Origin of the sequence: Streptomyces sp. NPDC086077, from assembly GCF_040686175.1 — a bacterium.
GTDB lineage: Bacteria > Actinomycetota > Actinomycetes > Streptomycetales > Streptomycetaceae > Streptomyces.
In genome coordinates this window covers 1,851-57,401 of record NZ_JBFBJT010000032.1, presented here as the reverse complement: position 1 = coordinate 57,401, position 55,551 = coordinate 1,851, and the positions used below count along the sequence as shown (strand labels likewise).

General features: G+C 70.9%; 51 protein-coding genes, 7 tRNA genes and 3 pseudogenes. 15 read left to right on the top strand and 46 right to left on the bottom strand.

Annotation, left to right across the window (positions count from 1 at the left end):
• The 10 genes from AB0O67_RS12585 to AB0O67_RS12540 all read right to left on the bottom strand — a co-directional run.
• Window positions 1–211: Pro-rich N-terminal domain-containing protein (locus tag AB0O67_RS12585; RefSeq protein ID WP_365449057.1), on the bottom strand; the 211-nt coding region annotated here is incomplete at its 3' end.
• A 163-nt stretch (window positions 212–374) separates the two neighbouring features.
• On the bottom strand, window positions 375–1,466 hold the full coding sequence (gene aroB / locus AB0O67_RS12580; protein ID WP_365449055.1) for a 3-dehydroquinate synthase: 1,092 nt from the start codon (window positions 1,464–1,466) through the stop codon (window positions 375–377).
• The gene (locus AB0O67_RS12575) at window positions 1,463–1,978 is read right to left on the bottom strand and encodes a shikimate kinase (RefSeq protein ID WP_365449053.1); all 516 of its coding nucleotides are present in this window, start codon (window positions 1,976–1,978) and stop codon (window positions 1,463–1,465) included. Before AB0O67_RS12575 ends, aroB begins: the two co-directional genes overlap by 4 nt.
• Complete coding sequence (aroC, locus tag AB0O67_RS12570) at window positions 1,975–3,159, bottom strand: chorismate synthase (RefSeq protein WP_365449051.1); 1,185 nt, start codon at window positions 3,157–3,159, stop codon at window positions 1,975–1,977. The genes AB0O67_RS12575 and aroC overlap by 4 nt, the downstream gene beginning before the upstream one ends.
• A gap of 215 nt (window positions 3,160–3,374) precedes the next feature.
• Complete coding sequence (locus tag AB0O67_RS12565) at window positions 3,375–4,214, bottom strand: shikimate dehydrogenase (protein WP_365449049.1); 840 nt, start codon at window positions 4,212–4,214, stop codon at window positions 3,375–3,377.
• On the bottom strand, window positions 4,195–5,874 hold the full coding sequence (gene mltG / locus AB0O67_RS12560) for an endolytic transglycosylase MltG (RefSeq protein WP_365449047.1): 1,680 nt from the start codon (window positions 5,872–5,874) through the stop codon (window positions 4,195–4,197). Before mltG ends, AB0O67_RS12565 begins: the two co-directional genes overlap by 20 nt.
• A gap of 121 nt (window positions 5,875–5,995) precedes the next feature.
• Window positions 5,996–6,460 (bottom strand): Holliday junction resolvase RuvX, encoded by a 465-nt coding sequence (gene ruvX, locus AB0O67_RS12555; RefSeq protein ID WP_365449045.1) that lies wholly within the window; start codon window positions 6,458–6,460, stop codon window positions 5,996–5,998.
• A 13-nt stretch (window positions 6,461–6,473) separates the two neighbouring features.
• Window positions 6,474–9,146 (bottom strand): alanine--tRNA ligase, encoded by a 2,673-nt coding sequence (gene alaS, locus AB0O67_RS12550; protein WP_365449043.1) that lies wholly within the window; start codon window positions 9,144–9,146, stop codon window positions 6,474–6,476.
• Window positions 9,146–9,496, bottom strand: coding sequence for a hypothetical protein (locus AB0O67_RS12545; protein WP_365449041.1), 351 nt, complete (start codon window positions 9,494–9,496; stop codon window positions 9,146–9,148). The genes alaS and AB0O67_RS12545 overlap by 1 nt, the downstream gene beginning before the upstream one ends.
• An 8-nt stretch (window positions 9,497–9,504) precedes the next feature.
• Window positions 9,505–9,939: a DUF948 domain-containing protein gene (locus AB0O67_RS12540; protein WP_365449039.1), complete on the bottom strand. Its 435-nt coding sequence runs from the start codon at window positions 9,937–9,939 to the stop codon at window positions 9,505–9,507.
• Between the two features lie 159 nt (window positions 9,940–10,098).
• Here AB0O67_RS12540 and AB0O67_RS12535 point away from each other — a divergent pair, with 159 nt between their 5' ends.
• Entirely contained in the window at window positions 10,099–12,258 is a 2,160-nt protein-coding gene (locus AB0O67_RS12535; protein ID WP_365449037.1) for a regulator, read from the top strand.
• Between the two features lie 24 nt (window positions 12,259–12,282).
• Here the strand turns inward: AB0O67_RS12535 and rpsD are convergent, their stop codons facing one another.
• From rpsD to AB0O67_RS12510, 5 genes are all read right to left on the bottom strand, one after another.
• A complete protein-coding gene (gene rpsD / locus AB0O67_RS12530) occupies window positions 12,283–12,897 on the bottom strand; it encodes a 30S ribosomal protein S4 (protein WP_123987943.1) in 615 nt (204 codons plus the stop codon).
• A 304-nt stretch (window positions 12,898–13,201) separates the two neighbouring features.
• Complete coding sequence (locus AB0O67_RS12525) at window positions 13,202–14,557, bottom strand: replication-associated recombination protein A (RefSeq protein ID WP_365449035.1); 1,356 nt, start codon at window positions 14,555–14,557, stop codon at window positions 13,202–13,204.
• Window positions 14,558–14,605: 48 nt separating this feature from the next.
• Window positions 14,606–15,262: a vitamin K epoxide reductase family protein gene (locus AB0O67_RS12520; RefSeq protein WP_365449033.1), complete on the bottom strand. Its 657-nt coding sequence runs from the start codon at window positions 15,260–15,262 to the stop codon at window positions 14,606–14,608.
• 176 nt (window positions 15,263–15,438) lie between these two features.
• A complete protein-coding gene (hisS, locus tag AB0O67_RS12515; protein WP_365449031.1) occupies window positions 15,439–16,701 on the bottom strand; it encodes a histidine--tRNA ligase in 1,263 nt (420 codons plus the stop codon).
• Between the two features lie 13 nt (window positions 16,702–16,714).
• Complete coding sequence (locus tag AB0O67_RS12510) at window positions 16,715–17,422, bottom strand: MBL fold metallo-hydrolase (RefSeq protein ID WP_365449029.1); 708 nt, start codon at window positions 17,420–17,422, stop codon at window positions 16,715–16,717.
• A gap of 180 nt (window positions 17,423–17,602) precedes the next feature.
• Between AB0O67_RS12510 and AB0O67_RS12505 the strand changes: the two genes are divergently transcribed.
• Window positions 17,603–18,415 (top strand): peptidylprolyl isomerase, encoded by an 813-nt coding sequence (locus AB0O67_RS12505; RefSeq protein ID WP_365449027.1) that lies wholly within the window; start codon window positions 17,603–17,605, stop codon window positions 18,413–18,415.
• A 135-nt stretch (window positions 18,416–18,550) separates the two neighbouring features.
• Window positions 18,551–19,780 (top strand): DUF349 domain-containing protein, encoded by a 1,230-nt coding sequence (locus tag AB0O67_RS12500; RefSeq protein WP_365449025.1) that lies wholly within the window; start codon window positions 18,551–18,553, stop codon window positions 19,778–19,780.
• A gap of 68 nt (window positions 19,781–19,848) precedes the next feature.
• On the opposite strand, the gene AB0O67_RS12495 is transcribed toward AB0O67_RS12500, so the two are convergent.
• Window positions 19,849–22,380 carry a RelA/SpoT family protein gene (locus AB0O67_RS12495; RefSeq protein ID WP_365449023.1) on the bottom strand — a complete coding sequence of 844 codons (2,532 nt, stop codon included), beginning with the start codon at window positions 22,378–22,380 and terminating at the stop codon, window positions 19,849–19,851.
• Window positions 22,381–22,673: 293 nt separating this feature from the next.
• Between AB0O67_RS12495 and AB0O67_RS12490 the strand changes: the two genes are divergently transcribed.
• Window positions 22,674–22,823: a hypothetical protein gene (locus AB0O67_RS12490; RefSeq protein ID WP_365449021.1), complete on the top strand. Its 150-nt coding sequence runs from the start codon at window positions 22,674–22,676 to the stop codon at window positions 22,821–22,823.
• Window positions 22,824–22,966: 143 nt separating this feature from the next.
• Here the strand turns inward: AB0O67_RS12490 and AB0O67_RS12485 are convergent, their stop codons facing one another.
• The 14 genes from AB0O67_RS12485 to pgsA all read right to left on the bottom strand — a co-directional run bounded on the left by AB0O67_RS12485 (window position 22,967) and on the right by pgsA (window position 35,505).
• A complete protein-coding gene (locus AB0O67_RS12485; RefSeq protein ID WP_365449019.1) occupies window positions 22,967–23,506 on the bottom strand; it encodes an adenine phosphoribosyltransferase in 540 nt (179 codons plus the stop codon).
• Window positions 23,503–24,618, bottom strand: a complete 1,116-nt coding sequence (secF, locus tag AB0O67_RS12480; protein WP_365449017.1) for a protein translocase subunit SecF — start codon at window positions 24,616–24,618, stop codon at window positions 23,503–23,505. Before secF ends, AB0O67_RS12485 begins: the two co-directional genes overlap by 4 nt.
• Window position 24,619: 1 nt before the next feature.
• Entirely contained in the window at window positions 24,620–26,404 is a 1,785-nt protein-coding gene (gene secD, locus AB0O67_RS12475; protein ID WP_365449015.1) for a protein translocase subunit SecD, read from the bottom strand.
• Window positions 26,405–26,534: 130 nt separating this feature from the next.
• Window positions 26,535–27,026: a preprotein translocase subunit YajC gene (gene yajC / locus AB0O67_RS12470; protein ID WP_365449013.1), complete on the bottom strand. Its 492-nt coding sequence runs from the start codon at window positions 27,024–27,026 to the stop codon at window positions 26,535–26,537.
• Between the two features lie 162 nt (window positions 27,027–27,188).
• Entirely contained in the window at window positions 27,189–28,259 is a 1,071-nt protein-coding gene (gene ruvB, locus AB0O67_RS12465; protein WP_365449011.1) for a Holliday junction branch migration DNA helicase RuvB, read from the bottom strand.
• 134 nt (window positions 28,260–28,393) lie between these two features.
• A complete protein-coding gene (gene ruvA, locus AB0O67_RS12460) occupies window positions 28,394–28,999 on the bottom strand; it encodes a Holliday junction branch migration protein RuvA (protein WP_365449009.1) in 606 nt (201 codons plus the stop codon).
• The gene (gene ruvC, locus AB0O67_RS12455; RefSeq protein ID WP_365449007.1) at window positions 28,996–29,541 is read right to left on the bottom strand and encodes a crossover junction endodeoxyribonuclease RuvC; all 546 of its coding nucleotides are present in this window, start codon (window positions 29,539–29,541) and stop codon (window positions 28,996–28,998) included. The genes ruvA and ruvC overlap by 4 nt, the downstream gene beginning before the upstream one ends.
• 141 nt (window positions 29,542–29,682) lie before the next feature.
• On the bottom strand, window positions 29,683–30,435 hold the full coding sequence (locus tag AB0O67_RS12450; protein WP_365449005.1) for a YebC/PmpR family DNA-binding transcriptional regulator: 753 nt from the start codon (window positions 30,433–30,435) through the stop codon (window positions 29,683–29,685).
• Window positions 30,436–30,483: 48 nt separating this feature from the next.
• A complete protein-coding gene (pdxT, locus tag AB0O67_RS12445; RefSeq protein WP_365449003.1) occupies window positions 30,484–31,092 on the bottom strand; it encodes a pyridoxal 5'-phosphate synthase glutaminase subunit PdxT in 609 nt (202 codons plus the stop codon).
• A gap of 13 nt (window positions 31,093–31,105) precedes the next feature.
• The gene (gene pdxS / locus AB0O67_RS12440) at window positions 31,106–32,029 is read right to left on the bottom strand and encodes a pyridoxal 5'-phosphate synthase lyase subunit PdxS (RefSeq protein ID WP_365449001.1); all 924 of its coding nucleotides are present in this window, start codon (window positions 32,027–32,029) and stop codon (window positions 31,106–31,108) included.
• A gap of 114 nt (window positions 32,030–32,143) precedes the next feature.
• On the bottom strand, window positions 32,144–32,686 hold the full coding sequence (locus AB0O67_RS12435) for a hypothetical protein (RefSeq protein ID WP_365448999.1): 543 nt from the start codon (window positions 32,684–32,686) through the stop codon (window positions 32,144–32,146).
• 40 nt (window positions 32,687–32,726) lie between these two features.
• Window positions 32,727–33,890: a glycosyltransferase family 4 protein gene (locus AB0O67_RS12430; protein ID WP_365448997.1), complete on the bottom strand. Its 1,164-nt coding sequence runs from the start codon at window positions 33,888–33,890 to the stop codon at window positions 32,727–32,729.
• Window positions 33,887–34,825 (bottom strand): phosphatidylinositol mannoside acyltransferase, encoded by a 939-nt coding sequence (locus AB0O67_RS12425; protein WP_365448995.1) that lies wholly within the window; start codon window positions 34,823–34,825, stop codon window positions 33,887–33,889. Before AB0O67_RS12425 ends, AB0O67_RS12430 begins: the two co-directional genes overlap by 4 nt.
• On the bottom strand, window positions 34,822–35,505 hold the full coding sequence (pgsA, locus tag AB0O67_RS12420) for a phosphatidylinositol phosphate synthase (protein WP_365448993.1): 684 nt from the start codon (window positions 35,503–35,505) through the stop codon (window positions 34,822–34,824). Before pgsA ends, AB0O67_RS12425 begins: the two co-directional genes overlap by 4 nt.
• Before the next feature lie 283 nt (window positions 35,506–35,788).
• Here pgsA and AB0O67_RS12415 point away from each other — a divergent pair, with 283 nt between their 5' ends.
• A complete protein-coding gene (locus tag AB0O67_RS12415; RefSeq protein WP_365448991.1) occupies window positions 35,789–37,987 on the top strand; it encodes an elongation factor G-like protein EF-G2 in 2,199 nt (732 codons plus the stop codon).
• 182 nt (window positions 37,988–38,169) lie between these two features.
• A complete protein-coding gene (locus tag AB0O67_RS12410) occupies window positions 38,170–39,831 on the top strand; it encodes a hypothetical protein (RefSeq protein ID WP_365448989.1) in 1,662 nt (553 codons plus the stop codon).
• A gap of 73 nt (window positions 39,832–39,904) precedes the next feature.
• Here AB0O67_RS12410 and AB0O67_RS12405 read toward each other — a convergent pair whose 3' ends face one another.
• The 4 genes from AB0O67_RS12405 to AB0O67_RS12390 form a co-directional block, all read right to left on the bottom strand.
• Window positions 39,905–40,465, bottom strand: a complete 561-nt coding sequence (locus AB0O67_RS12405; protein WP_365448987.1) for an HIT domain-containing protein — start codon at window positions 40,463–40,465, stop codon at window positions 39,905–39,907.
• 139 nt (window positions 40,466–40,604) lie between these two features.
• Complete coding sequence (thrS, locus tag AB0O67_RS12400) at window positions 40,605–42,581, bottom strand: threonine--tRNA ligase (RefSeq protein ID WP_365448985.1); 1,977 nt, start codon at window positions 42,579–42,581, stop codon at window positions 40,605–40,607.
• 90 nt (window positions 42,582–42,671) lie between these two features.
• Window positions 42,672–43,883, bottom strand: coding sequence for a hypothetical protein (locus AB0O67_RS12395; RefSeq protein WP_365448983.1), 1,212 nt, complete (start codon window positions 43,881–43,883; stop codon window positions 42,672–42,674).
• Entirely contained in the window at window positions 43,880–44,446 is a 567-nt protein-coding gene (locus AB0O67_RS12390) for a DUF4365 domain-containing protein (RefSeq protein WP_365448981.1), read from the bottom strand. Before AB0O67_RS12390 ends, AB0O67_RS12395 begins: the two co-directional genes overlap by 4 nt.
• Window positions 44,447–44,634: 188 nt before the next feature.
• Between AB0O67_RS12390 and AB0O67_RS12385 the strand changes: the two genes are divergently transcribed.
• The gene (locus AB0O67_RS12385; protein ID WP_365448978.1) at window positions 44,635–45,360 is read left to right on the top strand and encodes a 3'-5' exonuclease; all 726 of its coding nucleotides are present in this window, start codon (window positions 44,635–44,637) and stop codon (window positions 45,358–45,360) included.
• 55 nt (window positions 45,361–45,415) lie between these two features.
• On the opposite strand, the gene AB0O67_RS12380 is transcribed toward AB0O67_RS12385, so the two are convergent.
• The 7 genes and pseudogenes from AB0O67_RS12380 to AB0O67_RS12350 all read right to left on the bottom strand — a co-directional run bounded on the left by AB0O67_RS12380 (window position 45,416) and on the right by AB0O67_RS12350 (window position 48,572).
• Window positions 45,416–45,487 (bottom strand) — tRNA-Val (locus tag AB0O67_RS12380).
• A 39-nt stretch (window positions 45,488–45,526) separates the two neighbouring features.
• Entirely contained in the window at window positions 45,527–45,985 is a 459-nt protein-coding gene (locus tag AB0O67_RS12375) for an SRPBCC family protein (protein ID WP_365448976.1), read from the bottom strand.
• A gap of 222 nt (window positions 45,986–46,207) precedes the next feature.
• A pseudogene (locus tag AB0O67_RS12370) lies at window positions 46,208–46,788 on the bottom strand (hypothetical protein); the annotation flags it as partial.
• Window positions 46,789–46,795: 7 nt separating this feature from the next.
• Window positions 46,796–47,155, bottom strand: a pseudogene (locus tag AB0O67_RS12365) (carbohydrate ABC transporter permease); the annotation flags it as partial.
• A gap of 3 nt (window positions 47,156–47,158) precedes the next feature.
• Window positions 47,159–47,679: pseudogene (locus AB0O67_RS12360) on the bottom strand (extracellular solute-binding protein); the annotation flags it as partial.
• Between the two features lie 290 nt (window positions 47,680–47,969).
• Window positions 47,970–48,041, bottom strand: a tRNA-Val gene (locus tag AB0O67_RS12355).
• A 78-nt stretch (window positions 48,042–48,119) separates the two neighbouring features.
• The gene (locus AB0O67_RS12350; RefSeq protein ID WP_365449061.1) at window positions 48,120–48,572 is read right to left on the bottom strand and encodes a TIGR02611 family protein; all 453 of its coding nucleotides are present in this window, start codon (window positions 48,570–48,572) and stop codon (window positions 48,120–48,122) included.
• A gap of 191 nt (window positions 48,573–48,763) precedes the next feature.
• On the opposite strand from AB0O67_RS12350, the gene AB0O67_RS12345 reads away from it, so the two are divergent.
• Both AB0O67_RS12345 and AB0O67_RS12340 read left to right on the top strand, forming a co-directional pair.
• Window positions 48,764–49,177: an SsgA family sporulation/cell division regulator gene (locus AB0O67_RS12345; RefSeq protein WP_004002642.1), complete on the top strand. Its 414-nt coding sequence runs from the start codon at window positions 48,764–48,766 to the stop codon at window positions 49,175–49,177.
• Between the two features lie 645 nt (window positions 49,178–49,822).
• Window positions 49,823–50,383, top strand: coding sequence for a CGNR zinc finger domain-containing protein (locus tag AB0O67_RS12340; RefSeq protein WP_365448974.1), 561 nt, complete (start codon window positions 49,823–49,825; stop codon window positions 50,381–50,383).
• 93 nt (window positions 50,384–50,476) lie between these two features.
• Here AB0O67_RS12340 and AB0O67_RS12335 read toward each other — a convergent pair whose 3' ends face one another.
• The gene (locus AB0O67_RS12335; protein ID WP_189699665.1) at window positions 50,477–50,629 is read right to left on the bottom strand and encodes a hypothetical protein; all 153 of its coding nucleotides are present in this window, start codon (window positions 50,627–50,629) and stop codon (window positions 50,477–50,479) included.
• A gap of 165 nt (window positions 50,630–50,794) precedes the next feature.
• Window positions 50,795–51,241: a hypothetical protein gene (locus tag AB0O67_RS12330; RefSeq protein WP_365448972.1), complete on the bottom strand. Its 447-nt coding sequence runs from the start codon at window positions 51,239–51,241 to the stop codon at window positions 50,795–50,797.
• A gap of 277 nt (window positions 51,242–51,518) precedes the next feature.
• On the opposite strand from AB0O67_RS12330, the gene AB0O67_RS12325 reads away from it, so the two are divergent.
• Complete coding sequence (locus AB0O67_RS12325; RefSeq protein WP_365448970.1) at window positions 51,519–52,037, top strand: DsbA family protein; 519 nt, start codon at window positions 51,519–51,521, stop codon at window positions 52,035–52,037.
• 12 nt (window positions 52,038–52,049) lie between these two features.
• Here AB0O67_RS12325 and AB0O67_RS12320 read toward each other — a convergent pair whose 3' ends face one another.
• From AB0O67_RS12320 to AB0O67_RS12310, 3 genes are all read right to left on the bottom strand, one after another.
• Entirely contained in the window at window positions 52,050–52,874 is an 825-nt protein-coding gene (locus AB0O67_RS12320; RefSeq protein WP_365448968.1) for a GNAT family N-acetyltransferase, read from the bottom strand.
• Between the two features lie 53 nt (window positions 52,875–52,927).
• Window positions 52,928–53,749 (bottom strand): aminodeoxychorismate lyase, encoded by an 822-nt coding sequence (locus AB0O67_RS12315; protein WP_365448966.1) that lies wholly within the window; start codon window positions 53,747–53,749, stop codon window positions 52,928–52,930.
• Between the two features lie 82 nt (window positions 53,750–53,831).
• Entirely contained in the window at window positions 53,832–54,872 is a 1,041-nt protein-coding gene (locus AB0O67_RS12310) for a chorismate-binding protein (RefSeq protein WP_365448964.1), read from the bottom strand.
• Between the two features lie 178 nt (window positions 54,873–55,050).
• On the opposite strand from AB0O67_RS12310, the gene AB0O67_RS12305 reads away from it, so the two are divergent.
• The 5 genes from AB0O67_RS12305 (at window position 55,051) to AB0O67_RS12285 (ending at window position 55,524) form a co-directional block, all read left to right on the top strand.
• Window positions 55,051–55,123: transfer RNA gene (locus tag AB0O67_RS12305), tRNA-Gly, on the top strand.
• Between the two features lie 38 nt (window positions 55,124–55,161).
• A tRNA-Cys gene (locus AB0O67_RS12300) sits at window positions 55,162–55,235 on the top strand.
• Window position 55,236: 1 nt separating this feature from the next.
• Window positions 55,237–55,308 (top strand) — tRNA-Val (locus tag AB0O67_RS12295).
• Between the two features lie 26 nt (window positions 55,309–55,334).
• Window positions 55,335–55,406 (top strand) — tRNA-Val (locus tag AB0O67_RS12290).
• A gap of 46 nt (window positions 55,407–55,452) precedes the next feature.
• Window positions 55,453–55,524: transfer RNA gene (locus AB0O67_RS12285), tRNA-Val, on the top strand.
• Window positions 55,525–55,551: the final 27 nt, after the last annotated feature.

The window sequence follows — 55,551 nt, the reverse complement described above, 5'->3', positions numbered from 1 at the left end:
GGCCGGGCGCGGGCCCGGGGGGGACGGGCCCGGGCCCTGGCTGGACGGGCGCGGGCCCCGGCGGGGCGGGCGCGGGCCCCGGAGGAACGGGCGCGGGCCCCTGGTGGTGCGGACCCGGACCCGGGTGTTGTGCGGCCGGCGACCAGCCGCCGGCCGGTCCCTGCCCCGGCTGGTGGGGCGGCGGCAGCGGAGACCCCACTGCGTGCTGCATCCGGTGCCACTCCGTCTCGTACAGGCAATTGGCGCTCGCTACCGAACGGTACCGCCCCCCGCCGTCCTTTGGTGAACGGCGGGGGACTGCCCGAAGTGCCCGGCGGGGCAAGGAGAGTCGGGCGGAAGGGGCCCCGCGGGACGTACCGGACCCCTCGCCGGATCTACTGCCCGACCTCGCCGTACGCCGCCAGCAGCATCGCGGGGTCGGGGCCCTCCAGGACCGTCGGCTTGGCCAGGCCGTCCAGCACGATGAAGCGCAGCATGTCGCCGCGGGACTTCTTGTCGACCTTCATGGTCTGGAGCAGCTTGGGCCACTGGTCGTAGCGGTAGTGCAGCGGCAGCCCGACCGCCTCCAGGATCGTGCGGTGCCGGTCGGCCGTGGCGTCGTCCAGCCGGCCCGCGAGCCGGCCCAGTTCGGCGGCGAAGTGCATGCCCACGGAGACCGCGGCGCCGTGCCGCCACTGGTAGCGCTCGTTCTTCTCGATGGCGTGGCCGAGGGTGTGGCCGTAGTTGAGGATCTCGCGCAGGCCCGACTCCCTCAGGTCGGAGGAGACGACCTCGGCCTTGACGCGGATCGAGCGCTCGACGAGCTCGGCCGTGTGCGGGCCGGCGGGCGTGCGCGCGGCCTCCGGGTCGGACTCGATGAGCTCCAGGATCGCCGGGTCGGCGATGAAGCCCGCCTTGATGACCTCGGCCAGCCCGGAGACGTAGTCGTTGACCGGGAGCGAGTCCAGCGCGGCGAGATCGCACAGGACGCCGACGGGCGGGTGGAAGGCGCCCACCAGGTTCTTGCCCTCGGCCGTGTTGATGCCGGTCTTGCCGCCGACGGCCGCGTCGACCATGGCGAGCACCGTGGTGGGGATCGCGATCCAGCGCACCCCGCGCAGCCAGGTCGCGGCCACGAAGCCGGCGAGGTCGGTGGTCGCGCCGCCGCCGACGCCCACGACGACGTCGGTGCGGGTGAAGCCGGACTGGCCCAGCGCCTTCCAGCAGTACGCGGCGACCTCGGCCGTCTTGGCCTCCTCCGCGTTGGGCACCTGGATGGCGACCGCCTCGTAGCCCTGCTCGGCCAGGTCGGCGCGCAGCGCCTCACCGGTCTCGGCCAGCGCCTCGGGGTGGACGACGGCGACCCGCTTGGCCCGGTCGCCGATCAGACCGCCCAGTTCCCCGAGCAGTTGACGGCCCACCAGGACCTCGTACGGCTCACTGCCCGCGGTGCCGCCGACCTGGATCCGCGTCACTGACTCGCTCATGCTTCCTTCAACTCCAGCGCGTTCAGCACCCCTTGGGTGACCTCTTCGGGCGTACGGTCGTCGGTGGCCACGACCGAGCGTGCCACCTCCTCGTACAGGTGCCGCCGGGCCTCCATCAGCTCCCGCCACTGCTTGCGCGGGTTGATGGCCAGCAACGGCCGGGCCGCGTTCAGGCCGGTCCGCCGGGCCGCCTCCTCGACGTCCATCGACAGGTACACGACATGGTGCCCGGCGAGCAGCTCCCGGGAGCCGGCGTCGAGCACGGCGCCTCCGCCCAGTGCCAGCACACCGGTGTGCTCGGCCAGCGCCGTGCGCACCGCCCGCTTCTCCAGCGCGCGGAAGGTGGCCTCGCCGTCCTCGACGAAGATGTCGGCGATGGTGCGGCCCTGCTCGGCGACGATGTCCTCGTCGGTGTCCCGGAAGCCGACGCCGAGCCGCTCGGCGAGCAGATGGCCCACGGTGGACTTGCCGACACCCATGGGACCGACGAGCACGGCCAGCGGCCCGCTCATCGGATCACCAGGTTGTCGAGGTAGGAGCGCACGTTGCGGGCGGTCTCGGTCACGCTGTCGCCGCCGAACTTCTCCGCGACCGCGTCCGCGAGGACCAGCGCGACCATCGCCTCGGCGACGATGCCGGCTGCCGGGACCGCGCACACGTCCGAGCGCTGGTGGTGTGCCTGGGCCGGCTCGCCCGTGACCACGTCGACCGTCTGGAGCGCCCGCGGCACGGTCGCGATCGGCTTCATCGCCGCGCGCACCCGCAGCAGCTCACCGGTGGTGAGTCCGCCCTCGGTACCGCCGGAGCGGCCGGTGGCGCGCCGGATGCCGTCGTCCGTGGTGACGATCTCGTCGTGCGCCTTCGAGCCGGGTACCCGGGCCAGCTCGAAGCCGTCACCGACCTCGACGCCCTTGATCGCCTGAATGCCCATCAGCGCGGCGGCCAGCCGGGCGTCCAGTCGGCGGTCCCAGTGCACGTGCGAGCCGAGGCCCACCGGCACGCCGTACGCGAGCACCTCGACGACGCCGCCGAGCGTGTCGCCGTCCTTGTGGGCCTGGTCGATCTCCGCGACCATCGCCTTCGACGCGTCGGCGTCCAGGCAGCGCACCGGGTCGGCATCCAGCTTCTCGACGTCGGCCGGGGTCGGGTGGACGCCGTAGGGGGCCTTGGCCGCCGCGAGCTCCACGACATGGCTGACGATCTCGATGCCCGCGGTCTCCTTCAGGTACGACCGCGCGACCGCGCCCAGCGCCACGCGGGCAGCGGTCTCCCGGGCCGACGCCCGCTCCAGGATCGGACGGGCCTCGTCGAAGCCGTACTTCTGCATGCCGGCGAGATCGGCGTGGCCGGGCCGGGGGCGGGTCAGCGGCGCGTTGCGGGCCAACGCGGCCAGCTCCTCCGGGTCCACGGGGTCGGCCGCCATGACCTTCTCCCACTTCGGCCACTCGGTGTTGCCGACCATGACGGCGACCGGCGAGCCGAGGGTCAGCCCGTGCCGCACACCACCGAGGAAGGTGACCTGGTCCTGCTCGAACTTCATGCGCGCACCGCGTCCGTAGCCGAGCCGACGCCTCGCCAGGTGGTCCGCCACCATCTCCGTGGTGATCGGCACGCCGGCGGGAAGGCCCTCCAGCGTCGCGACGAGTGCGGGACCGTGGGACTCCCCCGCGGTCAGCCAGCGCAACCTGCTCAACGGTGCTCCTCTGTGCTCGCGCCCGGTAGTGACCGGCATACGCGTCTGCTCGCGTAGCGCGGTGGCGCGACCCGGGTGCGCGGCCCAGGCCCGCCACGTTCGATCCTCCCACGTCCGGACCGCTGGTCAGGCCGCCGGTCCAGCAGTCGGACGGACCGTGTCAGGAAGAGACCGGCGGCCGCGCCGGGTTCCGCGCGCTCGACCGGGGACGAGACCTAGCGACCGGCCAGGGCGTGCTCGCCCGCCTTGCGCATCGCGTCCAGCGGCGCGGGCGCGCGGCCCGTCACCTGCTCCACCTGGAGCACCGCCTGGTGGACCAGCAGGTCGAGCCCGCTGACGACGGCCCCGCCGTACGCCGACCAGCGCGCCGCCAGCGTCGTCGGCCACGGGTCGTACAGCACGTCGAAGAGCGTCACGGGCCGCTCGGGCACGGCGGAGGCGAGCGCGTCGGTCGTACCGGCCGGCGTGGTCGCGACGACCAGCGGGTGGTGCAGCGCCTCGGCCGCGTCCGCCCAGTCCGCGACGCGGACGTCGACCTCCAGCCGCTCGCCCCACCGGCGCATCTCGGCGGCGCGGTCCGCGCTGCGGACGTACGCGACGACCTCGCCGGTGCAGATCCGGGCCAGCGCGGCGAGCGCCGACGAGGCGGTCGCGCCGGCGCCGAGGATCGCGGCCGTGTCGGTCTGCTCGATGCCGTGCTCGCGCAGGGCGGCGACCATGCCGGGGATGTCGGTGTTGTCGCCGACGCGGCGGCCGTCGTCCGTGAGGACGACCGTGTTGACCGCCTCGACCGAGGCGGCGGTGTCGCTGATCTCGTCGAGCAGCGGGATCACGGCCCGCTTCAGCGGCATGGTCAGCGACAGCCCGGCCCACTCGGGGCCGAGCTGCGCGAAGAATCCCGGCAGCCCGTCCTCGTCGACCTCGAACCGGTCGTAGGTCCAGCCCGCCAGTCCCAGTTCCCGGTATGCCGCCCGGTGCAGCACCGGGGACAGGGAGTGGGCGATGGGCGAGCCGAGGACGGCGGCCCGGCGGGCCTCAGTTGCCCGAGCTTTCATTGAACTTTTCCTTGAGCTCCAGGAAGTCGTCGTGCGTCCGGGCGAACTCGGTGTTGTGGCGGCCGTCGGTCGCCACGAAGTACATCCAGCCCTCGTCGGTCGGGTTCAGCGTCGCCTTCAGCGCCTCTCCGCCGGGGTTGCCGATCGGTCCGGGCGGCAGACCCTTCTGGGTGTACGTGTTGAACGGATCCTGGTTGCTCTGGATCTCGGATTCGCTGATGTTGATGTTGCTCTCGCCCTTCAGGTAGTTGAAGGTCGAGTCGAACTGGAGGAGCTGGTTGGTCTCCGTGTTGTCCGGCTTGAGGCGGTTGTACACCACCTCGGCCATCTTGCGGAAGTCGTCCTCCGTCTTGCCCTCCGCCTGGACGAGGCTGGCGACCGTGATGACCTGCAGCGGGTCCTCCAGGTCCAACGCCTTCGCCTTGGCGGGGAGGTCGAGCTGGGCGTACTGCCGCTTGGCCTGGCCGACCATTTCCTTGAGGACCGCCTCGGGCTTCATGCCCTTGGCCGCGGGATAGGTACCCGGGTAGAGGAAGCCCTCCAGCGGGTCCTTGATGTCGGGGTCGTTGTTCGCCCAGCTGGGCAGGCCGAGCTTCTTGTACTGCTTCTCGGCGACGTCCTGGGTGGTGCCGGACTCCAGGCCGAGCTTCTCGTCGATGGCGTTGTAGACGCCCCCGTTGCGCTGGCCCGGGGTGACCATCACGTTGTTCTGGCTCTTCGGGTCGAGCATCATCTCGACGGCGCTCGCCGCCGACATCTGCTTCTTCAGCAGATAGGCGCCCGCCTGGATCGAACCGCTGTCGGGGTTCTGCGACTGCGCGGCCACGAAGGCGTCGACGCTCTTGACGACGCCGGCCTCCTTCAGCCGGCGGCCGATCTCCGCACCGCTCGCGCCCTTGGGGATCTCGACGGTCACCTGCTCGCTCGTGCCCTCGCCCGCGAAGTCCGGGGCCGTGCCGAAACGATCCTGGTAGAACTGGTAGCCGAAGTAGGCGACACCGGCCAGACCGCCGCCGAACACCAGGGCGACCACGAGGCAGGCACATCCGTTGCGGCTCTTCTTGCCCTTGCTCTTGCCGCCCCGGCCCCGCCGCTCGCCGCGCCCGCGCCGGTCCGCGGGCTCGTCGTCGTCATCGTCCACCCCCGAGAAGAAGGCGTGCTCGCCCTGGTCGGGACCCGGGTCCCAGTCGGTCCGGGGCTCCGGTTCGGCGCGCCGGCGACTCGGCGGCTCGGGCGGTGGGTAGGCGTCGGGCGTGCCGTAGAAGTCGGGCTGCTCGCCGCCGTAGGCGACGCCCTGCTGGGTGTAGGGGTCGGTCGGATCGGGGGTGTAGGGCAGGTGCTGCTGCGTACCGGTGGGCCAGCTGCCGGTGTCGTACTGCTGCTGGGCGCCGTACGACTGCTGCGCCTGCGCGGCGTACTGCTGCTGCTGGTCGTACTGCTGCTGGTAGTGCTGCTGCGCCTGGCCGTAGCCGGGGTGCTCGCCGGTGCCCCAGTCGCCGTACTGCGGCTGCTGCGGCTGCTCTGGATAGTGCTGCGGCTGGCCGCCGTAGGGGGACTGCTGACCCGCGGGGGCCTGCTGTCCTCCCCATCCGCCGTCCCCGTACAACGGGTCCTCCGGATGCCACGGTTCGGAGCCTTGGCCCCGGCCATACTCAGTCATCGATCCCCTAGAGCCGCGAGGCGGCGGGCGCGTGGCTTCCGGCTCGGCTCCCGTCCCACCTCTTGCTGTGCGGCGGCCGTTCGAATGCTGCCGCATCGCGCGGAACGTTACCGTATCGCGATCAGATGACCACTTCGACGCCCTCGCCCGGGGCTTTACCTGACACCCGTTCGGATTCCAGTGCCTGCTGCAGAATGATGACGGCGGCGGCCTGGTCGATGACCGAGCGGCCCTTCTTGGATTTCATGCCGGCGGCCCGAAGGCCCTGACCCGCCGTCACGGTCGTCATCCGCTCGTCCACGAGCCGGACCGGGACCGGGGCGATGCCCCTGGCCAGCTCCTGGGCGAAGCCACGGACCTTCACCGCGGCGGGACCCTCGCCCCCCTTGAGGGAGCGAGGGAGTCCGACGACGACCTCGATCGGCTCGTACTCCTCGACGATCTGCCTCAGCCGGCGGTGCGCCGCGGGGACGTCCCGGCCGGGGACCGTCTCGACGGGCGTGGCGAGGATCCCGTCGGGATCGCACGAGGCGACCCCGATCCGGGCGTCCCCGACGTCGATCGCGAGCCGACGTCCTCTACGCATCTCCACCAAGTCCTTACTTGGCCGTCTCCGCCACGAGCCGCTCGACGGCGTCGACGGCGTCGCCGACGGCGGCCGGGTTCTGGCCACCGCCCTGGGCGACGTCCGGCTTGCCGCCACCGCCGCCGCCGAGGGTCTTGGCGGCCGCGCGGACCAGGTCACCGGCCTTGAGGCCGCGTTCACGGGCGGCCTCGTTGGTGGCGATGACCGTCAGCGGCTTGCCGCCCACCGTCGTGAACAGGGCCACCACGGCCGCCCGGCCGCCCTGGATGCGGCCGCGCACGTCGAGTACCAGCTTGCGCAGGTCGTCGGCGGTGGTGCCGTCGGGGACCTGGCCGGTGACGAGCGCGACACCTCGCACGTCCTTGGCGGACTCGGCGAGACCGGCGGCGGCCTGGAGCACCTTCTCGGCGCGGAACTTCTCGATCTCCTTCTCGGCGTCCTTCAGCTTGCCGAGCATGGCGGAGACCTTCTCCGGAAGCTCCTCCGGGCGGCCCTTGACCAGCTCCTGGAGCTGGGCGACGACCGTGTGCTCACGGGCGAGGAAGTTGTAGGCGTCCATGCCGACCAGCGCCTCGATACGGCGCACACCCGAGCCGATGGAGGACTCGCCGAGCAGCTTCACCAGGCCGAGCTGGGCCGTGTTGTGCACGTGCGTGCCGCCGCACAGCTCCTTGGAGAAGTCGCCGATGGTCACGACGCGGACGCGCTCGCCGTACTTCTCACCGAACTCGGCGATGGCGCCCTGCTTCTTCGCCTCGTCGATTCCCATGACCTCGGCGTGCACGTCGAGGTCGCGGGCGAGCACCTCGTTGATCTTCTGCTCGACGTCGGTCATCACGGCCGTCGGAACGGCGGCCGGCGAGCCGAAGTCGAAGCGGAAGCGGCCGGGCTGGTTCTCGGAACCGGCCTGCGCGGCCGTCGGGCCGAGCGCGTCGCGCAGGGCCTGGTGGGTGAGGTGGGTGGCCGAGTGGGCGCGGGCGATGGCCGTACGGCGACGGCCGTCGATGGCGGCGTGGGCCTTGGCGCCGACGGTCACCTCGCCGACCTGGACGACGCCCTTGTGGACGTACACACCCGGGACCGGCTTCTGGCAGTCGCGCACCTCGATCACGGCACCGGAGTCCACCTTGATGCGGCCGGTGTCGCCGATCTGGCCGCCGCCCTCGGCGTAGAACGGGGTGCGGTCCAGGACGATCTCGACCTCGTCGCCCTCGGTGGCGGCCGGGGAGGAGACGCCGTCGACGAGGATGCCGACGATCGTGGTCTCACCCTCGGTGTCGGTGTAGCCGATGAAGTCGGTCGCGCCGGCGCTGTCGGCGATCTCACGGTAGGCGCCGACGTCGGCGTGGCCGGTCTTCTTGGCCTGGGCGTCGGCCTTGGCGCGCTCTCGTTGCTCCTTCATCAGGCGCCGGAAGCCGTCCTCGTCCACGGACAGGCCCTGCTCGGCGGCCATCTCCAGGGTGAGGTCGATCGGGAAGCCCCAGGTGTCGTGGAGCAGGAAGGCCTTGTCGCCGGACAGGACGGTGCCGCCGGCGGCCTTGGTGTCGGTCACGGCCGTGTCGAGGATGTTGGTGCCGGCCTTCAGCGTCTTGAGGAAGGCGTTCTCCTCGGCGACGGCGACCTTCACGATGCGCTCGCGGTCGGTGATGAGCTCGGGGTACTGCTGGCCCATCATCGCGATGACCGTGTCGACCAGGGCCTTGACGACCGGGCCGGTGGCGCCGAGCAGGCGCATGTTGCGGATGGCGCGGCGCATGATGCGGCGCAGCACGTAGCCGCGGCCCTCGTTGCCGGGGGTGACGCCGTCGCCGATGAGCATCACGGACGTGCGCATGTGGTCGGTGACGACGCGCAGCGAGACGTCCGAGTCGTGGGCGTCGCCGTAGGCCACGCCGGTCAGCTCGGTGGCCTTCCTGATGACGGCCATCGAGGTGTCGATCTCGTACATGTTCTGCACGCCCTGCAGAATCATGGCGAGCCGTTCCAGGCCGAGGCCCGTGTCGATGTTCTTGCTGGGCAGTTCGCCGAGGATCTCGAAGTTGTCCTTGCCGATGCCCTCGCCACGCTCGTACTGCATGAAGACGAGGTTCCAGATCTCCACGTACCGCTCGTCGTTGACGGCGGGGCCGCCCTCGGCGCCGAACTCGGGGCCGCGGTCGTAGTTGATCTCGGAACACGGGCCGCAGGGGCCGGGGACGCCCATGGACCAGTAGTTGTCCTTCATGCCCAGGCGCTGGATGCGCTCCTTCGGCACGCCGACGACCTCGTGCCAGATGCGCTCGGCCTCGTCGTCGTCCTTGTAGACGGTGATCCAGAGCTTCTCCGGCTCCAGGCCGTAACCACCCTTGTCCTGGGGGCTGGTGAGCAGCTCCCAGGCGTGCTTGATGGCGCCTTCCTTGAAGTAGTCGCCGAAGGAGAAGTTGCCGCACATCTGGAAGAACGTGCCGTGCCGGGTGGTCTTGCCGACCTCCTCGATGTCCGGCGTGCGCACGCACTTCTGCACGCTGGTGGCGCGCGGGAACGGCGGCTTGACCTCGCCCAGGAAGTAGGGCTTGAAGGGCACCATGCCGGCGGGGACGAGGAGCAGAGTCGGGTCGTCCGCGATGAGCGACGCCGAAGGGACGACGGTGTGCCCGCGCTCCTCGAAGAAGCTCAGCCAGCGGCGGCGGATCTCAGCCGACTCCATCAGTGGTCCTCATTCCGGTTGTACGTGTACGTCGTGTGGTCGATGACGTACGTCTTCGGCTTGTTGCGGTTCTCGATGGCGGCGTACCGCCGCGCGGGGGGAAGCTCCGGGTCGGCGTCCAGGCCGAGCGCGTCCTGGAGTTCGGCCTCCCGCTGGGCCATGTTGGCGCGGACGTCGAGCGCGAAGCCCACCGCTCGGTCCTTGAGCCGGTGGCCCGCCTCGATCGCCTTGTTCGCGGCCGTGGCGGCGAGGCTCTCGGGAGTGAGCTGCTTCAGCTTGCGGTTGACCTTGGTGGTGGCCCACACGCCGGTGGCGACACCCGTGGTGAACCAGAACGTACGGCGGAACATCGCTGGTCTCAGTCCTTCTTCCGCTTGGCCCGCCGCGCGGCCGGGACGGTCCGGCCCACGATCACGGTACGCCTCGACGACTTCGCGGGCACGTCCTCCTTGCGGCCGCCGAGGGCCCGGCGCACGCCGTACCCGAAGGCGGCGACCTTGACCAGCGGGCCGCCGAAGGTGGAGGCGACGGTCGTGGACAGCGCGGACGCGTTCGACGTGACCTCCTGGACGTCCGAGGCGATGGCGTCGACCCGGTCGATCTGGGTCTGCGCGGAGCGCACCGCCGAGGAGGCGTCCGCCAGCAGCGGTACGGCCTGGTCGGTCACGTCCGCCACCAGCTTGGTGGTCGCCCTGAGCGTCTGGGCCAGCCTCGCCAGAGCCACGGCGAGGAAGGAGACCAGGATCGCCCAGAAGACGGCCACCAGGATGCCGGCCACCTCTCCACCGGACACTGCGCACCCGCTCCCTAAACGTGCCTGAACATCGAAAAAGTCGTGCACCGAGCCTATCGCGCCGGGGCTCGCGCTCCGTACCGGATTCCGGCGCGGCAGGGGCCGAGTTGCGGGAAGCGATTGTACGGACTGAACACGGTTCAGTACGCTCCGTGTCCCATGCGACCACCTCAGCGCGACGGCGGGCACACTCTGGGCAATCTTCCTCTGGAGCTGGACGCGTTCGTGGGCCGGTCGACCGAACTGGCCGGGCTGGCCCGGACACTGGACGCCTCCCGGCTGGTGACCGTGACCGGGACCGGCGGGGTCGGCAAGTCGCGGCTCGCGGCGCGGGCGGCCGCCGGGTGCGCGGCGCCGGGCGGGGTGTGGCGCGTGGATCTGGAGCCGGTGCGCGATCCGGAGTTCGTGGACTACGCGGTCGTGGAGGCGCTGGGGCTGACCGACCACACCACACGGCCGCCGCGCGAGACCCTCCTCGCCCACCTCGCCGAGCGCCAACTCCTGCTGATCATGGACGGGTTCGAGCATCTGGTGGACGCGTGCGCCTCGCTGGTGACGGAGCTGCTGCGGCGGGCGCCGGGGCTGCGGGTGCTCGCGGTGGGGCGCAGACCGCTGGGGGTGACGGGCGAGCGGCTGTTCCCGCTGGCACCGCTGGCCGAGGCGGAGGCGGTCGAGCTGTTCGCGGACCGTACCGCACAGCACGGGGCGGCGTGCGACGACGACCGGGCGGTACGGGAGGTGTGCCGGCGTCTGGACGGGATCCCGCTGGCGATCGAGCTGGCGGCGGGACGGCTGCGGGCGCTCTCCCCCGGGAAGTTGCTCGGCCGGCTCGACGACCGGTTCCGGCTGCTGACCGGCGGCGGACGGGAGGCGCCGCACCGGCATCAGACGCTGCGCACGGCGATCGGCTGGAGCCACGAGCTGTGCACGCCCGGGGAACGGCTGCTGTGGGCGCGGCTGTCGGTGTTCGCCGGCGCGTTCGACCTGGAGGCCGCCGAGTACGTGTGCAGTGGCGGCGGGCTGGACGCCGAGGACGTCCTCGACGTGCTGACCGAGCTGGTCGCGCAGTCCGTGGTGACCCGCGAGGAGACTCAGGCAGGGCCGCGTTACCGGATGCTGGACACGGTCCGGGCGTACGGCGCCGAGTGGCTGACGGCGGCCGGTGACGCGGCCCGGCTGCGGCGGCGGCACCGCGACTGGTACGTCGGCCTGGCGACCTGGTGCGAGCTGGACTGGTTCTCACCGCGCCAGGGCGAGGTGGCGGCGTGCGTCGACGTGGAGCTGCCGAATCTGCGCTCCGCCCTGGACTACTGCCTGACCGAGCCCGAGGAGGCCCATCTGGGCCAGTACCTCGCGGGCTCGCTGTGGTTCTACTGGGCGGGCTGCGGCCGGCTGTCGGAGGGCCGGCACTGGCTGGAGCGGGGTCTGCAGCTGGACTCCGGCAACGAGCACTCCCGGCTGAAGGCCCTGTGGGTGCTCGGATACGTCGCCGTCCTCCAGGGCGATCCGGTGCCGGCCCTGGCCGCGCTCCAGGAGTGCCGGGAGGAGGCGGAGCGGTCCGGGAACGCCACGGCACTGGCGTACGCGGAGCACCGCACCGGCTGTCTGGCACTGGTCACGGACGACATGCCCCGCGCAGAAACGCTGCTGCGCTCGGCGTTGGACCGCTACCAGGAGATCGGCGAGCTGAACAGCAACGTCCTGATGGGCCAGGTGGAACTGGCGATGGCACGGGCGTTCCAGGGCGATCTGGCCGACGCGGTGAAGCTGTGCGACGACGTGCGCCAGGTGTGCGAGGACCACGGTGAGCGCTGGGCCCGCGGGTACGCGCTGTTCGTCCTGGCGTACGCCGCCTGGACCGAGGGCGACCCGGCCGGCGCCCGCGCCCTGCTCACCGACTGCCTGTCCGGCGCCCACGCCTTCCACGACCTGCTCGGCTCGGTGCTGGCGATCGAGCTGCTGGCGCTGGTGACCACGGCGGACGGCGATCCGGCCGAGGCCGCGGTGCTCCAGGGGGCGGCGCAGGGAATGTGGCCGTCGGTGGGCCTGCCGCTGTTCGGCTCGGCGTACTACAACACCCCGCACGCGCTGTGCGAGGCGACGGCCCGGCAACTGCTCGGCGACGAGCGCTACGAGGCGTGCGTACGGCGGGGGGCGCGGCTCGGCCGGGAGGAGGCGGTGGGTCTGGCGCTCGGCCGGCCGGGGCAGGTGGCGGCGCTGCCGGAGCCGCGCGGGCCGGTACGGCAGGCGCGGGGCGTCGCGCACATGCCTGAGCCCGCCGCCTCGCCCACCCGGAAGGGCGGGGAGACGGCGGGCTGATGCGCGGGCGGTGCTACGTCCGGGTCAGCGGGCGTAGTACTCGACGACGAGCTGCTCGTCGCAGATCACCGGGATCTCCTTGCGGTTCGGCTCACGGTCCAGGCGGAAGGCCAGGGCGCGGAGGTTCACCTGGAGGTAGCGCGGGGTCTCGCCGTCGGGGGCGAAGCCGCCCTCACGGGCGATGGAGAAGAGGGTCTTCTCGCGGCTGCGCTCGCGGACCATCACGACGTCGTCGGGACGGACGCGGAACGAGGGCTTGTCGACCTTCTGGCCGTTGACCTCGATGTGGCCGTGGACGACCATCTGACGGGCCTGGTAGATCGTGCGGGCGATGCCCGAACGCAGGACCAGGGCGTCGAGACGACGCTCCAGCTCGATGATCAGGGCCTCACCGGTCTTGCCCTGAACCTTGGAGGCACGCTCGTAGGCGCGGACGAGCTGACGCTCGGACACGTCGTACTGCGCGCGCAGACGCTGCTTCTCCAGCAGACGGACCTTGTAGTCCGAGTTCTGCTTGCGGCCGCGGCCGTGCTCACCCGGCGGGTAGGGGCGGGCCTCGAAGTACTTGACGGCCTTCGGGGTCAGCGCGATGCCGAGGGCACGCGACTTCTTGACCTTGGGGCGGGACTGGTTCGCCACTGTCTGTGTCTCTTTCCTAGTTTCCGGCTTGTCAGATCTGAGGGAGGTCGCATCCGCAGCCGGGGAAACCCACCAGGTCCGCGAGGACCTGCCGGGCAGCCGCTCCCCTGGTCTGGGCACATACGTGCAGCACACGAACGGCCCACCGACCGGTCCCGTCGTGCTTGGGTGGTGGTGGGCTGCCCGCGACACCATTCGACGGTGCGCGACGCTCCTGGAGTCAGCCCGCGAGGGACTGGTCTCCGACTGGCTGTCCCGCTCTGACTGCACGGGACTCAGCACTGCGAGGGATTCTACAGGGTGCTCAGGACCGCTTACGACCGAGGTGCTTCCTGGTCCACTCGACGGCGTCCGCGTACCGCGCCTCGGCGCCGTGCCGGGTCGGCGTGTAGTACTCCCGGTCCTTGAGGGCGTCCGGCGCGTACTGCTGCTCGGCGATGCCCTCGGGCACGTCGTGCGGGTACACGTAACCCTGCCCGTGACCGAGCTTGCCCGCGCCCTTGTAGTGGGAGTCCCGCAGATGCGCGGGCACCGTCCCCGCGTGCCCCTTGCGTACGTCGTCCAGGGCGGCGCCGATCGCGGTCGTCGCGGCGTTGGACTTCGGCGCCAGGGCGAGCGCGATGGTCGCGTGGCTGAGGGTGAGGGCGGCCTCGGGGAAGCCGATCATGGCTACCGCCTGGGCCGCCGCTACCGCGATCGGCAGGGCGCCCGGGTCGGCGAGGCCGATGTCCTCACTGGCGGAGATCATCAGGCGGCGGGCGATGAAGCGCGGGTCCTCGCCGGCCTCGATCATCCGGGCCAGATAGTGCAGCGCGGCGTCGACGTCGGAGCCGCGGATCGACTTGATGAGGGCGCTGGCCACGTCGTAGTGCTGGTCGCCGTCGCGGTCGTACTTCACGGCGGCGCGATCGACCGTCTCCTCCAGCGTCGTGAGGCCGATCTCGGCCCCGCCCTTGTCGAGGGCGGCTCCGGCGGCGGCCTCCAGGGCGGTCAGGGCGCGGCGGGCGTCACCGCCGGCGATCCGCAGGAGATGGGCCTCGGTGTCCTCGGGGAGGGTGACGGCGCCGGCCAGACCGCGTTCGTCGGCGAGGGCGCGTCGGATCAGGTCGCGCACGTCGTCGTCGGTGAGGGGTTCGAGCGTCAGCAGCAGGGAGCGGGAGAGCAGCGGCGAGATGATCGAGAAGTACGGGTTCTCGGTCGTGGCCGCGATCAGCGTGACCCAGCGGTTCTCGACGGCCGGGAGGAGGGAGTCCTGCTGGGCCTTGCTGAAGCGGTGGATCTCGTCCAGGAAGAGGACGGTCTCCTTGCCGAAGCCGCCGGTGGCGCGGCGGGCGCCGTCGATGACCGCGCGGACCTCCTTGACGCCTGCGGTGATCGCGGACAGCTCCACGAACCGCTTGTCGGTCGCCTTGGAGACGACGTACGCCAGGGTCGTCTTGCCGGTGCCGGGCGGGCCCCAGAGGATCACCGAGGACGGGCCCGCCGGTCCTCCGGCGCCCTCGCCGACCAAGCGGCGCAGGGGCGAGCCGGGCTTGAGCAGATGCCGCTGGCCCACGACCTCGTCGAGGGTGCGGGGGCGCATCCGCACCGCCAGGGGACTCGCGGTCGGGTCCTTCTCCTGGCGTTCTTCTGCCGCGGCGGTGAACAGGTCGGGCTCCACGCTGAAACCCTAAATCACGGCACCGACAACGCCGCCCGCCCCCCGTGCTCAGGCCCAGAGCTGACTGCCCCAGCGGGTCAGGATCAGCATGACGATGATGCCGACGTGCGTGACCGGCAGCACCCAGGTGAACTCGGCGAAGAACCGCTTGAGGCCGGCGGGGGCCGGCAGGAAGCCGTTGCGGATGTTGAACGACGTCACGTACCAGAACATGACGATCGTGGCGACCCAGGCCAGCGAGCACCACAGGCACAGCGCGTTGATCCGGTACAGCGACTGGAACATCAGCCAGGCGCAGAAGACGACGCCGAAGAGCGTGCCCGCGTTGAAGGTGAGCCAGTACCAGCGCGGGAAGCGGGCCCGGGCGAGCAGGCTCGCGCCGACGCAGATCACGATGCCGTAGCTGACCAGGCCCAGCATCGGGTTGGGGAACCCGAAGACGGAGGCCTGGGCGCTCTCCATGACGCTGCCGCAGGAGACGATCGGGTTGAGGCTGCAGCTCGGCGTGAACGTCTCGCCCCGGGCCTTGGCCTCCAAGATCTTGAACTTGTCGAGCGTGATGACCCACGCGGCGAGCAGCCCCGCCGCGCCCGTGATCACCAGCAGCAGGGCGAAGGCCCGGCTGCCGCCGACCGTGCGCGGCTCGGCCGCCGCGCTGCGCGGCTCCGGCTCGGTGGAGACGTCCTTGACTGTCGTCTTGCTCATCACGCCGATTCCGTCACTTCGGTGGGGGGCCTGCTTCCGGCAGGGGACATTGTGCCGCACGCGCGCGTAAGTCCACCGTTCGCTGCACATGAGGAGCCACGGCCCGCCGATCGGTTCCGGACATGCGTGAGGGCGCCGGACGCCCCCTGGGACCTCTGGCGCCCTCGTCGACGTGATCAGCCCAGCCGGGCTTCCAGTTCGGCCACGATCTCGTTGACGCCGACGGCCGTCTGCTCTCCGGACTCCATGTCCTTGAGCTGGACCACGCCCTCGGCGAGGTCGCGTTCACCGGCCACGATCGTGTAGCGCGCACCGCTGCGGTTGGCGTTCTTCATGGCGCCTTTGAGGCCCTTGGCGCCGTAGGAGAAGTCGGCGGCGACCCCGAGCTTGCGCAGCTCGGTGACCTTGGCGAACAGCACGCGCCGGGCCTCCTCCCCGAGCGGCACCGCGAACACGCTGGTGGCGGCGGGCAGCTCGAGCTCGACGCCCTCCGCCTCCAGGGCGAGCACCGTGCGGTCGACACCGAGGGCCCAGCCGACGGACGGCAGCGCGGGGCCGCCGATCATCTCGGACAGGCCGTCGTAGCGCCCGCCGCCGCCCACCGCGGACTGCGAGCCGAGGCCGTCGTGGACGAACTCGAAGGTGGTCCGCGTGTAGTAGTCCAGCCCGCGCACCAGCTTCGGGTCGTCCTCGAAGGCGACGCCCGCGGCGGTGATCAGCTCGCGGACCTCCTCGTGGTACGCCTTGCAGGCATCGCAGAGGTAGTCGCGCAGCAGGGGGGCGCCGGTGAGCTGCTTCTGCACCGACTCGCGCTTGTCGTCCAGCACCCGCAGCGGGTTGATGTCCGCCCGGCGCAGGGTGTCCTCGTCGAGGTCCAGGCCGCGCAGGAACTCCTGGAGGGCGGCACGGTAGACGGGGCGGCACTCCTTGTCGCCCAGGCTGTTGAGCAGGATGCGGAAGTTGCTCAGGCCCAGCGAGCGGTACGCCTGGTCGGCCAGGATGATCAACTCGGCGTCGAGGGCGGGGTCCTCCGCGCCGATCGCCTCGGCACCGACCTGGGAGAAGTGGCGGTAACGGCCCTTCTGGGGGCGCTCGTAGCGGTAGTACGAGCCCGAGTACCAGAGCTTGACGGGCAGGTTGCCCACCTTGTGCAGGTTGGCCTCCAGCGCGGCGCGCAGCACCGACGCCGTGCCCTCGGGGCGCAGGGCGAGCCGGTCGCCGCCCTTGGTCTCGAAGGCGTACATCTCCTTGGTGACGATGTCGGTGGACTCACCGACACCGCGCGCGAAGAGCTCGACGTTCTCGAAGCCGGGCGTCTCGATGTAGCCGTAGCCGGAGTTGCGCAGCGGGGCGGCGATCGCCTCGCGGACGGCCAGGTACTTGGCGCTGTCCGGCGGGATCAGGTCGTACGTGCCCTTGGGGGCCTTGAAGGTGCTCACGGGAAGTCTCTCGTCACATTCCTCGTCGGGGAGTCCCGGGGACTCCCTGGCCGGCGGCCACCTGCCGCAGATACGGGTTGGTGGCGCGCTCCTGGCCGATGGTGGTCTGGGGGCCGTGGCCGGACAGCACCACGGTCGAGTCGTCGAGCGGCAGGCACACACGGGCCAGCGAGTCGAGCATCTCGGCCATGTCACCGCCGGGCAGGTCGGTGCGTCCTACGGAGCCGGCGAACAGCAGATCCCCGGAGAAGAACACGGACGGGACGTCCGCGGCCTCGGGCATCCGGAAGGTCACCGACCCCTTGGTATGGCCCGGCGCGTGCGCCACGGAGAACTCCAGTCCCGCCAGTTCCAGCCTCGCCCCGTCGGCGAGCTCCCTCACGTCGTCCGGCTCCCCCACGGTGAGCTCGCCCATGAGCGGCATCCCGATGGACCGGCCGATGCCCTTCTCCGGGTCGCTCATCATGTAGCGGTCCTCGGGGTGGATCCAGGCCGGTATGTCGTGCGCTCCGCAGACCGGGACGACCGAGGCCACGTGGTCGATGTGGCCATGGCTGAGGACGACGGCGACGGGCTTGAGCCGATGCTTCTTCAGCGCTTCCTCGACTCCAGGGGCCGCTTGGTGGCCCGGGTCGATGATCACGCACTCCTCACCGGCGGCGGGGGCGACGAGATAACAGTTCGTCCCCCAGGCCCCGGCGGGGAACCCGGCAATGAGCACGATCGTCCTTCGTTGTGTCGGTTCGGGTGGCTTCGGCGACGGCCTCGCCGGACGTCAAGAGCCTACCGGCGCTGCCGATTCCTCAGCGAACCCATATACGGTACGGGGCACACGCAGGCGGTCGGCCCACAGGACGCACACGTACCGGTCGACGTTCTAGACGCATGAGGAGTAGATCCGGTGGTCAGCCAGGAACAGCGGCGGCGTCAGCTCGCCCGGGAGAAGTTCTTGCGGCAGCAGCAGCGGCGCACCGACGCCCGGCGCAGGTCGCGCACGCGCAACGCCGTGATCGCGTCGGCGCTCGGCGTGGTCCTGATCGGCAGCCTCGCGCTGTACACGACCGGCGTGCTCAAGGACGACGGCAAGACCAACGCGGGCGCGGAGGTCACGGAGAGCGCGTCGCCGTCCAAGGCCCCGGACCCGTGCGACAAGCCGGCCGCGGGCAAGGCCACGACGGAGACCTGGAAGAAGGAGCCGGCGATGACCATCGACAAGTCGGCCGACTACACCATGAGCCTCGCGACGACCTGCGGCGACATAGACGTCGCCCTGAAGGCTTCGGCGGCCCCCCATACCGTCAACTCGTTCAACTTCCTGGCGGGCAAGGGCTACTTCGACCACACCAAGTGCCACCGGCTGACGACCAACGGCATCTACGTGCTCCAGTGCGGCGACCCGACGGCCAGTGGCAGCGGTGGCCCCGGGTACCAGTTCGAGGACGAGAACCTGAAGGACAAGAGCCTGAAGGGCAACGTCTATCCGGCGGGCACGGTGGCGATGGCCAACTCCGGGCCCAACACCAACGGCAGCCAGTTCTTCCTGGTCTACCAGGACAGTCAGCTGCCACCCAGCTACACACCGTTCGGTACCGTTTCCGAGTCCGGAATGGCGGTTCTCAAGAAGATCGCCGACGCGGGCGAGAGCACCGGCGCCGGTGACGGAGCACCCAACGCGACGGTCGTGGTCAACAAGGCAACCGTCGCGAAATCCTGACCCCCAACTGCGAAATTTCGGTCGCGCGGGATGCGGACAGGCAACCCGCCGGTCGCCTATGTTGGCCGTGACGAAACTGTGGACGATGCCCGGGGGAGCTGAGGCCCCCCGCAGGCATCATGTGGAGGAGGCGCTGTGAGCAGCGACCCGTGGGGCCGCGTCGACGAGACGGGGACCGTGTACGTGCGTACGGCCGACGGCGAGCAGGTCGTCGGTTCCTGGCAGGCCGGCTCCCCCGAGGAAGCGTTGGCCTACTTCGAGCGCAAGTACGAGGGCCTGGTTGTCGAGATCGGCCTCCTCGAGAAGCGAGTGAAGACCACCGACCTGTCGGCGAAGGACGCGACGGCGGCCGTCGACCATCTGCGCGAGCAGATCGACGCGCATCACGCCGTCGGTGATCTGGACGCGCTGCGGGCCCGGCTGGACAAGCTCGTGCAGACCGTCGAGGCGCGCCGCGAGGAGCGCAAGGCGCAGCGGGCGCGGCAGACCGACGAGGCCCGGCACTCCAAGGAGGCGCTGGTGGCCGAGGCGGAGGAGCTGGCGCAGTCCGACCAGTGGCGGGCGGCCGGTGAGCGGCTGCGGGCCCTGGTGGACACCTGGAAGGGACTGCCGCGGCTGGACCGCAAGTCGGACGACGAGCTGTGGCACCGCTTCTCGCACGCCAGGTCGGCGTTCTCCAAGCGTCGCAAGGCGCACTTCGCGCAGCTTGACGCGCAGCGCGAGGACGCCCGCAAGACCAAGGAACGGCTGGTCGCCGAGGCCGAAGGGCTGTCGGCCTCGACGGACTGGGGTCCGACGGCCGCGCGCTACCGCGACCTGATGACGGAGTGGAAGGCGGCGGGCCGCGCCCAGCGCGAGCACGAGGACGACCTCTGGAACCGCTTCCGCGGCGCCCAGGACGTCTTCTTCGCCGCTCGCAGCTCGGTCTTCGCCGAGCGGGACGCGGAGCAGTCGGAGAACCTCAAGCTCAAGGAGGAGCTGGCCGAGGAGGCCGAGAAGATCCTCCCGATCACCGATCTGAAGACCGCGCGGGCCGCCTTCCGCTCGGTGAACGAGCGCTGGGAGGCCATCGGCCATGTGCCGCGCGACGCCCGGCCGAAGGTCGAGGGCCGGATGCACGCCGTGGAGCGGGCCATCCAGGAGGCCGAGGAGACCGAGTGGCGCCGGACGAACCCGGAGGCACGCGCGCGTGCCGAGGGTCTGACCGGCCAGCTCCAGGCGGCGGTCGACAAACTCCAGAAGCAGATCGAGCAGTCGCGCACCCAGGGCAACAACGCCAAGGCCGACAAGCTGGAGCGTGAGCTGGAGGGCCGCCAGGCGCTGCTGGACCAGGCCCTGAAGGGTCTTCAGGAGTTCGGCGGCTGACGAACACGCACACCGAGGGAACGGGCCCCGTACCGAGGTACGGGGCCCGTTCTCGTGTGCGGGGCCGCTTACGCCCTGGTGCGCGCCGACGTCACCCGGTACACGTCGTAGACGCCCTCGACGCCCCGGACCGCCTTCAGCACATGGCCGAGGTGCTTCGGGTCGCCCATCTCGAAGGTGAAGCGCGAGGTGGCGACGCGGTCGCGGGAGGTCTGGACGGCCGCGGAGAGGATGTTGACGTGCTGGTCGGACAGCACGCGCGTGACGTCGGAGAGAAGCCGGGAGCGGTCCAGGGCCTCGACCTGGATGGCGACCAGGAAGACCGAGGACTGGGTGGGCGCCCACTCGACCTCGAGGATCCGCTCGGGCTCACGGGACAGTGACTCCACGTTGACACAGTCGCTGCGGTGAACCGATACACCACTACCGCGCGTGACGAAGCCGATGATCGGGTCACCGGGGACGGGCGTACAGCAACGGGCCAGCTTGACCCACACGTCGTCGACGCCCTTGACGACCACGCCCGGGTCGGCGCTGGACCGGCGCTTGCGGCTGCGTCCGCGCGCCGGCGGCACGCTCTCGTCGATCTCCTCGGTGGCCGCCTCCTCGCCGCCGAATGCCTGGACGAGCTTTTGCACCACGTTCTGCGCGGAGACGTGGCCCTCACCGATCGCCGCGTACAGCGCGGAGATGTCCGGGTAGCGCATCTCGTGCGCCAGGGTCACCAGGGAGTCGCCGGTGAGGATGCGCTGGATCGGCAGGTTCTGCTTGCGCATCGCGCGGACGATGGCGTCCTTGCCCTGCTCGATCGCCTCGTCGCGGCGCTCCTTGGAGAACCACGCCCGGATCTTGTTGCGGGCGCGCGGCGACTTCACGAAGCCGAGCCAGTCGCGGGACGGGCCCGCGCCCGCCGCCTTGGAGGTGAAGACCTCCACGAGGTCGCCGTTGTCCAGGGTGGATTCGAGCGGTACGAGACGGCCGTTGACCCGTGCCCCTATGGTGCGGTGACCGACCTCGGTGTGCACGGCGTACGCGAAGTCCACGGGGGTGGCACCCGCCGGGAGCGCTATGACGTCGCCCTTGGGCGTGAAGACGAAGACCTCGTTGCGGGAGAGGTCGAAACGCAGGGACTCCAGGAACTCGCTGGGGTCCTCGGTCTCCTTCTGCCAGTCGAGGAGCTGCCGCAGCCACGCCATGTCGTTGATGGCGTCCTTGTCCTTGCCGGACGCCTTGGGCACGTCGGTGCGCACCTTGGAGGTGCCGGCGACGGCCTCCTGCTTGTACTTCCAGTGGGCGGCGATGCCGTACTCGGCACGGCGGTGCATGTCGAACGTACGGATCTGGAGTTCGACCGGCTTGCCGTTGGGGCCGATCACCGTCGTGTGCAGCGACTGGTACATGTTGAACTTGGGCATCGCGATGTAGTCCTTGAACCGGCCGGGGACCGGGTTCCATCGCGCGTGCACCGTGCCGAGGGCCGCGTAGCAGTCGCGGACGGTGTCCACGAGGACGCGGATGCCCACCAGGTCGTAGATCTCCGCGAAGTCACGGCCGCGGACGATCATCTTCTGGTAGACGCTGTAGTAGTGCTTCGGGCGGCCGGTGACCGTCGCCTTGATGCGGGCGGAACGCAGGTCCTGCTGGACCTCGTCGGTCACTATGGCCAGGTACTCGTCACGCTTCGGTGCCCGCTCGGCCACCAGCCGTACGATCTCGTCGTACATCTTGGGGTAGAGGATCGCGAAAGCGAGGTCCTCCAGTTCCCACTTGATGGTGTTCATGCCGAGGCGGTGGGCGAGCGGCGCGTAGATCTCCAGGGTCTCGCGCGCCTTCTTCTCCTGCTTCTCGCGCTTGAGGTAACGCATGGTGCGCATGTTGTGCAGGCGGTCGGCGAGCTTGATGACCAGGACGCGCGGGTCCTTGGCCATGGCCACGACCATCTTGCGCACGGTCTCGGCCTGCGCGGCCTCGCCGAACTTGACCTTGTCCAGCTTGGTGACGCCGTCCACGAGCAGGGCGACCACGTCGCCGAAGTCGCGGCGCAGGTCCTCCAGGCCGTACTCGGTGTCCTCGACGGTGTCGTGCAGCAGGCCCGCCATGAGGGTGGCCGGATCCATGCCGAGCTCGGCGAGGATCGTGGTCACGGCGAGGGGGTGCGTGATGTACGGGTCGCCGCTCTTGCGCTTCTGGCCGCGGTGCCAGCGCTCGGCTACCTGGTAGGCCTTCTCGATCTGGCGCAGCGTCGACGTCTCGATCTTCGGGTCGTTGCTGCGGACTATCCGGAGCAGGGGCTCCAGGACCGGGTTGTACGGGTTGGCGCGCTGGACCCCGAGGCGGGCCAGGCGGGCGCGGACGCGGTTGGAGGAGCCGGAGCGGGGCGTCTGGGGCGTCGCGGCGGGACGGATCGGGGCCGTGGAGGCGGGGCGCTCGGGAGCGGCCGGCTTGGGACGTGGCTGCTCGGCGCCCTTCGCGACAGGCGCGGACTGGGCGTGCTCGACCGGCCCGCGAGCGTCGTTCTTCGGGTGCTGCGCGGGCTGGGCCGCCTGCTCCGAAGCGCGCTCGGGCTTGGCGGCGGTCAGGTGCTGGGCCTCGTCTGGCAAGAGGGCTCCTCGTGCGCGATCCGGGTCCCCCGGTCAGGCTCCGGAGACCCCATGGTAGCGATCCTGAGCTCCGGGATCGTCTTCAGGCCGATCTGAGGGCCGTGTACTCGGAGAACGCCGACCCCGGCCCCCGGATTCCTCCGGCCTCCTGTCAACGGTGTCACACAGCTCGCGCGGGGGCTTGCCTGCGGCTTTCACGGGGCGGTCGGGGTGTTCCGGGGGCTTGCGTGCCCGGGGGGCGGCCGGGGGTGCTGAGGGGCCCGAGGGCTCGCGTGGGCGCCGGGGAAGCGGTCATGGGCGACGGGACAGGTACCGGCGCGGGTACCGGCGCCCGGGCCCGCGCCGTGGAACGCGGGCGGGTGGTCGTGCCGGGGCGGAGCGCGGTGACCGGGCAGAGCGCCCGTGAGCTGGCGGAGCGCGGTGACCGGGCAGAGCGCCGGTGAGCTGGCGGAGCGCGGTGACCGGGCAGAGCGCCGGTGAGCTGGCGGAGTGCCGGTGACGGGGCGGAGCGCGGTGACTGGGCGGAGGGCGAAGCAGCAGAGGCGCCCCTCCAGGTGAGGGGCGCCTCCGGGGCATGCGGGGTCGGTCAGACCTTGAGCAGAGCCTCCAGCGGGGCTCCGGCCAGGGCCGGCTCCAGACGGGTGCGGCCGTTCAGGAAGGCCAGTTCCATCAGGACCGCCACGCCCGCGACCTGGGCGCCGGCGCGGCGGATGAGCTCCAGGGAGGCCTCCGCCGTGCCGCCGGTCGCGAGGACGTCGTCGACGACCAGGACACGGTCGCCGTCGTTCAGGTCCTCGGCGTGCACCTCGATCTCCGCCGAGCCGTACTCCAGGTCGTAGGCCTGGCGCAGCGTCGCTCCGGGGAGCTTGCCCGCCTTGCGTACGGGGATGAAGCCGACACCGGCCCGCACCGCGACCGGGGCGCCGAGGATGAAGCCGCGGGCCTCCAGACCGACCACCTTGGTGGCGCCGGTGCGCTCCACGATCTCGGCCAGTGCGTCCGTCAGCGCCGTGAACGCCGCCGGGTCCGCCAGGAGTGGGGTGATGTCCTTGAACATCACGCCCGGCTCCGGGTAGTCGGCCACGTCACGGATGCGGCTGAGGAGCATCTCCTTGATGTCGGTCATCGACGCTTCCCCGAGGGCCGGCCACGCCCGCGCGTACGGGACGCGGGCTGGTTGCGCGGGCCGACCACCGCGTGATCGGCGTCGTCCGGCTCGTCGCCGAACGGCTCGCCCGCGTCGTCGGCGGCCGACGTCTCACCCGGATCGGCGCCCTGTGCCCGCTTGGCGAGGACCCGCTTGCGCAGCGCCTTGAGCTTCGGCTCGCGCTCCTTGAGGTCGGCGACGAGCGGCGTGGCGATGAAGATCGAGGAGTACGCGCCGGCCGCGAGGCCGACGAACAGCGACAGCGAGATGTCGTTGAGCATGCCCGCACCGAGCACGCCGCCACCGATGAACAGCAGGCCCGCCACCGGCAGCAGCGCGACCACCGTGGTGTTGATCGACCGGACCAGGGTGCTGTTGATCGACCGGTTGGCGATGTCGCTGTAGGTCCAGCGGGTCTGTTTGGTGATGTCCTTCGTCTGTTCCTTGAGGCTGTCGAAGACGACCACGGTGTCGTACAGCGAATAACCGAGGATCGTCAGCAGACCGATCACCGTGCCCGGTGTGACCTCGAAGCCCACGAGGGCGTAGATGCCGACCGTGATGGTGATGTCGTGGATCAGCGCGACGAACGCCGCGACCGCCATCCGCCACTCGAAGGCGATCGCCAGATAGATCACCACCAGGACGAGGAAGATCCCCAGGCCCTGCCAGGCCTTGTTGGCGATCTGCTCACCCCAGCTGGGGCCGACCAGTTCGGCGTTGATCTTCTCGGCGTCGACCTTCATGTCGTCGGCCAGCGCCTGGTTGATCCGGTCCGCCTGGCCGGTGTCGATGCCCGCGATCTGGATGCGCAGGCTGCCGTTGCCGAGCTGCTGGACGATCGCGTCGTGCCCGGAGGCCGCCTCCGCGTACTCCTCGGCCTGGGTGACCGAGACGGACGTCTTCGGGGTGGTGAAGACGGCACCGCCCTGGAACTCGATACCCATGTTCAGGCCCCGCACCGCCAGGCCGACGATGGCCGTGATGGTGATCAGGATCGAGATGCCGTACCAGATCTTGCGGTTGCCGACGAAGTCGTAGCTGACCTCGCCGCGGTGCAGTCGGGCACCGAGGTTGCCGAGCTTCGACATCTCAGGCCTCCTTCGTTTCGACGGGGCCTGCGGAATGCGAGGGACGGCGGGTGCGGCGCAGCGGTGGCCGCGCGCCCAGACGCTTGGGGTCGAGACCGGACCACGGGTGACCGTTCGCGAAGAACTTCCGGCGGGCCATGAGCGTCAGCAGTGGCTTGGTGAAGAGGAAGACGACCACGACGTCGAGCACGGTGGTCAGGCCGAGCGTGAACGCGAAGCCCTGCACCTTGCCGACGGTGACGATGAACAGCACCGCGGCGGCCAGGAACGACACGAAGTCGGAGACCAGGATGGTGCGCCGGGCACGCGGCCAGGCCCGCTCGACGGCGGGACGCAGCGAGCGGCCCTCGCGGATCTCGTCCCGGACTCGTTCGAAGTACACGATGAACGAGTCCGCCGTGATGCCGATGGCGACGATGGCACCGCAGACGGCCGGCAGGTTCAGCGCGAAGCCGATGGCCGGGCCGAGCAGCGCCATGAGCGTGTACGTGAGCGCCGCGGACACCAGCAGCGACAGGAGGGCGATGAACGACAGGCCCCGGTAGTAGACCAGCAGGTAGAGCACGACCAGGGCGAGGCCGATGGCACCCGCGATCAGGCCGGCCTCCAGCTGGTCGCCGCCGAGCGCCGCGGTCACCGTGGTGACGCTGTCCTCGCGGAAGGTCAGCGGCAGCGCGCCGTACGACAGCATGTTGGCGAGGCCCTGGGCCTCCTCCTGCGTGAAGCTGCCGGAGATCTCGGCGTTGCCGCCGGTGATCGACTGGCTCACGTACGGGCTGGAGACGACCTCACCGTCGAGGACGATGCCGAACTGGTTCTGCGGCGACTGGTTCTGCGCGAGCTTGCCGGTGATGTCGGCGAACTTCTTGGCACCGGCGGAGGTGAAGTCCATCTGGACCTTCCAGCCGGCGCCGCTCTGGGTGTCGTAGACGGCCTGGGCGTCGTCGACCTCGGTGCCGTCGACGCCGGCCGGGCCGAGCAGGTACTTGTACCAGACGCCCTGGATCTCGCCGCAGCCCACGGTGGAGTCGGTGGGCTTGGCGCCCTCACCGGTGCTGGCGCGGACCGACTGCTTGCTGCAGTCGAGCGCCGCGTACTGCGCCTGGAGCTTGCTGTCGTCGCCGGTGGCGCCGCCGCTCGCCGACGGGGTGGGGCTGGGCGCCCCGGAGCCGGACGCCGAGGGGCTGGGGTCGTCCTTCAGCGCGTCCGTGACGGCGCGGCCCTGGGTGGTGGCGCCGTCCGAGGGGGTCCCGCTCTGACTCGCCGAGTTCGACGCCGAGGGGCTCTCCGAGCCGGTGGCCTTGTCCGGGTCGGTGGCCTTGTCCGAGCCGCCGGACGGGGAGGCGCTGGGCGAGGGGTCCTGCGGAGCCGTGCCGCCGGAGGGCTCGGTGGCCAGGACCGGGCGGAAGTAGAGCTTGGCGGTGGTGCCGACCTGTTCCCGGGCCTGCTGCGAGTTGGTGCCCTTGGGAATGTTGACGATGATGTTGCGATCGCCCTGCGTCTGGACCTCGGCCTCCGAGACACCCAGACCGTTGACGCGGCGCTCCATGATCTCGACCGCGGTGTTCATGTTGGTCGGGTTGATCGCGGCCTCGTTGCCGCCCTCGGCGACTGCCCCGAGCGTGATGCTCGTACCACCGGCCAGGTCGATGCCGAGACGCGGAGTGGTGTGTCCGGAGACGAACATTCCCCCGGTGAGCGCCACGAGGGCGATCAGAATCAGGGCCAGCGAGCGCCATGGCTTGCTCTGGGCGCTCGAGCTCCGGCCCTTTTTAGGTGCTGCCACCTTCTCGTACTCCCTCTCGGGCCGCCTCACTCCGGGTCAGCGGGCGGACGGCCATGACATGGTGTCGGGATCCCGTGCGGGTTGCGCCTGTCCCGGGCACCCGAGCCCGGCCCGCGCACTCCGGGACTGACTACTTCGCGTCGGCGTCGCCGTCGGTCTTCTTCGGCTCTTCGTCCTGCTTCGCCGCGGCGGCGTCGGCGGGCTCCTCGTCCACGTCCTTCTTGCCGAGGTCGACGGACTTCTCGTCGGCGGGGGCGGCGTCGACGGGCTCGTCGTCCTTGATGAGGGAGGAGGCGTCGTCCGGGACGGTGTCCGCGTCGTCCTTCAGGTCGTGCTCGATGCCGTGCACGATGCGGTTGTACTCGTCGTCGGTGAGCACCGCGCCGATGGAGTTCTTGGCGAAGAGGAGGTCGACGCCCGGGCCGGCGTCGAGGAGGACCGTGTCCTCGTTGACCTCCTTGACCGTTGCGTACATGCCCCCGATGGTGCGGACTCCGGAACCGGGCTGCACCTGGTTCCGCATGTCGACGGCGGCCTGCTGCTTCTTCTTCGCCGAGCGGGTCATCAGGATCATGGCCCCGATCAGCACGATGAACGGGAGGAGGGTCACGAGGCTATTCACGGGACGATTTCCTTCGCACGACCGCGCAGGTGGGCGGCCTGTTGGATGGGGGTATGTCAGCCGCCGAGGAAGGCGGCATCGGCGGAGTCTAAGCGAGTCCGCGCGCATGGAACAACGCTCAGCATGGCACCGGGGTTCCTGCTGCGGCCAATGCGCTCGCCGTCACGCCCCGAACAGGTCCTGTTGTCCGGTTCCCGCCGTGCCCTGGCCGGGCGGAGTGAGGCCGAGATGCGCCCAGGCCGCGGGGGTGGCGACCCGGCCGCGCGGAGTCCGGGCGAGCAGACCCTCCCGCACGAGGAACGGCTCGGCGACCTCCTCGACGGTTTCGCGCTCCTCCCCCACCGCCACGGCGAGCGTGGACAGGCCGACCGGTCCGCCGCCGAACAGCTTCAGCAGCGCTTCGAGCACGGAGCGGTCGAGGCGGTCGAGGCCGCGGGGATCGACCTCGTACACCCGCAACGCCGCGCCGGCGATCTCGCGCGTGATGATCCCGTCGGCCTTGACCTGCGCGTAGTCCCGCACACGGCGCAGCAGCCGGTTGGCGATCCGGGGCGTGCCACGGGAGCGGCCGGCGATCTCGGCGGCGCCGTCGGTGTCGATCTCGACGTCCAGCAGGTTCGCCGAGCGGTGGATGACGCGCTCCAGCTCGGCCGGCTCGTAGAACTCCATGTGCGCGGTGAAGCCGAAACGGTCGCGCAGCGGGGGCGGCAGCAGGCCGGCGCGCGTGGTGGCGCCGACCAGGGTGAACGGGGGCAGCTCCAGGGGGATCGCGGTGGCGCCGGGGCCCTTGCCGACGATGACGTCGACGCGGAAGTCCTCCATCGCCATGTACAGCATCTCCTCGGCGGGCCGGGACATGCGGTGGATCTCGTCGAGGAAGAGGACCTCGCCCTCCTGGAGGGAGGAGAGGATGGCGGCGAGGTCGCCCGCGTGCTGGATGGCGGGGCCCGACGTGATGCGGATCGGGGCGTCCATCTCAGCCGCGATGATCATGGAGAGAGTGGTCTTGCCCAGGCCGGGGGCGCCGGAGAGCAACACGTGGTCGGCGGTGGCGCCCCGCGCGCGTGCGGCGCGCAGGACGAGGTCGAGCTGCTCGCGGACCTTCTCCTGGCCGATGAACTCGCCCAGGTCCTTGGGGCGCAGCGCGGCCTCGACGGCCTGGTCCTCACGGTCGGCGACAGGGCCCACCAGCCGCTCGGTGTCGGCGGGGTCGGTCGGGTCGTCCCAGTTCATGTGCGTGGGCCTCGGGTGCGTTCGCGGTCGGATGGGTCGTACGAGGAGGTGGGCGTCGCGCTTCGGGCGGTCTCAGCCGGGGCGGCGGGCGGCTCGCGTCCACCGCCGTCCCGTGCCGTGCGCGGCGCCGCGCTTCATCGGGCTCTGTTGAGTGTCTGCAGGGCCGCCTTCAGCAGCTGACCCACCTGGGGCGCGGCCTTGGCGGCCTCCGCCTGGGGCGCGACCGCGGCGACCGCCTCGTCGGCCTCCCGGGTCGCGTACCCCAGGCCGATCAGGGCGGCGTGCAGCTGGTCGCGCCAGCCGGTGCTGACCGGCGAGCCGACCGCGGGGGCGCCGATCGGCTCGCCCAGGCGGTCCTTCAGCTCCAGCAGCAGCTTCTGGGCGCCCTTCTTGCCGATGCCGGGGACGGCGGTGAGTGCCTTCTCGTCGCCGGTCGCGACGGCGCGGCGCAGGGCGTCGGGCGTGTGCACGGCGAGCATGGCCTGAGCGAGCCGGGGGCCTACTCCGCTGGCGGTCTGGAGCAGCTCGAAGACCTGGCGCTCGTCGTCGTCCACGAAGCCGTAGAGGGTGAGCGAGTCCTCCCGTACGACGAGGGAGGTGGCGAGCTTGGCGGGCCGGCCCAGGCGGAGTGTGGACAGCGTGTTGGGCGTGCACTGGACGGCCATGCCGACGCCGCCGACCTCGACCACCGCGGCGTCGGGTGCGAGTGCGGCGACCGTGCCACTGACGAAGGCGATCATGCCGTGCGGCCTTTCGATGCGGTAATTCTTGCGGTGTGCTGGGCGACAGCCTGCTGAAGGCGGTTCTGCGCGGGGGCGCGCCAGATGTGGCAGATGGCGAGTGCCAGGGCGTCGGCGGCGTCGGCCGGCCTCGGCGGGGCGTCGAGCCGCAGCAGCCGGGTGACCATGGCACCGACCTGTGCCTTGTCGGCGCGGCCGGAGCCGGTCACGGCGGCCTTCACCTCGCTGGGGGTGTGCAGGGCGACGGGGATGCCACGGCGGGCCGCGCAGAGCATCGCGACGGCGCTGGCCTGGGCGGTGCCCATCACCGTGCGTACGTTGTGCTGGCTGAACACCCGCTCCACGGCGACGAATTCGGGCCGGTGCTCGTCGAGCCACTGCTCGATGCCCCGCTCGACGGCCACCAGGCGGTGCCCCAGGTCGGCGTCCGCCGGCGTGCGGACGACGCCGACGCCCAGCAGGGTGAGGGGACGTCCGGGAACCCCGTCCACGACGCCGACACCGCACCGGGTCAGTCCCGGGTCCACACCCAGTACGCGCACCCGCCCCTCCTTCGCTCTGCCCCAGCTGCCGCTGCGCTGGTACCCCCAGTTCGTGCAGGCTATCGGGTGCCGCCGACAGCGCGACGGGCCGACGGGGTGTGTCCCGTCGGCCCGTGGAGCACGCTGGAGCCCGCGGCGGTGTTACGCGTCGACCTTCTCCATGATCTCGTCGCTCACGTCGAAGTTGGCGAAGACGTTCTGCACGTCGTCGCTGTCCTCCAGCGCGTCGATCAGCTTGAAGATCTTCTTCGCGCCCTCCTCGTCCAGCTCGACCTGCATGGTCGGGACGAAGTTGGCCTCGGCGGAGTCGTAGTCGATCCCGGCGTCCTGCAGGGCCGTGCGGACCGCGACCAGGTCGGTGGCCTCGCTGAGCACCTCGAAGGACTCACCGAGGTCGTTGACCTCCTCGGCCCCCGCGTCGAGCACGGCGCCCAGGACGTCGTCCTCACCGAGCTCGCCCTTGGGGACGATGACGACACCCTTGCGGTGGAACAGGTACGACACGGAACCGGGGTCGGCCATGGAGCCGCCGTTGCGGGTCATCGCGACACGGACGTCGGAGGCGGCGCGGTTGCGGTTGTCGGTGAGGCACTCGATGAGGACCGCGACACCGTTGGGACCGTAGCCCTCGTACATGATCGTCTCGTAGTCGGCGCCACCGGCCTCAAGGCCACCGCCGCGCTTGATCGCGGAGTCGATGTTCTTGTTCGGGACCGACTGCTTCTTGGCCTTCTGCACGGCGTCGTAGAGGGTCGGGTTGCCCTCCAGGTCGACGCCTCCCATGCGCGCAGCGACCTCGATGTTCTTGATCAGCTTCGCGAAGAGCTTGCCGCGCTTGGCATCGATCACGGCCTTCTTGTGCTTCGTCGTGGCCCATTTAGAGTGGCCGGACATCTGCCTGTCTCCTTCGCGTAACCCATCTCTGCACGAACGCCAGAGATCCTACAAGGACTCCGCTCCGCGGGTCGCGCGCACCATGTCGACGAACAGGCTGTGCACGCGGTGGTCGCCGGTCAGTTCCGGGTGGAACGAAGTGGCGAGCGCGTTGCCCTGGCGGACCGCGACGATGTGGCCGTCGTGCTCGGCCAGCACCTCGACCCGGGCGCCGACGGACTCGACCCAGGGGGCGCGGATGAAGACGCCCTCCACAGGATCTCCCGTGACGCCCGCGACGTCGACCGCGGCCTCGAAGGACTCGTTCTGCCGTCCGAAGGCGTTGCGGCGCACGATCATGTCGATGCCGCCGATCGTCTCCTGGCCCGAGCGCGGGTCGAGGATCTTGTCGGCCAGCATGATCATGCCCGCGCACGTGCCGTAGACGGGCAGGCCGTCCCGCACGCGCGCACGGAGGAGCTCCATCACGCCGAACAGGTTTGCCAGCTTGGAGATGGTGGTGGACTCGCCGCCGGGGATCACCAGGCCGCCGATTTCGTCGAGCTCTTCGGGGCGCCTGACCGGCCTGGCCACGGCGTCGGCCGCGGCCAGGGCGATGAGGTGCTCCCGTACGTCGCCCTGGAGGGCCAGGACGCCTATGACGGGGGTGTTACTCATGGGATGCAGTGCCCTACCAGCCGCGGTTCGCGTAGCGCTCGGTCTCGGGGAGGGTGTCGCAGTTGATGCCGACCATGGCCTCGCCGAGATTGCGGGACGCGTCCGCGATGATCTTCGGGTCGTCGAAGAAGGTGGTCGCCTTCACGATGGCGGCGGCGCGCTTGGCGGGGTCGCCGGACTTGAAGATGCCGGATCCGACGAAGACGCCCTCGGCGCCGAGCTGGCGCATCAGCGCGGCGTCGGCGGGGGTGGCCACGCCGCCGGCGGAGAACAGCACGACCGGGAGCTTGCCGAGCTCGGCGACCTCCTGGACCAGCTCGTAGGGGGCGCGCAGATCCTTGGCGGCGGCGTACAGCTCGTTGTTGTCGTAGCCGCGCAGGCGGGCGATCTCGTTCTTGATCTGGCGCAGGTGGCGGACCGCCTCGACGACGTTGCCGGTGCCGGCCTCGCCCTTGGAGCGGATCATCGCGGCGCCCTCGGCGATGCGGCGCAGGGCCTCACCGAGGTTGGTGGCGCCGCAGACGAAGGGGGTCGTGAAGGCCCACTTGTCGGAGTGGTTGACCTCGTCGGCCGGGGTGAGCACCTCGGACTCGTCGATGTAGTCGACGCCGAGGGACTGCAGGACCTGGGCCTCGACGAAGTGGCCGATGCGGGACTTGGCCATGACGGGGATCGAGACGGCGTCGATGATGCCTTCGATCATGTCCGGGTCGGACATCCGGGCCACGCCGCCGTCCTTGCGGATGTCGGCCGGGACGCGCTCCAGGGCCATGACGGCGACGGCGCCCGCGTCCTCGGCGATCTTCGCCTGCTCCGGCGTGACGACGTCCATGATCACGCCACCCTTGAGCTGCTCGGCCATGCCGCGCTTCACGCGCGCGGTGCCGGTGGCGGCGTTGTCCTGGGACTGGGCGGGGTTGGGGAGCGTGCTGGACACGGGTGACCTCACTGACGTGAAAGAGGGTTTCTGCAAACACCGAGCAAACGGGAGGTGTGCAGGCCACAGCAAGGGCCAATGCGCAGCCGGTGGATCGTTTTCCGCCGCGCGGGGCTAGGCGGCCCGGTCCGCCAGTGCCGTCGGCGGCTCGTCGTCCATCTCGAAGGCCATCGGGAAGGGGGCGTGCCCGGCCAGCCGGAACCAGCGCACCTTGCGGTGCTGCCGCAGCCTGCGGGCGGCGCCCACGGCGTCGTTGTGGAAGCGGCGGGCCATCGGCACCCGCCGGACCGCCTCGGTCAGCTCGCGGGCCGCCGCCTCTCCCCCGGGCGCCTCCCGGACCGCCTCGACCTGATGGGGGTCGGCGAACACGGCGCGCAGGGACTGGCTCAGCTCGCTCTCGGCGACCTCCCGGTGCTCCTCCTCGGACTGCCGGGCCGCGTGCGCCGCCTCGTAGAGGACGATGGAGGCCGCGGGGTCGAGCACCCCGGAGGTGGCCACCTCCTGAGCCACGGAGGCGCGGCGCAGCAGCTGTGCGTCCAGGGCGGCCCGGGTGGCGTCGATCCGGGCGTGCAGCCGGTCCAGGCGGCCCGCCGTCCAGCTCAGGTAGACGCCGACGGCGATGAGGGCGACGAGGATCCAGATCAGGGTTGCGGTCACGGGCGGAAAGGCTACCGGGGTGCCGGCCGGGCGTGATCAGTCAGTCGCGGGCCAGCCCGAACCGGCCCCACAGTCCGGCGGACCGCTCGTCGGCGGCGACCGCGGTGGTGCCGTCCGTGACCGTCTCGTAGACCGACAGGATGTCCGCGCCGACCGTCGACCAGTCGAACCGGCGGACGTGCGCGCTGCCCCGCTCCCGAAGCTCCTTGCGCCGCTCGGGATTGCCCAGCAGCCGCAGCGCGGCCTTGGCCAGCGCGTCCGCGTCCTCGTTGGCGAACAGCTCGCCCGCGGCGCCCTGGTCGAGGACCTGGGTGAAGGCGTCCAGGTCCGAGGCCAGCACGGGGGCGCCCGCCGACATCGCCTCGACCAGGATGATCCCGAAGCTCTCGCCGCCGGTGTTGGGTGCCACGTACACGTCGACGCTGCGCAGGAAGCGGGCTTTGTCCTCGTCGCTGACCATGCCGAGGAACTCCACCCGGGAGCGCAGCTCGGCGGGGAGCGACTCCACCGCCTGCCGCTCGTCCCCGCGGCCCGCGACCAGCAGCCGCGTCTGCGGCCGCTCGGCGAGGATGCTGGGCAGCGCCCGCATCAGCACCGGCAGGCCCTTGCGGGGCTCGTCGATCCGGCCGACGAAGCCGATGGTCCCGCCCTGCCAGTCGGGATTGGGCTCGGCCTTGGCGAAGAAGTCGACGTCGACGCCGTTGGGGATCACCACGGCGTCCCCGCCGAGGTGCTCCACGAGCGTGCGGCGGGCGTACTCGCTGACCGCGATCCGGGCGCTGATCTTCTCCAGTGCCGCCTGGAGGATCGCGTAGGCGGCGATCATCGCGCGCGAGCGGGGGTTGGAGGTGTGGAACGTGGCGACGATCGGGCCCTGCGCGGCCCAGCAGGCCAGCAGGCCGAGCGACGGGGACGCCGGTTCGTGGATGTGGATCACGTCGAAGGCGCCGTCGTGCAGCCAGCGGCGTACCCGTGCCGCGGACAGGAAGCCGAAGTTCAGCCGGGCCACCGAGCCGTTGTAGGGCACCGGGACCGCGCGGCCTGCCGAGACGACGTACGGCGGGAGCGGGGTGTCGTCGTCGGCGGGGGCGAGGACGGACACCTCGTGCCCCTGGCGGATGAAGTACTCGGCCAGGTCGCGGATGTGGAACTGGACGCCGCCCGGCACGTCCCACGAGTACGGGCAGACGATGCCGATCCTCACGGGGACCCCTTCGTGGCGTCCGGGGCCGCCGGACCGCCCTTGGCGGGGTCGAGGTCCCTGAGCCACAGCCGCTGCAACATGTGCCAGTCCTCCGGATGTTCGGCGATCCCCGAGGCGAAGGCGTCCGCCAGGGCCTGCGTCATGACAGACGTCTTCTCGGCCCGGGTGCCTGACTCGGGTACCTCGATCGGGGGGTGCAGACGGCCCCGCATGACGGGTGAGTCGTCGTACCAGAGCGTCGCCGGCATCAACAGGGCCCCGGTCTGCTGCGCCAGCAGCGCCGGTCCGGCCGGCATCCGGGCGGTGTCGCCGAAGAAGCTGACCTCCACCCCGGAGGCCGACAGGTCCCGGTCGGCGACCAGGCAGACCAGACCGCCGCCCCGCAGCCGCCGGGCCAGGGCGCCGAAGGCGGAGCCGCCGGTGTGCGGCAGGACCTCCATGCCGAGGCCCTCGCGGTAGGCCACGAAGCGGTCGTAGAGCGTCTCCGGCTTCAGCCGCTCGGCGACGGTGGTGAAGGGAATGCCCAGCTTGGCGGTGACCCAGGCGCCGGCCAGGTCCCAGTTGGCCAGGTGCGGCAGCGCCAGTACGACGCCCTTGCCCGCCGACAGGCCGTCGGTCAGGTGGTGGAGGTCCTTGGGGTCGAAACCGGCCTTGACGCGCTCGGCGCTCCAGGCCGGGAGCCGGAAGGACTCCATCCAGTAGCGCAGGTACGAGCGCATGCCCGCGCGCGTGAGCTCGGCGAGCCGCTCCGGGGACGCGTCGGGCACCACGCGCGCGTAGTTGGCCTCCAGCCGCAGCACACCCTTGCCGCGCTGCTTCCAGGCCAGGTCGGCCACGGAGTTCCCGAGCCGCACGGCCACCGGCTCGGGCAGCTTCTTCACCGTGCTCCAGCCGAGGCCGTACAGGGCGTCCGTCAGGCTGTCCCGAGCGCTCATTTCGCCGCCTCCCTCCCCTGAGAGGCATTGTCGGTGTTCTCCCGCTCCGCCGCCTCCGCCTCCGCGGACTCGCGGCGGACCGTGACGACCCGCTGGATCAGTGTGATCAGGCTGCCGGCGGCGACGAGCCACAGCGCGATCGGCAGCAGCACCTGGATCCCCGGCACGCCGAACGCGTGCAGGCCCGCGAGCCCGGCCGCGACCAGCGAGATCACCAGGCGTTCTGCGCGCTCCACGAGCCCGTTCACCGCGACCGGCAGGCCGATCGACTCGCCGCGTGCCTTGGTGTACGACACCACCTGGCCGCTGGCCAGGCAGAAGATCGACACGGCACACAGCACGAGGTCGTCGCCGCCACCGGCGTACCAGAGGGCGAAGCCACCGAAGATGGCGCCGTCGGCGACCCGGTCCAGGGTGGAGTCCAGGAAGGCGCCCCAGCGGCTGGTGCGGCCCAACTGGCGGGCCATGTTCCCGTCGACGAGGTCGGAGAAGACGAAGAGGGTGATGACGACCGTGCCCCAGAAGAACTCGCCCTGGGGGTAGAAGACCAGCGCACCCGCCATCACGCCCGCGGTGCCGATCAGCGTGACCGTGTCGGGGCTCACGCCCCGGCGGATGAGAAACGCGGCGAACGGTGTGAGGACACGCGTGAAAAATGCACGCGCGTACTTGTTCAGCATGGCCTTCCCGAGGGTCGCTTGCGCCGTGCGGCCCTGCTGGCCGTCGGCTGGCCCATCGTAGCCACGCGCGCGAGCGGGCGACCGCTCGGCACCCACGGCCGGTCGGGCGGTCGGGCCGGCGGCCCTCGACCGCCGCTGGTCGGCGGCTTCGCGTCCTCTGTATGGACGCCGCGTGACGGGAGTGGAAAGCTCGAAGGATCGCGGGCGTCGCCGGAGCCGCCCAGCACGCGGGTCCCGCGTGTCCGCGCCCACAGTGACCTCACCGTGCACGGGAGGCAGAATCATGGGCGACAAGACCAATGCACACCCCGGAGCCGCCGGCAGAGCAATGGCGGCCGACCAGCCCGCGTCCGTACGGAATGTGGTGCTGGTCGGCCACTGCGGAGCTGGAAAGACGACCTTGGTGGAGGCTCTCGCGCTGACCGCGGGGGCGGTGAACCGGGCGGGCCGCGTGGAGGACGGCGGCACCGTCTCCGACTACGACGAGATCGAGCACCGGCAGCAGCGCTCGGTGCAGCTCTCCCTGGTACCCGTCGAGTGGGACGGCATCAAGATCAACCTTCTCGACACCCCCGGATACGCCGACTTCGTCGGGGAACTACGGGCCGGTCTGCGAGCCGCGGACGCGGCCCTCTTCGTCGTCTCCGCCTCGGACGGCGTGGACGGCTCGACCCGCGTGGTGTGGGAGGAGTGCGCTGCCGTCGGCATGCCGCGCGCCATCGTCGTCACGCACCTGGAGGCCGCCCGCGCGAACTTCGAGGAGATGACGCGGATCTGCGCGGAGGCCTTCGGCTCCGACGACCCCGACGCCGTGCTGCCGCTGTACCTGCCGCTGCACGGCCCGCAGGCGCCGGACGGGCACGCGCCCGTGACCGGGCTGATCGGGTTGCTGTCGCAGAAGCTGTTCGACTACTCGACGGGCGAGCGCAAGGAGTCCGAGCCGGGCGAGGACCAGCTGCCGCTGATCGAGCAGGCCCGCAACCGCCTCATCGAGGGGATCATCGCCGAGAGCGAGGACGAGACCCTCATGGACCGGTACCTGGGCGGTGAACGGATCGACGTCAAGACACTCGTGCAGGACCTGGAGCGGGCTGTCGCGCGCGGGACCTTCTTCCCCGTCCTGGCCGCCGCTCCCGCCTGCGACGGCGCCCGGCAGGGCCTCGGCACGGTCGAGCTGCTGGAGCTGGTCACCGGAGGGTTCCCGACCCCGCTGGAGCACGACCAGCCCCGGGTCACCACCATCGACGGCAGGCCGCGCGAGCTGGATCTGTGCGATCCGGACGGGCCGCTGGTCGCGGAGGTCGTGCGGACCTCGTCCGACCCGTACGTCGGCCGCGTCTCCCTCGTGCGGGTCTTCTCCGGGACGCTGCGGCCGGACGTGACCGTGCACGTCTCCGGGCACGGACTGACCGACCGGGGCCATGAGGACCACGACGTCGACGAGCGCATCGGCGCCCTGTCCACACCGTTCGGCAAGCAGCAGCGCCCCGTCTCGCACTGCGTCGCCGGCGACCTCGCCTGCGTGGCCAAGCTGAACCGCGCGGAGACCGGCGACACCCTCTCCGCCAAGGACGACCCGCTCCTCATGGAGCCCTGGGACATGCCCGATCCGCTGCTGCCACTCGCCATCCAGGCACACAGCAAACCGGACGAGGACAAGCTCTCCCAGGGACTGGCCCGGCTGGTCGCCGAGGATCCGACGATGCGGCTGGAGCAGAACCAGGACACCCACCAGGTGGTCCTGTGGTGCCTGGGCGAGGCACACGCCGACGTCGCGCTGGAACGGCTGCGCCGCCGGTACGGCGTCCAGGTGGACGTCGTACCGCACCGGGTACCCCTGCGGGAGACGTTCGCGACCAAGGCGGGCGGGCGCGGCCGGCATGTGAAGCAGTCCGGCGGCCACGGGCAGTACGCCATCTGCGAGATAGAGGTGGAACCGCTGCCGGGCGGCTCGGGCATCGAGTTCGTCGACAAGGTCGTCGGCGGCGCGGTGCCGCGCCAGTTCATCCCGTCGGTCGAGAAGGGTGTCCGCGCACAGGCCGCCAAGGGCATCGCCGCGGGCCACTCGCTCGTCGACGTGCGGATCACGCTGCTGGACGGCAAGGCGCACTCCGTGGACTCCTCGGACGCCGCGTTCCAGACGGCGGGCGCGCTCGCGCTGCGGGAGGCCGCGGCCGACGCGAGGATCCATCTGCTGGAGCCGGTGGCCGAGGTGAGCGTGCTGGTCGGCGACGACTACGTGGGCGCCGTGATGAGCGACCTGTCGGGGCGACGCGGCCGGGTACTGGGCACCGAGCAGACCGCCGGCGGGCGCACCCTCGTACGGGCCGAGGTGCCCGAGATCGAGATCGGGCGGTACGCCGTCGATCTGCGCTCGCTGTCGCACGGGACCGCGCGGTTCAGCCGGCGGTACGCGCGGCACGAGCCGATGCCCCCTCAAGTCGCGGAGCGACTGCGGAAGATGGAGCAGGACGCTTCCTAGCCGGACGCGCACGTACGTGGCTCAAGGACGGTGGTTCTCCTCCGGTTCGGCGGGCGGCTTCGGCCGTCCGCCGACGTATGTCGGTGCCTGCGGATAGGCTTTGCCGACCTGATCAACAGGTGTGCGGAGCACGGAAGTCGGGAAGGCCGCAGGAGCGACAGTGGCGGCGATCGGGGGCGGGAATGACCGTTGACAGCGGTTACGCGGACATCTTCGGGCCGCAGGTGCCGCGCACGGGGGACGAGGGGCAGACGGCGACGTACGCGCTGGCCTCGGCGGCGTACCGGGACAACGAGGTCGAGGAGATACTCAAGGCCAACAACGAATGGCACGAGTCGAAGGTCAAGCCCGGCCAGAAGTGGGCGAAGATCTTCCGGCCCAACCTCGGCGAGGCCTTCTCCCGGGCGGTGGTCGACCGCATGCTCGGCTCCGGCCGGGCACCGCTGATCCAGTCGTTCGGCGCGGAGCCGCAGGTCGTCGTCGAGCACTGCCTCGCGGCCAACCGCATCCGCCGGGAGCGCGACAACCTGCTCGCGATCGTCATGGTCGTGTGCGGGCTGCTCTTCCTGCCCGGGCTGCTGGTCTGGCTGATGGTGTTCACGATCCGCACCACCATCGCCCGGCGCGAGGCCAAGCGGGGCTCGACGCTCGCGACCACGCTGCTCGTCGCGGTCGGGGCGCTGGCCGTGATCTTCCTGGTCCAGATGCCGTTCACCGGCTTCTGGGCCTGGTACGCGCGCGCGGCGGTGGTCATGCCGGTGATCGGCTGGTTCTGGGCCAAGCAGATCTGCGAGCGCACCGCGAAGGACCTGCGGGAGCGCTGGGACAGCCTGCTGTCGGGCAGCAGCGTCGGCGCGAAGGTGCCCGAGGCGGTGCCGAGCAGCCCTGGCGAGACCGCCGCCGAGCAGCTGCGCCAGTCCCTCGCCCGGCTCGGTGCCGAGCAGCAGTCCAACTCCGTCTTCTACGCCGGGCCCAAGGGCATACTCGGCATGGGCACCCGCTGGGGCAGCTGGCAGCTCGCGGAGGACCTCTCCCCGGCCGATCCCGACCGGGAGATCCATCCTTTCCGCAGCTGGGACGTGGTGCGGTCCATCCACGACCAGCTGCGCATGCTGGAGCGCGGCCCGCTGAACACGGGCGGCTTCCCCAAGCCGTCGATCCGGCACTGGGTCGTCACGCCGATCGGCGAGAACGCGACGGCGGTGTCCCGTCCGGGGGGCACGGACGTGGAGGCGTACCAGGTCAAGTCACACGCCATACAGGACATCTGCAACAAGCAGCAGTTCGGCAGCGGAGACCGGCACTACCTGGGCGTGCAGTGGACGCTCTGGGACGGGCAGCTGGTCATCACCATGCTGATCACTGTGACCGTCCTCTTCGAGACGCTGCGCATCGAGGTCACCGGCCATGCCCTGGGCCCCGTGCACCCGCTCTTCACCTCCAAGCCGGCGGCGAAGGAGAAGTCGGTGCAGAAGTCCGTGAAGCGCTGGGAGACGCGGACGGTGAAGCTCCCGCTGGTCGACGCCGACGAGGTGGTACGGGTGGCTGCCCGGGCGCCGCTGACCTGGTATCCGCCGCTGCTGAACTGGCTCGGCGGCTCGCTGGCCCTGCCCGAGCCGTTCGGCCTGCGGCACGCGTGGGCCGCGAAGCCCTGGCGGCACCGGTTCATGGCCGACGACGCGCTGCGCGCCGCCACTCCGGTGCTCCGCGTGGTCCACTCGGCGGCGATCCGGGTGCTTCAGGAGAACGGCGTGGACACCGAGAAGTTCGGCAACCGCTCGGCGTTCCTCAGCACGGCGGTGCAGGACCCGTCGCCCCGGAAGGCCGACCTGTACGACGCGTAGGCGGCCCGGTGGCGGGACGGATGCCTCTGGGGGATGCCCCGCAGGGGCGCCGTCCCACCGCCGGCCGGCGCTCTCACGCCGTCGGCCAGGCCTCCGCCAGCATCTTCCGTGTGTCGGCCAGCAACTGCGGCAGCACCCGCGTGTGCCCCACCACGGGCATGAAGTTGGTGTCTCCGCCCCAGCGCGGCACGATGTGCTGGTGCAGATGCGCGGCGATGCCCGCGCCGGCGACCCCGCCCTGGTTCATGCCGATGTTGAAACCCTGGGCGCCCGACGCCGCGCGCAGCGCCGTCATCGCCTGCTTGGTCAGCTCGGCCAGCTCAGTCGTCTCGGGCTCGGTGAGGTCCGTGTAGTCGGCGACGTGGCGGTACGGCACGACCATGAGGTGGCCGCCGTTGTACGGGTACAGGTTCAGGACCGCGTACACCTGCGCCCCACGCCGGACGACCAGCCCGTCCTCGTCGGATTTCGCCGGGATCGCGCAGAAGGGACAGCCGTCGTCGGCCCCGGGACCGGTGGGCTTGTTCTCACCCTGGATGTAGGCCATCCGGTGGGGCGTCCACAGGCGCTGGAACGCGTCCTGCGTCCCCACTCCGATCTGCTGCTCCGGCTCACTCGTCATGCAAGGCAGCATATTGCTTCGGCCATTCCCGGCGTGTCGCCGGGGCTCGGCGAAACCCCGCCCGGACCGGGCAGGGCCGACGGACATCACCGACGCAAGGCCCCCGGGAGCCGAACAGCGTCCCAGGGGCGTTGCGGTGCCTCGGAGTGCGTCAGACCTGCGTCCGCTCCTCGACGACCTTCGCGATCTTGGCGATGGCCTCGTCGACGGGGATGCCGTTCTCCTGGGAGCCGTCGCGGTAACGGAAGGAGACGGCGCCGTTGGCCATGTCCTCGTCGCCCGCGATGACCATGAACGGCACCTTCTGCTTCTGGGCGTTCCTGATCTTCTTCTGCATACGGTCGGACGACGAGTCCACCTCGACCCGCAGCCCCTGCTTCCTCGCCGTCGCGGCGAACTTCTCCAGGTACTCGACGTGCGCGTCTCCGATCGGGATGCCGATCGCCTGGACGGGCGCGAGCCACGCCGGGAAAGCGCCCGCGTAGTGCTCCAGGAGCACCGCGAAGAACCGCTCGATGGAGCCGAACAGCGCGCGGTGGATCATGACCGGCCGCTGCTTGGAGCCGTCCGCGGCGGTGTACTCCAGGTCGAACCGCTCGGGCAGGTTGAAGTCGAGCTGGATGGTCGACATCTGCCAGGTGCGCCCGATCGCGTCCTTGGCCTGCACGGAGATCTTCGGTCCGTAGAAGGCCGCGCCACCCGGGTCCGGGACCAGCGGCAGGCCCTGCTTCTCGGCGACCTCGCGCAGCGTCTCGGTCGCCTCCTCCCATGCCTCGTCCGAGCCGACGAACTTCTCCGGGTCCTTGGTGGACAGCTCCAGGTAGAAGTCGGTCAGGCCGTAGTCGCGCAGCAGGCCGAGGACGAAGGTGAGCGTCTTGTCCAGCTCCTCGGACATCTGCTCACGGGTGCAGTAGATGTGCGCGTCGTCCTGCGTGAAGCCACGCGCGCGGGTGAGGCCGTGCACGACGCCGGACTTCTCGTACCGGTACACGGTGCCGAACTCGAACAGCCGCAGCGGCAGTTCACGGTACGACCGGCCGCGCGCGTCGAAGACCAGGTTGTGCATCGGGCAGTTCATGGGCTTGAGGTAGTAGTCCACGCCCTCGTCGAGCTGCATGGGCGGATACATGCCGTCGGCGTACCAGTCCAGGTGACCCGAGGTCTCGAAGAGCTTCCCCTTCGTCGCGTGCGGGGTGTAGACGAACTCGTAGCCCTCCTCCTCGTGGCGGCGCCGCGAGTAGTCCTCCATCACCCGGCGGATGATGCCGCCCCTGGGGTGGAAGACGGCGAGGCCGGAGCCGATCTGCTCCGGGATGGAGAACAGGTCGAGCTCGCTGCCCAGCTTGCGGTGGTCGCGCTTCTCGGCCTCGGCGAGGAACTCCAGGTACGCCTTCAGCTCGTCCTTGGACGGCCAGGCGGTGCCGTAGATGCGCTGGAGCATGGGGTTCTTCTCGCTGCCGCGCCAGTAGGCGGCCGCGTTGCGCATCAGCTTGAACGCGGGGATCAGGCGGGTGGACGGCAGGTGCGGACCACGGCAGAGGTCCTTCCAGCACAGCTCGCCGGTCTTGGCGTCCAGGTTGTCGTAGATCGTCAGCTCACCGGCGCCGACCTCGACGTCCGCGCCGTCGTCGTGCGAGGCGGAGCCCTTGAGACCGATCAGCTCCAGCTTGTACGGCTCGCCGGCCAGCTCCTCGCGGGCCTCGTCGTCGGTGACGACGCGGCGGGAGAAGCGCTGGCCGCGCTTCTGGATCTCCTGCATCTTCTTCTCGATGGCCTTGAGGTCATCGGGATGGAAGGGCTTCTCGACGTCGAAGTCGTAGTAGAAGCCGTCCTTGACCGGCGGGCCGATGCCCAGCTTGGCCTCGGGGAACAGCTCCTGCACGGCCTGCGCCATGACGTGCGCGGTCGAGTGACGCAGGATGCCCAGGCCGTCCTCGGAGGAGATGTCGACGCCCTCGACCTCGTCCCCGTCGGCGAGTGGGTAGGTCAGGTCCCGCAGCTCACCGCCCACCCGCGCGGCGATGATCGAGCGCTCGCCGGCGAAGAGGTCGGCGGCCGTGGTGCCCGTCGTCACCGTGCGCTCTTCCCGCTCGGAATCGCGTTGGATGATCACACGGACGTCTGACACCGGTCTCTCCTGACTGAAGGTGGATGCGGCGCCGTACCGAGAGCGCGCGCAATAAGGGATCGTACCGACCCCGGACCACCCCAGGCGAAATCAGTCCCCGCCGCAGGCCTCCTCGAAGAAGTCGGGGTTTTCCTGCAACGACTTCAGCAACTGGTCCCGCTCCACCTCGTCCACCTGCACCGGTACGACCCCGGAGGCGCCCGTCAGCCTGCGGAAGCCGCCGCGGCTCTCCAGCCGCCCGTGCACCCGCACCGGCAGCCCGACGAGGTGGGCCTGCCCGGCGATGCGGTAGTCCTCCTCGTCCAGGGTCAGCCGGACGTGCGGTATCTCGGCGCCGGCCAGCACCCGCAGCCGTACGGCCCCCGCGCCGCGCCGCTCCGACCTGCGCATCCGCACCACCTCGCCGGTGATCCGCACCGGCACGGACGGCTCCTCGCGCAGAAGGCGGGCCCCGGCCTCGCGCAGCACGGGCAGGTCGCCCGGCGAGAACTCGACGGCCTCGCCGCGCCCGGCCCCGCCCTCGGGCGGACCGGCGCCGGGCGCCCACTCGACGGCGACGCGGGCGCCCTCCGTACCCCGCACCAGGGCGACCAGGGACTCGGTCAGCTCGCGGCTCACACCGGCTTCCACGGCCCCGTCGAAGGCGTCCATGCCGCCGGTGGCGCGCTGGTAGTCGATGGCCTCGCGGACGGCGTAGAGGGCCTGGTGGAGGCGGACGGCGAGCGGGCGGGCCGGGTCGACGGGGACGAAGGCGGTGAGGCAGCTGCCGCCCGTCGCGGCGCCGACCAGGACGCTCTCCAGCATCACGGCGGCGGAGCGCCTGTGCCGGGCGCCGTGGTAGCCCGCACACGCGCGGGTGGCGAGCGCCCCTGCGAGCAGCGTCTGCCGGGCGGCGGAGCGCAGCTGCTCCTCGACGGTCCAGGACGCGGCACCCGCGGGTCCACTCGGTATGTCACGCCACCAGCGGATCTCGTCGCTGGGCACGCTCAGCCCGACGAGCACCTCGCGCGCGGACGGCATGGCGCTGCGGGAGAGGGCCAGGAGGGCCTCGGCGAGCAGGTCGTCGCTGTCGGGGAACGCCCGGCTCTCCGGCACGAGCAGGCTGGTGCCCCCCGCGCCGGGCCCGGGCGGCGTCCAGCGGCCGTAGCGTCCGGCGGCGCCGCCGCGGCGCTGCCAGCCGTGCCGGTGCAGCAGCGCGCCGAGCACGGCGGGGTCGACCTGGCCGGGCTCGGGCGGCTGCTCCCAGGGCTCGGGGTGGGGCCGTACGGCCCTCAGGGGCTCGTCGAGCGGGCGGTGCGTCATGGTCTGCCTCCCGTCCCGACCCGCGTCATGATCTCGCACAGCACCCGGTCGTCGAAGATGCGTGAGGTCGGTATGCGGACGTTGGTCCGGTGCCGGCCGGTGACGGGGTGGCCGGCGAGGTTGACCCAGTAGCAGCAGTGCCTGAGGTCGAGCCGGTCGTGGCTGGCGCGCAGCCAGTCGTCCTGCGAGCGCGGGACGAGCATCACGACGAGGATCTTGTGCACCGAGACCGGGGTGCGGGCGAGTTTCGCCAGGTGGTCGTTGTCGAGCGTGAAGGAGAAGAAACGGCCGGGCGGCTGGGGCGCGATCTGGTACGTGGCCTTGAGCTGCACCTTGATGGTGACCTCGTCGTCGATCGTGTGCCCGGGCGCGCTGTGACTGACGTGCCAGTCGATGCCGTTGTCCGGAAAGGGCTGGGACAGGGAGCAGCCGGCGGCGGCCGCGACGGCGTGCAGATAACCCACCTGCAACGTCTCCATGCAGGCGGTGGTGGCGAGTGAACCGCGATGGGGGCCCGGGCGTTCGGGCAGCAGCCCGCCCCGCTCGGGCTGCGCTATCGCCATGGCCGGCAGCCTTCCAAGCAAAGTGAATGTCCCCGCGTCGGGCCGCGCGCACGAAACGTGCCGCTGAACTGCACGGACCCGTACTTCTGTTGTCTCCCCCCGGCGTACGACGCAAACAGCCCGGGTATCACCAAACGGGCAGAAGACGGTGCGTCAGCTGCCGCGGGTGAACGAGGAGTTGTGTACGTATGACGTGCTGGTACGAGGGCCCTCTGGCGGCATTCGACACGGAGACAACAGGCGTGGACGTCGAGACCGACCGCATCGTGTCGGCCGCCCTCGTCGTCCAGGACGCCCCTGGCACGCGCCCCCGGGTGCACCACTGGCTGGTGAACCCGGGCGTGCCGGTGCCCGCCGAGGCGACGGCGGTGCACGGTCTGACGGAGGAGCATCTGACGCGCAACGGCCGCTGGCCTGCGCCGGTGATGCATGAGATAGCCACCGAGCTGGCCGAACAGGCAGGCACCGGGCGGCCGTTGGCGGTGATGAACGCACCGTTCGACCTGACGCTCCTGGATCGCGAGCTGCGCCGGCATCGCGCTTCGTCGCTGGGGCGCTGGTTCGAGTCGGTGCCCCTGCTGGTGCTCGACCCCCGGGTCCTGGACAAGCATCTGGACCGCTACCGCAAGGGGCGCCGCACGCTCACCGACCTGTGCGAGCACTACGGCGTCCCGCTGGACGGCGCGCACGACGCGGCGGCGGACGCGATGGCCTCGCTGGACGTCGTGCGGGCCATAGGGCGCCGTTTCGCGTCCCGGCTGGAACGCCTGTCCCCCGCCGAGCTGCACACCTTGCAGGCGGTGTGGCACGCGGCTCAGGCGCGGGGACTGCAGGCGTGGTTCGCGCGCAGCGGCAACGAGGAGGCCGTGGACCCGGCTTGGCCCCTGCGTCCGGGGCTCGCGGCGGCGGCCTGATCGGCCGCCGGACATGCAAAAGGCCGGTCCGCCACGGCGGACCGGCCTCTCCCGGTGGGCGATACTGGGTTCGAACCAGTGACCTCTTCGGTGTGAACGAAGCGCTCTCCCACTGAGCTAATCGCCCGGGAACGCACTGAACAATACAGGTGCCCCCGCGTTTCCTTCAAACCGCTTGGGGATCGCGGCCCAGGTAAGCCAGCAGGCCTCGCCGTCCGGCCCGCATCATCAGCCAGTGGTTGACGCGGAACACGGGCCGCCCCGGCACGGCCAGCCGGCGCAGCAGGGACTTGTTCACCACCACGACCTGGTCGTAGCGGGCGAGGCACCCGTTCCCCGCGGGGGTGACCGTCCAGCGTGCCCAGCCCTCGATGTCACCGGTCATCGCGATCTCCAGCACCCCGGCCCCGGGATCCCGGCGCACCTCGCGCGCGGTGAAGGTCATGTCGTACGGGAGCAGCGAGCGGATCCGGATCACCCCGGTGGCGCCGTCGGTCCGCTCAACCTCACGCACCTGCCGCCACCAGCGCGGGTACTCCTCGGGCCGCTCCAGCACGGCGTACACGGCGGCGGGCTGGGCGGGCAGGGGCCACAGGCTGCGGAAGCGGTAGTAGGTCCAGTCCATGCGCCCGAGTCTGCCCCGACGGGGACGTTGGCGTCCGGCGTCTGAGTACGTTCTGAGTACGGGTACTCATGGCGTACGAGGTGGCCTGGACCACACTCCTGAACAAGCGCCGCCGCCCGTGCGGCGGCGCTCTTCGCACGCTCCCCGACGAGGGCGGGGGCATCCTGTCGCCGAGCAGCGCCAGGTTCTCGATGGCGGCGAGCCCGTACAGCGCGAGTGGTGCCGGTACCGCTCCTCCACCGCGACGGCGGCCGCCGCGACGGCCCCCAGCGCCGGCACCGCCAGCGGCGGGACGAACCAACCGGAACACACGACGACGACCAGCCCGCCGACGAGCAGGAAGGATCCGGCCGGATCGCGCAGGGTACGCCGCCCGGCACCGGCGAACAGCGCATGCCAGGAGGCCCCCGGCGCCCACCGCGCCGCCGCCCGCAACCCGGCGACGGTGACCCCGATAGCGCGCACAGCCCGACGGCCCCGACGAACGGCCCGCCCGGGATCCCGGCCCGCGCGGCCTGCACGTCCACCCAGACCGCGCCCGCCGCGGCCCACCCGGCGACCCCGACGAACCACCCGCGCCGCGCGGCCGCCCGGAAGTCCGCGGCGAACTCCCGCAGTCCGCCGCCCTCATGAGCGGTACGGCGGCGCAGATGCCAGGCGCCCGCGGCGAAGGCGGCCGGGCCGGTGACGACGCCGAGCGCGGCGACGGCGATCCACACGCCGGTGAGCAGGCACTCGGCGAACACCGCGAACCGCTCGGCCATGACGGACTCCCCGTGGGACTTCACGCGCGTTCGCACCATGGCCGTGTCAGCCCTTCAGACCGGAGGTCGCCATACCGTCGATGAGGTAGCGCTGGAAGGCGAGGAAGAAGAGGATGACGGGGAGCAGCGCCACGAGGGACATGGCGATCATGCCGCCGTAGTTGGCGACGCCCTCCTGGTCGCGGAACATCATCATGCCGAGGGAGACGGTGTACTTGCCGGGTTCGTTGAGGTAGATCAGCGGGCCCATGAAGTCGTTCCAGGCGTTGATGAAGGTGAAGATGGCGCTGGTGATGAGGGCGGGCCGGCACAGCGGCAGCATGATCGACCAGTAGATCCGCAGGTGCCCGCACCCGTCGATCCGGGCGGCCTCGTCGAGCCCCTTCGGCAGGTTCCGCATGAACTGCCGCTCCAGGGCGGCGAAGTACTCGTCCCACGTCCAGCCCTGCTCGGGCTCGACGCCGGCTTCTTCAAACACCTTCTCGCCTATGACAAGTGACATCGTGTTGGATCCGACGGGAATGCCGAGAAGCTTTCCGTCCACCTCGCCGACCTTGTCCACACCGGCCCGGAAGTTATCCATGCTCAGATTCCCGGCGTCGACCTGGGACTTGAGGTCGAGAAGGACGCCTCGCTTGTCGTACTTCCGGAGAAACGTGACGGAGTTCTGGAATACGTCGGGCGGATTTCCACCGGCGGCCTGCGTCTGGAACTTCTCCCAGAAGGCTTCTTCTCGAAGAGCGCGATGGTCCGGTTGATGCGCTTGGTCCGCTCCTCCGCGCCACACCAGGCGTAACGGATCGTCACCATCCCGTCGCCGGACCCGCCGCCGCCACCTCCGCAGCCGGCGGCCGTCAGCCCCAGCGTCGCCAGCGACACACCGGCCGCCTTGAGTACCGTCCGCCGCTCCGTGTTCCCGCCGCCGTGCATCGCAGAACCCTCCCATCCGCCTATGAATCGTTTCAAGTAAGCGCTTGCTGGCACAAGGTACGGAGGGGTCGGGAGGGCGTCAATGACGCGGGCAGACATTTCTCGGGCGCGGGGTCGCCGACCGGAGAGAACCGGTTGGGGCCGACCTCGGTCGGGGCCGTCGGCGTACGGACGGGCCGGGCGGCACCGCAGCCCTCGATGGCCGGGAAGTGCGGACACTCACGGTGACGACAGTGGGCGTGACACGACAACGGCCCACCTGCTGTCTCGCAGATGGGCCGTGTTCCGGGTGGGCGATACTGGGTTCGAACCAGTGACCTCTTCGGTGTGAACGAAGCGCTCTCCCACTGAGCTAATCGCCCGGGCGCAGGAAGTACATTACCCCATGTCAGGGGGTGCGGGTGACCACGCCGGACCACCCCCGCGCCCCGCGCCGTGGATCACTGGTCCTTGATCTTCCACGGCATCATGAAGCCGAACTTCCAGACGTAGAACCCGACGATCGCGGCCACGATCACGCAGCCGATCGACGTCAGGATGATGTTGCGCCGGCGCACCTTGGGGTCGAGAGCACGCTGTGCGGCCTCGGTGACCTTGCGTTTCGTCCATCGCAGCACCAACTGGGCCCAGACGAACTCGGTCGCCCAGATCGCCATGCCGCCGAAGATGATCACCCAGCCCGGACCGGGCAACGGCAGCAGGACGATGCCGGTGCCCACGACCGCGAGACCGACGAGGAAGACGCCCACCTGCCAGCTGACATGCAGCAGGCGCCGCGCCTTGATGAATTCCGGCGCGCGCGAACCGAGGGCACGCTCGCCCCGCGCTTCACGCGTCCCCGACTCGTCCGTAGCCACGGCAACCTCGCCAGGATTACTACTCCCCGTATTCATACGGCCAAACCCTACCCGAACGATTCCGGTCACCGGAATGGGCGTATCGGACGAAGTCGTTCTCGGCCGGAAGAGTTACGTAAACACACGCAAAACCCTCAGAGGGGTTTACAACGGCACCGTAGGTGGCATGTCGATTTCGCCGACGTGCGAATCCCCGAGCGCACACTGAGCGAAAGGCCCTGGCGCTTATGAACACCACGGTCAGCTGCGAGCTGCACCTGCGCCTCGTTGTGTCGAGCGAGTCCTCCCTGCCTGTCCCCGCAGGCCTGCGGTACGACACGGCCGACCCCTACGCCGTGCACGCCACCTTCCACACCGGAGCCGAGGAAACCGTCGAGTGGGTGTTCGCCCGCGACCTCCTCGCCGAAGGGCTTCACCGGCCCACAGGAACCGGCGACGTCCGTGTCTGGCCGTCGCGCAGTCACGGTCAGGGCGTCGTCTGCATCGCCCTCAGCTCCCCCGAGGGGGAAGCTCTGCTCGAGGCCCCGGCGCGGGCCTTGGAGTCGTTCCTGAAGCGAACCGACGCCGCCGTGCCGCCCGGCACGGAGCACCGGCACTTCGATCTTGACCAGGAGCTCTCGCACATTTTGGCGGAGAGCTAGGGCGAGACCACCACCAAGCCGCCCGGCCGTCCACTCGGGGAGACGGCTCGGGCCTGTCCGGCGGATCAGGTCGGAGCGAGCCGACGGCACTGATCGGCCACCGTGAAGCGTGCCAGGGCCCGTCTCCGGCAGGATCCTCCGGGCAGGCCCTCACGCGCCAGGACAACCGCATACGACACACACCGGCGCTGCCACCGCGTTTCCGCGGGGGCGGCGCCGGTCTGCGTGGCACCGGGTCTTCGCAAGCAGGGAGCGGCGTGTCCGCGCAGCGCCGTACGGGGACGCGGATCGACGGTGGGTGGGGCTTGCGGGGGTATGGACCACAGCTAGGTCCGCGGAGCTGGGGGGTGCACTGCCGCTGGCCGGTGGGGCCTGCGGGGCGTGGACGGTCGGTGGGCAGGTGGGACCGGAAGAGCCGCTGGGGCGGCGCGCGTCCAGAGCCGTTACGACTTTTGCGCGCCCGCGCGGCAGCGACGGATGCGATCCGGCGCTCCTGGGCTCTCGGGAACCGGGGCGCGTCCGGCGGCGTTCTAGGGGCAAGGGCGGGCCGGATGTCACCGGGGGCGGTGGGGCGGTGGCGGGGAGCCACTACCATCGGCCAGCATCGGCGGGCGTCCGCCCGACCATCAGGCCAGGGAGCGAAACGTGCTGATCACCCACGACACCCGGTGCGCGCTCGACACCGTGGTCGATCTGGTGAACACCGCACCGGAGGACGAGTCCACGCCGGACGGGCTGCCGGACGTCGCGGCTCTCACGGATTTCGTGCAGAACCACGAGATCAGCGATGTCGGGGTGCTCTCGGAGTTCGACCTCTCGGCGGTGCGCAGGATCCGTGGCCGGTTCGCCGGGATCTTCGCGGCCCCGGACGGCCGGGCCGCGGCCGGGATGATCAACGAGTTGATCGCCGCCGCCGGCACCACGCCCCGTCTCACGGACCACGACGGCTACGACTGGCATGTGCACTACTTCGCGCCCGGCGCGTCCGTCGCCGACCACCTGGCCGCCGACTGCGGGATGGCGCTGGCCTTCTTCGTGGTCGCGGGCGAGCAGGAGCGGCTGCGGCGCTGCGAGGCGCCCGACTGCCGGCGCGCCTTCGTCGACCTCTCCCGCAACCGCTCGCGGCGCTACTGCGACAGCCGCACCTGCGGCAACCGTCTGCATGTGGCCGCCTACCGGGCGCGCCGCAAGGAGGCGACGGGCTGACGCCCGCCCGGGATCACTGCAGCCGAGCCGATCGGTGGGACGTCGATGCCGACGCGGTTCCCGGCGGGTGGCGCCGGGGACCGCGCGTACGGCTCACAGCAGGAACAGATCGTGCAACGCAGCCATGAGCAGCAGACACCCGATCACCGCAAGGAAGATCATCAGCGGTGGCTGGGAAAGGGCGAAGAGACACCCGCGCGGCTCGTCCTTCGGCGGCGCGGCATCGCTCTGTGTCGTGTCCAGCATCTCGCGGCGATGATGACGCAGGTGGCGGCCATAACGCGATCAAGACGCACGAACATGCGGGAGTTCGCCGAATTCCGTGATCACCTGCACGTCTGTGGTGCGAGCCGGACAGCTTCCGATCATCCGGAGCGAGCGTTGGGTCGTTTCAGACGGTCGCCGCAGGATTCAGATGCCGTGCTTCTTGAGGATGGCCTCGATGTCGCTGAAGTCGTCCGTGGCGCCCGCACGGGGCGCGGCCTGCGGCTCGGTGCGGGGCTTGGCGGCCGGGCGGGCCGCCGGGCCGAGGGAGGGGGCCGAGGCCTGCGGGGCCACCGGGTCGTGCTGCGCCGCCCCGGCCACCGCGTGCCCCTTGCGGCCGCGTCGCCGCTCCACCGCCCGCGTGGAGAGGAACAGCAGCCAGGCACCGCCGAGCACACCGAAGCCCGCCCAGGCCACCGGGCTGAACGCGGTGTCCGCGGCCCACTCCACGACACCGGTCATGACCAGGCCGAGCGGGACCAGCGCATAGGCGGCGATACGGGTGGCGGTGAGGAAACGCCTGCGGAACGCCGACACCGCCGCGATGCCCAGGCCGGCCGCGGCGACGGCGGAACACACGGTCTCGGCGATCATCCGGTCCTCCAGGCAGCCTCGGGCGAGCGGTGCGCGTCGCCTCCTCCATCCTGCACCCGCCGAACCCCGCCAGGCCATGCCCCGCCCGGACATCAGGGACATCTCCGGGTCGGCTCCTCCGCAGGTGCAGGTGGGGCGTACGACTCGGGGGCGGGCGGGACGGGCGCGCGGCGCAGGGCAGTGTCGGAGCCGGGACCGGCCCGTTCCAGGTCAGCCGCCCGGCCGGGAGCCCGGGAGCCGATTGGGACCGGCGCGCCGGTGCTGGGAGACTGACGGCATGAACGACTCCTCCCCCGACCGCCCGGCGCCCGTCCTCGACGTCTGGTGCGAACTTCAGTGCCCGGACTGCCGCGGCGCGCTGGACGACCTCCGCGCCCTGCGCGCCCGTTACGGCGACCGGCTCGAACTGCGGCTGCGGCACTTCCCGCTGGAGAAGCACATGCACTCCTTCGCCGCCGCGCAGGCCGCCGAGGAGGCCGCCGAGCAGGGGCAGGGGTGGCCCTACGTCGAGGCGGTGCTGGCGCGGGTCGAGGAATTGGACCGCAAGGGGGAGACCTTCCTGGTCGAGGTGGCGCGGGAACTCGGCCTGGACGCGGAGGAGTTCGACACCGCGCTGATCGACGGCCGGCACATCCTGATCGTGGACGCCGACCAGGCCGAGGGCAAGGCGATCGGCGTGACCGGCACGCCGACGTACGTCATCGACGGCCGGCGGCTCGACGGCGGCAAGAGCCAGGAGGGGCTGCGCGAGCGCGTCGAGGAGATCGCGGACCGGCTGCTCGCCGGACAGGACTGACGGCCGGGACACTCAGAGCAGGTTCTTGTAGAAGGTGTGCCGCGTCGTCGTGTAGCCGAGGGACTCGTAGAGCCGCTCGGCGGGGGTGTTCCCGGCGAAGACGTTGAGGCCGAGGAGACGCCGGCCGGCCGCGATGGTCTGCCGCTCGGCGAGCAGCATGAGCGTACGGCCGTGCCCTCGTCCTCGATGTGCCGCGTCGGACTCGACGTCGTAGACGTAGGCCGTGTCGTCCTGGAACGCCACCCACAGGGTCCCCACCCGCGTGCCGTCGTGTTCCAGGACGCTGAACCGCATGTCCGCCGTGGCCACCCCGTCCGGCAGGAGCCGCTCGTGGTCGCCCTGCGCCTTGGCGTACGCCTCGGCCTCGGGCACCCCCCGCTCGATCCAGGTACGCGCGTACCGTTGCGACTCGTGCTCCAGCCAGATGGCGTAGTCGGCCTCCGTCATGGGCCGGGCGTGGCTGCCGGCGGGCAGGTCGGGCGGGGTGTCGCCGAGATGCTTCTCCATGCCGCGGTTGCGCGGGACGTAACCGAGTGCCGACAGGAGCCGCAGCGCCGCCTCGGCGCCGCCGGGGGCGGACGCCTCGATCTGGCGGCAGCCCCAGCCGCGCGCCACCTCCTCCGCGGCGAGGGCGGCGACCGTGCCCCGTCCGCGGCGGCGGTCCGGTTCTTCGATGCGCAGGTCGAGGATCCGCGCCACCGAGTCGCCGAAGGCGGGTGACGTGCCGAGATGTACCGCGCCGACGGGACGGCTGTTCACGCACACCCGGTAGTGGCGGGAGCGCGTCCCGTCGGCCGCGCGCTGAAGCGGCTCGGTCGGCCGCAGGGTGGTGGTCATCAGGGCTGTTCTACCCGGTCCTGACCTCCAGGTCCGCCGAATTTCCCAGGGTTCTACGGATCGAGGTCGTTGCCCGCCCGCTCGTCGAAGATCCGCATGGCCTTGGCCGTCACCGGGCCCGCGGCGCCCGGCAGTTCGCGGCCGTCGACACGATGGACGGCCTGGACGTCGCGCAGCGTGGACGTCAGGAAGACCTCGTCGGCCCGCTCCAGCACGTCCTGCGGCAGGTCGGTCTCCTTCGCGCCGGTCCACTCGGCGCAGAGCGCGCGGGTGATGCCCGCGAGGCAGCCGGAGGCGATCGGCGGGGTGTGGATCTCGCCGTCGAGGACGACGAAGACGTTCGAGCCGGTGCCCTCGCAGAGCCGGCCGACGGTGTTGGCGAACAGCGCCTCGGATGCGCCCTGTTCGTGCGCGCGGGCCAGGGCGACGACGTTCTCGGCGTACGAGGTGGTCTTCAGGCCGGTGAGGGCGCCACGCTCGTTGCGGGTGAAGGGGACCGTGATCACGGCGGTGGAGTCCGGGCGGCGCCGGGTCTCACCGACGGCGACGACCAGGGTCGGGCCATGCTCACCGCGGTCGGAGCCGAGCGGGCCGTGGCCGCCGGTGTAGGTGAGGCGCAGCCGGCCCAGCGGCATGGGGTTGGCGTCCAGCACGGCGGCGCAGGCGCGGCGGACCTCGTCGAGGTCGGGGTCCGGCAGGCCCAGGCCGCGGGCCGAGCGGGTCAGCCGGTCGAGGTGGCGGGTGAGGGCGAACGGTGCGCCGTCGACCGCCTTGATGGTCTCGAAGACGCCGTCGCCCACGGTCAGCCCGTGGTCGAAGACGGAGACACGGGCGGATTCGGCTTCCTGGAGCCCGCCGTCGAGCCAGATCTTCACTGGTCCCCACCTCACATTTCCGTGCCGGGGACCTGGCTGCGGCCGGGCGTCCGGGGGGCGCCCCCGGACGGACACAGCACGATCACAGTCCCTCTCCACTCACCTCGTACGCCCCCGACGCTACCGCGAGCAGCCGGGATGCCTTCAGTTCGGTCTCCCGCCACTCGCCCTCGGGGTCCGATCCCCAGGTGATCCCCGCGCCGGTCCCGAAACGCAGCAGGCCCTCGGCACGGTCGAACCAGAAGGTGCGGATGCCGACGGCGAGCTCACCGGTCCCCCGGTCGGCGTCGACCCAGCCGATGCCCCCGCAGTACGGTCCCCGGGGAGCGGTCTCCAGCGCGTCGATGATCCGCAGGGCGCTCGACTTGGGCGCGCCGGTGACCGAGCCGGGCGGGAAGGCGGCGGCGAGCAGCTCCGGCCAGCCCGCGCCGTCGCGCAGTTCACCGCGCACGGTGGACACGAGGTGGACCAGCCCGGGATGCTTCTCCAGCGCGCACAGATCGGGGACGGTCACCGTGCCGGACGCGCAGACGCGGCCGAGGTCGTTGCGGACCAGGTCCACGATCATCACGTTCTCGGCGTAGTCCTTCTCCAGCAGGTCCGCCTCGGTGCGGCCGGTGCCCTTGATCGGACCCGACTCGACCACTCGCCCCGCGCGGCGCAGGAAGAGTTCGGGGGACGCGGTCGCTATCTCCACTCCGTGCGCGGGCAGGCGGATCGTTCCGGCATAGGGGGCCGGGTTGCCGCGGGCCAGCAGCGCGGTGAGGGCGTCGGGGTCGGCGTCCCGGGCGATGGGCGCCGACAGGACGCGGCAGAGGTTCGCCTGGTAGACCTCGCCGGCCGCGATGTGCCGCCGTATCCGGCGCACTCCCGCCGTGTACGAGGCGCGGTCGAGGGACGAGGTCCAGTCTCCGACGGCCGGGCCGCGCCACGCGTCCGGGGCAGGTGAGGGCACCGGCTCCTCCCTCACGTCCGCGAAGCGCGCGCAGGTCAGACGGCCCTCGAAGTCGGCGGCGACGGCCCAGAAACCAGTGGAGTCGAGGGCCGTGGGGTCGCTGGTGACATCGAGGAGTCCGCCGGCGACGCGGTCGCCGAAGCGGGCGAGAGGTGGGAGGTCGAGCACGTTGTCGAGTCTATGGCGGGTGTCTCGCGAGTGGCCCGGCCGTGTCCTTCTGGACGGTCCGGCCTCGCGCGTGACCAGGCACAGCGCAGCACGCTGCACAAACGCGTTTTTGTACTGGCCCCGGAATCCGCTAGAGTTCAACACGTCGCCGGGACGCGTGAGCCGACCGAAACGACAGGCGGACGTAGCTCAGTTGGTAGAGCGCAACCTTGCCAAGGTTGAGGTCGCGAGTTCGAACCTCGTCGTCCGCTCGCAGGAAGAGGGGATCCTCCCGGTTCCCTACACTCCTGGTGGAGTGGCCGAGAGGCGAGGCAACGGCCTGCAAAGCCGTCTACACGGGTTCAAATCCCGTCTCCACCTCCAAGGACGATTAGCTCAGCGGGAGAGCGCTTCCCTGACACGGAAGAGGTCACTGGTTCAATCCCAGTATCGTCCACTGGATCTTCTCGAAGATCCCTACCCGCGCGATTAGCTCAGCGGGAGAGCGCTTCCCTGACACGGAAGAGGTCACTGGTTCAATCCCAGTATCGCGCACGCAGTGCCCACGATCGGCTCCCTGGAGTCACATCCGTGGTCCCGAGGACGATTAGCTCAGCGGGAGAGCGCTTCCCTGACACGGAAGAGGTCACTGGTTCAATCCCAGTATCGTCCACACACCGAAGCCCCCGGCCGTCTCGCA

Coding starts and splice junctions, on each gene's coding strand:
- aroB (WP_365449055.1), bottom strand. CDS start 1,466: ATGAGCGAGTCAGTGACGCGGATCCAGGTCGGCGGCACCGCGGGCAGT.
- AB0O67_RS12575 (WP_365449053.1), bottom strand. CDS start 1,978: ATGAGCGGGCCGCTGGCCGTGCTCGTCGGTCCCATGGGTGTCGGCAAG.
- AB0O67_RS12565 (WP_365449049.1), bottom strand. CDS start 4,214: ATGAAAGCTCGGGCAACTGAGGCCCGCCGGGCCGCCGTCCTCGGCTCG.
- mltG (WP_365449047.1), bottom strand. CDS start 5,874: ATGACTGAGTATGGCCGGGGCCAAGGCTCCGAACCGTGGCATCCGGAG.
- ruvX (WP_365449045.1), bottom strand. CDS start 6,460: ATGCGTAGAGGACGTCGGCTCGCGATCGACGTCGGGGACGCCCGGATC.
- alaS (WP_365449043.1), bottom strand. CDS start 9,146: ATGGAGTCGGCTGAGATCCGCCGCCGCTGGCTGAGCTTCTTCGAGGAG.
- AB0O67_RS12545 (WP_365449041.1), bottom strand. CDS start 9,496: ATGTTCCGCCGTACGTTCTGGTTCACCACGGGTGTCGCCACCGGCGTG.
- AB0O67_RS12535 (WP_365449037.1), top strand. CDS start 10,099: ATGCGACCACCTCAGCGCGACGGCGGGCACACTCTGGGCAATCTTCCT.
- AB0O67_RS12520 (WP_365449033.1), bottom strand. CDS start 15,262: ATGAGCAAGACGACAGTCAAGGACGTCTCCACCGAGCCGGAGCCGCGC.
- AB0O67_RS12490 (WP_365449021.1), top strand. CDS start 22,674: ATGGGCGACGGGACAGGTACCGGCGCGGGTACCGGCGCCCGGGCCCGC.
- AB0O67_RS12485 (WP_365449019.1), bottom strand. CDS start 23,506: ATGACCGACATCAAGGAGATGCTCCTCAGCCGCATCCGTGACGTGGCC.
- secF (WP_365449017.1), bottom strand. CDS start 24,618: ATGTCGAAGCTCGGCAACCTCGGTGCCCGACTGCACCGCGGCGAGGTC.
- ruvB (WP_365449011.1), bottom strand. CDS start 28,259: ATGAACTGGGACGACCCGACCGACCCCGCCGACACCGAGCGGCTGGTG.
- ruvA (WP_365449009.1), bottom strand. CDS start 28,999: ATGATCGCCTTCGTCAGTGGCACGGTCGCCGCACTCGCACCCGACGCC.
- AB0O67_RS12450 (WP_365449005.1), bottom strand. CDS start 30,435: ATGTCCGGCCACTCTAAATGGGCCACGACGAAGCACAAGAAGGCCGTG.
- pdxT (WP_365449003.1), bottom strand. CDS start 31,092: ATGAGTAACACCCCCGTCATAGGCGTCCTGGCCCTCCAGGGCGACGTA.
- AB0O67_RS12425 (WP_365448995.1), bottom strand. CDS start 34,825: ATGAGCGCTCGGGACAGCCTGACGGACGCCCTGTACGGCCTCGGCTGG.
- pgsA (WP_365448993.1), bottom strand. CDS start 35,505: ATGCTGAACAAGTACGCGCGTGCATTTTTCACGCGTGTCCTCACACCG.
- AB0O67_RS12415 (WP_365448991.1), top strand. CDS start 35,789: ATGGGCGACAAGACCAATGCACACCCCGGAGCCGCCGGCAGAGCAATG.
- AB0O67_RS12410 (WP_365448989.1), top strand. CDS start 38,170: ATGACCGTTGACAGCGGTTACGCGGACATCTTCGGGCCGCAGGTGCCG.
- AB0O67_RS12405 (WP_365448987.1), bottom strand. CDS start 40,465: ATGCTGCCTTGCATGACGAGTGAGCCGGAGCAGCAGATCGGAGTGGGG.
- AB0O67_RS12395 (WP_365448983.1), bottom strand. CDS start 43,883: ATGACGCACCGCCCGCTCGACGAGCCCCTGAGGGCCGTACGGCCCCAC.
- AB0O67_RS12390 (WP_365448981.1), bottom strand. CDS start 44,446: ATGGCGATAGCGCAGCCCGAGCGGGGCGGGCTGCTGCCCGAACGCCCG.
- AB0O67_RS12385 (WP_365448978.1), top strand. CDS start 44,635: ATGACGTGCTGGTACGAGGGCCCTCTGGCGGCATTCGACACGGAGACA.
- AB0O67_RS12375 (WP_365448976.1), bottom strand. CDS start 45,985: ATGGACTGGACCTACTACCGCTTCCGCAGCCTGTGGCCCCTGCCCGCC.
- AB0O67_RS12350 (WP_365449061.1), bottom strand. CDS start 48,572: ATGAATACGGGGAGTAGTAATCCTGGCGAGGTTGCCGTGGCTACGGAC.
- AB0O67_RS12345 (WP_004002642.1), top strand. CDS start 48,764: ATGAACACCACGGTCAGCTGCGAGCTGCACCTGCGCCTCGTTGTGTCG.
- AB0O67_RS12335 (WP_189699665.1), bottom strand. CDS start 50,629: ATGCTGGACACGACACAGAGCGATGCCGCGCCGCCGAAGGACGAGCCG.
- AB0O67_RS12330 (WP_365448972.1), bottom strand. CDS start 51,241: ATGATCGCCGAGACCGTGTGTTCCGCCGTCGCCGCGGCCGGCCTGGGC.
- AB0O67_RS12325 (WP_365448970.1), top strand. CDS start 51,519: ATGAACGACTCCTCCCCCGACCGCCCGGCGCCCGTCCTCGACGTCTGG.
- AB0O67_RS12320 (WP_365448968.1), bottom strand. CDS start 52,874: ATGACCACCACCCTGCGGCCGACCGAGCCGCTTCAGCGCGCGGCCGAC.